This window comes from Salmonella sp. GDC200615, from assembly GCF_050574145.1.
GTDB lineage: Bacteria > Pseudomonadota > Gammaproteobacteria > Enterobacterales > Enterobacteriaceae > Salmonella > Salmonella enterica.
The window spans coordinates 458,917-516,587 of the sequence record NZ_CP192247.1; the positions used below are offsets into that span (position 1 = coordinate 458,917).

The following is a 57,671-nucleotide window of genomic DNA, read 5'->3' on the forward strand; positions in this document are numbered from 1 at the left end:
TGATGCCTTTTTCGCGGCAGGGGGAAAAGGCGCAAACATCACAGTACCTTTTAAAGAGGAGGCGTTTGCGCGTTCGGATGAGTTAACGGAACGAGCATCGCTGGCGGGAGCCGTCAATACATTAAAACGGCTGGAAGATGGTCGTTTGCTTGGCGACAATACTGACGGTATCGGTTTATTAAGCGATCTCGAACGTTTAAATTTTATCCGCCCAGGATTGCGTATTTTGCTGATTGGCGCGGGCGGCGCATCCCGGGGCGTGCTGTTACCCCTGCTTTCTTTGGATTGCGCGGTCACTATCACTAACCGTACAGCTTCACGTGCCGAAGCGTTGGCGAAAATCTTTGCTCATACCGGCAGCGTTCATGCCACGGATATGGACAAGCTGGATGGTTGTGAGTTTGACCTGATTATTAATGCGACCTCCAGCGGCATACGGGGCGAAATCCCGGCGATTCCGGCGTCACTTATTCACCCTTCCCTCTGTTGCTATGACATGTTCTATCAAAAAGGGAATACGCCATTTCTCTCCTGGTGTGTACAACAGGGCGCAAAACGCTACGCAGATGGGCTGGGAATGCTGGTGGGGCAGGCTGCACATGCCGTTTTGCTTTGGCACGGTGTATTACCGCAGGTCGAGCCAGTGATTGAGCTGCTACAGCAGGAATTATTAGCGTGAACCAGGCCATACAATTTCCTGACCGCGAAGAATGGGATACTGCCGCCAGTGCTATCATCTTTCCCGCCCTGGTTAATGGGATGCAACTCACGTGTGCAATAAAAAAAGATGTACTGGCGTATCGCTTTGGTGGAGAAACAGCGGAGCAATGGCTGGCCATTTTTCGTGAGTATCGCTGGGACCCGGAAGAAGAGGAGGAAGCATTAATCCTGGCCCAGCAGGAAGATGATCACGGTTGGATATGGTTATCCTGAGAAAGATAGTCGTCTTTCCACTTTACATAGTTATTGGCGGAGTACTGCAGGCCCGATCTCTCAGCATCGCTCAAGGGGCGGATCTGTTTTACCGGACTGCCAAGATATAAATAGCCGCTTTCCAGCCGTTTGTGCTGCGGCACCAGGCTTCCCGCGCCAATCATTACGTCATCTTCTATTATCGCGCCATCCAACACAATGGAGCCCATACCGACCAGTACGCGGTTACCGATGGTACAGCCGTGCAGCATAACTTTATGGCCAACGGTAACATCTTCGCCAATGATTAATGGGTTGCCGTGTGGATTGGATGAAGACTTGTGGGTTACGTGAAGAACGCTGCCATCCTGAATGTTCGTACGAGCCCCTATCGCAACGTAATTCACATCGCCGCGAATCACCACAAGAGGCCAGATCCCGATATCATCCGCCAGACGGACATCACCAATAACCACGCTGCTGGTATCGATCATCACGCGCTGACCGATTTCAGGAAAAAGATCCTTATAAGGACGTAATGTGTCAGACATGTCTACCTCATCATAAATGAATAGTCATGAAGACTTTGGTTGCTTTAACGGCGTTGTGCAAGGGGAGATAGCATCAAAAAATCGCCACTTTGCGCAGGAATGGAGCGAAAGGGATGAAAAATCAACAAACAGAAAAAAAGATCCAAAAAACGCTTGTGCAAAAAAATGGGATCCCTATAATGCGCCTCCATCGACACGGCGGATGTGAATCACTTCACACAAACAGCCGGTCGGTTGAAGAGAAAAATCCTGAAATTCAGGGTTGACTCTGAAAGAGGAAAGCGTAATATACGCCACCTCGCGACGGTGAGCTGAAAGCCGCGTCGCACCTGCTCTTTAACAATTTATCAGACAATCTGTGTGGGCACTCGAAGATACGGATTCTTGACGTCCTCGGACGAAAAATGAATACCAAGTCTCAAGAGTGAACACGTAATTCATTACGAAGTTTAATTCATTGAGCATCAAACTTTTAAATTGAAGAGTTTGATCATGGCTCAGATTGAACGCTGGCGGCAGGCCTAACACATGCAAGTCGAACGGTAACAGGAAGCAGCTTGCTGCTTTGCTGACGAGTGGCGGACGGGTGAGTAATGTCTGGGAAACTGCCTGATGGAGGGGGATAACTACTGGAAACGGTGGCTAATACCGCATAACGTCGCAAGACCAAAGAGGGGGACCTTCGGGCCTCTTGCCATCAGATGTGCCCAGATGGGATTAGCTTGTTGGTGAGGTAACGGCTCACCAAGGCGACGATCCCTAGCTGGTCTGAGAGGATGACCAGCCACACTGGAACTGAGACACGGTCCAGACTCCTACGGGAGGCAGCAGTGGGGAATATTGCACAATGGGCGCAAGCCTGATGCAGCCATGCCGCGTGTATGAAGAAGGCCTTCGGGTTGTAAAGTACTTTCAGCGGGGAGGAAGGTGTTGTGGTTAATAACCGCAGCAATTGACGTTACCCGCAGAAGAAGCACCGGCTAACTCCGTGCCAGCAGCCGCGGTAATACGGAGGGTGCAAGCGTTAATCGGAATTACTGGGCGTAAAGCGCACGCAGGCGGTCTGTCAAGTCGGATGTGAAATCCCCGGGCTCAACCTGGGAACTGCATTCGAAACTGGCAGGCTTGAGTCTTGTAGAGGGGGGTAGAATTCCAGGTGTAGCGGTGAAATGCGTAGAGATCTGGAGGAATACCGGTGGCGAAGGCGGCCCCCTGGACAAAGACTGACGCTCAGGTGCGAAAGCGTGGGGAGCAAACAGGATTAGATACCCTGGTAGTCCACGCCGTAAACGATGTCTACTTGGAGGTTGTGCCCTTGAGGCGTGGCTTCCGGAGCTAACGCGTTAAGTAGACCGCCTGGGGAGTACGGCCGCAAGGTTAAAACTCAAATGAATTGACGGGGGCCCGCACAAGCGGTGGAGTATGTGGTTTAATTCGATGCAACGCGAAGAACCTTACCTGGTCTTGACATCCACAGAAGAATCCAGAGATGGATTTGTGCCTTCGGGAACTGTGAGACAGGTGCTGCATGGCTGTCGTCAGCTCGTGTTGTGAAATGTTGGGTTAAGTCCCGCAACGAGCGCAACCCTTATCCTTTGTTGCCAGCGATTAGGTCGGGAACTCAAAGGAGACTGCCAGTGATAAACTGGAGGAAGGTGGGGATGACGTCAAGTCATCATGGCCCTTACGACCAGGGCTACACACGTGCTACAATGGCGCATACAAAGAGAAGCGACCTCGCGAGAGCAAGCGGACCTCATAAAGTGCGTCGTAGTCCGGATTGGAGTCTGCAACTCGACTCCATGAAGTCGGAATCGCTAGTAATCGTGGATCAGAATGCCACGGTGAATACGTTCCCGGGCCTTGTACACACCGCCCGTCACACCATGGGAGTGGGTTGCAAAAGAAGTAGGTAGCTTAACCTTCGGGAGGGCGCTTACCACTTTGTGATTCATGACTGGGGTGAAGTCGTAACAAGGTAACCGTAGGGGAACCTGCGGTTGGATCACCTCCTTACCTGAAAGAAGCGTACTTTGCAGTGCTCACACAGATTGTCTGATGAAAAGTAAATAGCAAGGCGTCTTGCGAAGCAGACTGATACGTCCCCTTCGTCTAGAGGCCCAGGACACCGCCCTTTCACGGCGGTAACAGGGGTTCGAATCCCCTAGGGGACGCCACTTGCTGGTTTGTGAGTGAAAGTCACCTGCCTTAATATCTCAAAACTGACTTACGAGTCACGTTTGAGATATTTGCTCTTTAAAAATCTGGATCAAGCTGAAAATTGAAACACAGAACAACGAAAGTTGTTCGTGAGTCTCTCAAATTTTCGCAACACGATGATGAATCGTAAGAAACATCTTCGGGTTGTGAGGTTAAGCGACTAAGCGTACACGGTGGATGCCCTGGCAGTCAGAGGCGATGAAGGGCGTGCTAATCTGCGATAAGCGCCGGTAAGGTGATATGAACCGTTATAACCGGCGATACCCGAATGGGGAAACCCAGTGTGATTCGTCACACTATCATTAACTGAATCCATAGGTTAATGAGGCGAACCGGGGGAACTGAAACATCTAAGTACCCCGAGGAAAAGAAATCAACCGAGATTCCCCCAGTAGCGGCGAGCGAACGGGGAGGAGCCCAGAGCCTGAATCAGCATGTGTGTTAGTGGAAGCGTCTGGAAAGGCGCGCGATACAGGGTGACAGCCCCGTACACAAAAGCGCATGTGCTGTGAGCTCGATGAGTAGGGCGGGACACGTGGTATCCTGTCTGAATATGGGGGGACCATCCTCCAAGGCTAAATACTCCTGACTGACCGATAGTGAACCAGTACCGTGAGGGAAAGGCGAAAAGAACCCCGGCGAGGGGAGTGAAAAAGAACCTGAAACCGTGTACGTACAAGCAGTGGGAGCACAGGTTTACCTGTGTGACTGCGTACCTTTTGTATAATGGGTCAGCGACTTATATTCTGTAGCAAGGTTAACCGAATAGGGGAGCCGGAGGGAAACCGAGTCTTAACCGGGCGTTAAGTTGCAGGGTATAGACCCGAAACCCGGTGATCTAGCCATGGGCAGGTTGAAGGTTGGGTAACACTAACTGGAGGACCGAACCGACTAATGTTGAAAAATTAGCGGATGACCTGTGGCTGGGGGTGAAAGGCCAATCAAACCGGGAGATAGCTGGTTCTCCCCGAAAGCTATTTAGGTAGCGCCTCGTGAATTCATCTCCGGGGGTAGAGCACTGTTTCGGCTAGGGGGCCATCCCGGCTTACCAACCCGATGCAAACTGCGAATACCGGAGAATGTTATCACGGGAGACACACGGCGGGTGCTAACGTCCGTCGTGAAGAGGGAAACAACCCAGACCGCCAGCTAAGGTCCCAAAGTCATGGTTAAGTGGGAAACGATGTGGGAAGGCCCAGACAGCCAGGATGTTGGCTTAGAAGCAGCCATCATTTAAAGAAAGCGTAATAGCTCACTGGTCGAGTCGGCCTGCGCGGAAGATGTAACGGGGCTAAACCATGCACCGAAGCTGCGGCAGCGAACGTATCACTTAAAGCGATTCAGCGGGTTACGATTGACGGAGCGAAGCGACGTCAAAGCGTATACAAAGTCGAGTCGGTTTAAGGATACGTTCGTTGGGTAGGGGAGCGTTCTGTAAGCCTGCGAAGGTGGCCTGTGAGGGTTGCTGGAGGTATCAGAAGTGCGAATGCTGACATAAGTAACGATAAAGCGGGTGAAAAGCCCGCTCGCCGGAAGACCAAGGGTTCCTGTCCAACGTTAATCGGGGCAGGGTGAGTCGACCCCTAAGGCGAGGCCGAAAGGCGTAGTCGATGGGAAACGGGTTAATATTCCCGTACTTGGTGTTACTGCGAAGGGGGGACGGAGAAGGCTATGTTGGCCGGGCGACGGTTGTCCCGGTTTAAGCGTGTAGGTGTGTGTTCCAGGTAAATCCGGTTCACTTTAACACTGAGGCGTGATGACGAGGCACTACGGTGCTGAAGTAACAAATGCCCTGCTTCCAGGAAAAGCCTCTAAGCATCAGGTAACATCAAATCGTACCCCAAACCGACACAGGTGGTCAGGTAGAGAATACCAAGGCGCTTGAGAGAACTCGGGTGAAGGAACTAGGCAAAATGGTGCCGTAACTTCGGGAGAAGGCACGCTGACACGTAGGTGAAGTGATTTACTCACGGAGCTGAAGTCAGTCGAAGATACCAGCTGGCTGCAACTGTTTATTAAAAACACAGCACTGTGCAAACACGAAAGTGGACGTATACGGTGTGACGCCTGCCCGGTGCCGGAAGGTTAATTGATGGGGTCAGCGCAAGCGAAGCTCCTGATCGAAGCCCCGGTAAACGGCGGCCGTAACTATAACGGTCCTAAGGTAGCGAAATTCCTTGTCGGGTAAGTTCCGACCTGCACGAATGGCGTAATGATGGCCAGGCTGTCTCCACCCGAGACTCAGTGAAATTGAACTCGCTGTGAAGATGCAGTGTACCCGCGGCAAGACGGAAAGACCCCGTGAACCTTTACTATAGCTTGACACTGAACATTGAGCCTTGATGTGTAGGATAGGTGGGAGGCTTTGAAGTGTGGACGCCAGTCTGCATGGAGCCGACCTTGAAATACCACCCTTTAATGTTTGATGTTCTAACGTGGACCCGTTACCCGGGTTACGGACAGTGTCTGGTGGGTAGTTTGACTGGGGCGGTCTCCTCCTAAAGAGTAACGGAGGAGCACGAAGGTTGGCTAATCCTGGTCGGACATCAGGAGGTTAGTGCAATGGCATAAGCCAGCTTGACTGCGAGCGTGACGGCGCGAGCAGGTGCGAAAGCAGGTCATAGTGATCCGGTGGTTCTGAATGGAAGGGCCATCGCTCAACGGATAAAAGGTACTCCGGGGATAACAGGCTGATACCGCCCAAGAGTTCATATCGACGGCGGTGTTTGGCACCTCGATGTCGGCTCATCACATCCTGGGGCTGAAGCAGGTCCCAAGGGTATGGCTGTTCGCCATTTAAAGTGGTACGCGAGCTGGGTTTAGAACGTCGTGAGACAGTTCGGTCCCTATCTGCCGTGGGCGCTGGAGAACTGAGGGGGGCTGCTCCTAGTACGAGAGGACCGGAGTGGACGCATCACTGGTGTTCGGGTTGTCATGCCAATGGCACTGCCCGGTAGCTAAATGCGGAAGAGATAAGTGCTGAAAGCATCTAAGCACGAAACTTGCCCCGAGATGAGTTCTCCCTGAGACTTAGAGTCTCCTGAAGGAACGTTGAAGACGACGACGTTGATAGGCCGGGTGTGTAAGCGCAGCGATGCGTTGAGCTAACCGGTACTAATGAACCGTGAGGCTTAACCTTACAACGCCGAAGATGTTTTGGCGGATGAGAGACGATTTTCAGCAGTGATTCAGAGTTGAGTACGCAATAATTTGCGCAGCAGCAAGGCGGCAAGCGAAGGAAAGGAAGGAGCATACAGAAGTATGTGACTGAGTTTACGAGCGCAGGCAACGCCGCTGATGCGATAAAGAATTGCGTACAGAGCACAAAGAATTTGCCTGGCGGCAGTAGCGCGGTGGTCCCACCTGACCCCATGCCGAACTCAGAAGTGAAACGCCGTAGCGCCGATGGTAGTGTGGGGTCTCCCCATGCGAGAGTAGGGAACTGCCAGGCATCAAACAAGTGAAGAAGCCCGTCCGTCAGGACGGGCTTCTTTGCGTGTGTGGTAACATTTAAAAATGTAGGCCTGATAAGCGCAGCGCCATCAGGCAACCTGCACCGCCGGATGGCCGCTTCGCCTTATCCGGCCTACATGCACTTATCAGACAGCGCCGCTACTCACGGATAAATTAAATTCAACAATGGATACGGTTTCCCAAGATCGTCGACCTCCGAACGTCCCGTCACCTTAAATCCCATTTTCTTATAAAATCCAACAGCTTGTGTATTTTGCTCGTTAACATTGGTTGTCAACCCCGGCGCCAGTGTTAACGCATGTTCAACTAATCTCTTACCGATACCCTGACCACGCACGTCCGGATCGACAAACAGCGCATCCATATGTTCTCCGGTAAGCAGCATAAATCCTACCGGCTCATCCTGATCGGTCACGGCAACCCATAGTGGCGCTTCTGGCAGAAAATCGCTCACCAGTTCTTCCAGTTCGGCCCGATAAGCGTTTGACAGAAAATCGTGCGTGGTATCGACTGAGCGACGCCAGATCGCAATCAGTTTTTCCCCTTCCTCATGCCTTGAACGACGAATGTTAATCATCATCTTCACTCCTTTTTTGCTTACTTCTATTCTAATGCAAATGCTGTCGTGAAACTTTCTCACCTTGAACTTGCAGACTCGACATTCGCCTGATTTCTGAGTATCTTCAGCTATCTGGATGTCTAAACGTTTAAACGTATGTCGTGAGGTTATCAGGTTATGCCGATTCGCGTGCTGGACGAGCTACCCGCCGTCAATTTTTTACGTGAGGAGAATGTCTTCGTCATGACGACTTCTCGCGCATCAGGTCAGGAAATTCGCCCGCTAAAGGTACTTATCCTTAACCTGATGCCGAAGAAGATTGAAACGGAAAATCAGTTTCTGCGCTTGCTATCGAACTCGCCATTGCAGGTCGATATTCAACTGCTGCGGATAGATGCCCGCGAGTCGAGGAACACGCCAGCCGAGCACCTGAACAACTTTTACTGTAACTTCGACGATATCTGCGATCAGAACTTTGATGGGCTTATCGTGACCGGAGCGCCGCTGGGTCTGGTGGAATTTAATGACGTGGCTTACTGGCCGCAGATTAGGCAGGTGCTTGAATGGGCGAAAGATCACGTTACTTCGACGCTATTTGTCTGTTGGGCCGTTCAGGCCGCACTCAATATTCTGTATGGTATCCCTAAGCAGACCCGTACAGATAAACTTTCCGGCGTCTATGAACATCACATCCTTCATCCACATGCTCTGTTAACGCGTGGTTTTGATGATTCGTTTCTTGCGCCACACTCACGCTATGCCGATTTCCCGGCGGCGCTGATACGGGATTATACGGATCTTGAAATTCTGGCCGAAACAGAAGAAGGGGATGCGTACCTGTTTGCCAGCAAAGATAAACGTATTGCGTTTGTCACCGGTCATCCTGAATATGACGCTCATACGTTAGCGGGTGAATATTTTCGTGACGTTGAGGCCGGGTTAAATCCGGAGGTTCCGTACAACTATTTCCCAAAAAACGATCCGCAAAACATACCGCGCGCAACCTGGCGCAGCCACGGTAATTTACTGTTTACTAACTGGCTCAACTATTATGTCTACCAGATTACGCCATATGATCTGCGTCACATGAATCCAACCCTGGATTAATCTTCTGCTTCTGACGATCCTAAAGCGTTTCAGCATGTTGAATCAGGCACCTTCGGGTGCCTTTTTTATTTCCGAAACGCACCTCATCATGTAATTAAATTTAATTTATATTGTTATCAATAGGTTAATGCATAATTAAATTAAAAATGGAAATTGTTTTTGATTTTGAAATTTAATTGAGTAGTCTTAGTTGTGTTGAACGAAAAGCGCACAGTGATCCTTCGTTCGCATTGGGGATGTATCTGGATCAACAACGAGGAGCTGCATGATGAATCCACAGGCAACCACAACTGATGAATTAACCTTTACCAGGCCGCAAGGCGAGCTGGAAAAGCAAGTCCTGACCGCTGAAGCAGTCGAGTTTTTGACGGAGTTAGTCACCCGTTTTACGCCAAAACGCAATAAACTCCTGGCTGCACGTATCCAGCAACAGCAGGATATTGATAACGGTAAGTTGCCTGATTTTATTTCGGAAACCACTTCCATTAGAGAAAGTAATTGGCAGATTCGTGGTATTCCGGCGGATTTACAGGATCGCCGAGTAGAAATTACCGGGCCGGTTGAACGTAAAATGGTGATTAATGCCCTGAACGCAAATGTGAAAGTGTTTATGGCGGATTTTGAAGACTCGCTGGCGCCGGACTGGAATAAAGTTATTGATGGTCAAATCAACCTGCGTGATGCGGTGAACGGCACCATTAGCTATACCAACGAAGCCGGAAAAATCTATCAGCTCAAGCCCGATCCGGCCGTATTGATTTGTCGTGTACGTGGTCTACATCTGCCAGAAAAACATGTTACCTGGCGGGGGGAAGCCATTCCCGGCAGCCTGTTTGATTTTGCTCTGTACTTTTTCCACAACTATAAAGCGCTGCTCGCTAAAGGTAGCGGCCCGTATTTTTACCTGCCGAAAACGCAAGCCTGGCAGGAGGCAGCCTGGTGGAGCGAAGTCTTCAGCTACGCCGAAGACCGCTTTAACCTGCCGCGCGGTACGATCAAAGCGACCCTGTTGATTGAAACGCTTCCTGCTGTTTTCCAGATGGATGAGATTCTTCATGCGTTGCGTGATCATATTGTCGGTCTCAACTGTGGTCGCTGGGATTATATTTTCAGCTATATCAAAACGTTGAAAAATCATCCGGATCGCGTCCTGCCGGACAGGCAGGTGGTAACGATGGACAAACCGTTTCTGAGCGCCTACTCGCGCCTGCTGATCAAAACCTGTCACAAGCGCGGCGCGTTCGCGATGGGCGGTATGGCGGCGTTTATCCCGAGCAAAGACGTTGAACGCAACAATCAGGTCCTTGCCAAAGTGAAAGCGGATAAAGCGCTGGAAGCGAACAACGGCCACGACGGCACGTGGATTGCGCATCCTGGGTTGGCGGATACCGCAATGGCCGTCTTTAACGAGGTACTGGGCGAGCACAAAAATCAGCTGTTCATTACCCGTGATGAAGATGCGCCGATTACCGCTGAACAGTTACTGGAGCCATGTGAAGGCGAACGCACAGAAGCGGGAATGCGCGCCAATATTCGCGTGGCAGTGCAGTACATTGAAGCGTGGATCTCCGGCAATGGCTGTGTACCGATTTACGGTCTGATGGAGGATGCCGCGACGGCGGAAATCTCACGAACCTCTATCTGGCAGTGGATTCACCATGAGAAAACACTGAGCAATGGAAAACCCGTAACGAAAGCGCTTTTCCGCGAAATGTTGGCGGAAGAGATGCGGGTAATCCAGGACGAACTGGGCGAGCACCACTACAGCAGCGGGCGCTTCGACGATGCCGCACGTCTGATGGAGCAAATCACCACCTCAGATGACTTAATCGACTTCCTCACCCTGCCGGGCTATCGCTTACTGGCTTAATTCACCACATAACAATATGGAGCATCTGCACATGAAAACCCGTACTCAACAAATCGAAGAATTACAGAAAGAGTGGACACAACCGCGCTGGGAAGGCATCACCCGCCCGTACAGCGCGGAGGAGGTGGTGAAATTACGCGGCTCGGTTAACCCGGAATGCACGCTGGCGCAGCTCGGCGCAGCGAAAATTTGGCGGCTGTTGCACGGTGAAGCGAAAAAAGGCTATATCAACAGCCTTGGCGCGCTGACTGGCGGTCAGGCGTTGCAGCAGGCGAAAGCCGGTATTGAGGCGATTTATCTTTCAGGCTGGCAGGTAGCGGCAGATGCCAACCTGGCATCCAGCATGTATCCGGATCAATCGTTGTACCCGGCAAACTCTGTTCCGGCGGTAGTGGATCGGATCAACAACACTTTTCGTCGTGCAGATCAGATCCAGTGGGCATCCGGTATTGAACCCAATGATCCGCGCTATGTGGATTACTTCCTGCCGATCGTTGCTGATGCGGAAGTCGGTTTTGGCGGCGTTCTGAATGCCTTCGAACTGATGAAATCGATGATTGAAGCCGGTGCAGCGGCCGTTCACTTCGAAGATCAGCTGGCGTCGGTGAAGAAATGCGGCCATATGGGCGGCAAGGTGCTGGTCCCCACGCAGGAAGCGATTCAGAAACTGGTTGCTGCGCGTCTGGCCGCTGATGTGATGGGTGTCCCGACGCTGGTGATTGCGCGTACCGATGCGGATGCGGCAGATCTGATTACTTCCGACTGCGATCCCTATGACAGCGGTTTTATTACCGGCGAACGCACCAGCGAAGGTTTCTACCGCACCCATGCGGGCATTGAGCAGGCGATCAGCCGCGGTCTGGCGTATGCCCCGTATGCCGATCTGGTATGGTGCGAAACTTCTACGCCGGATCTCGAATTGGCGCGTCGTTTTGCCGATGCTATCCACGCGAAGTATCCGGGCAAACTGCTGGCCTATAACTGTTCGCCATCCTTCAACTGGCAGAAGAATCTGGACGACAAGACCATTGCCAGCTTCCAGCAGCAGTTGTCGGACATGGGTTACAAATACCAGTTTATTACCCTGGCGGGCATCCACAGCATGTGGTTCAACATGTTCGACCTGGCGCATGCATACGCGCAGGGCGAGGGCATGAAGCACTATGTTGAGAAGGTTCAACAACCCGAGTTCGCCGCGGCGAAAGACGGCTACACCTTTGTTTCCCACCAGCAGGAAGTGGGTACAGGTTACTTCGACAAAGTCACCACCATTATTCAGGGCGGCGCGTCATCCGTTACCGCGTTAACAGGATCGACGGAAGAATCGCAGTTTTGATTGATGCCCGGTGGCGCTGCGCTTACCGGGCCTACAGATAGCGTAGGCCGGATAAGCGAACGCGCCATCCGGCATGACGTGGTGCCGGATGAGGGAAAAAAATGCCGCGTGGCCTGGAATTACTGATTGCTCAAACCATCCTGCAAGGCTTTGACGCGCAGTATGGTCGATTTCTGGAAGTGACTTCCGGCGCGCAGCAGCGTTTTGAACAGGCCGACTGGCACGCCGTCCAACAGGCGATGAAAAGCCGTATCCACCTCTATGATCATCATGTGGGTCTGGTGGTGGAGCAACTGCGCTGTATTACCGATGGCAAAAGTACCGACGCGGATTTCCTTTTACGCGTTAAAGAGCATTACACCCGGCTGTTGCCGGATTACCCGCGCTTTGAGATTGCGGAGAGCTTTTTCAACTCCGTTTATTGCCGGTTATTTGACCACCGCTCGTTAACACCCGAGCGGTTGTTTATTTTCAGTTCGCAACCGGAGCGCCGCTTTCGTACTATCCCGCGCCCGCTGGCCAAAGACTTCTTTCCCGATCACGGTTGGGAGCCGCTGTTGATGCGCATACTCAGTGACTTACCGCTGCGTCTGCCCTGGCAGAATAAAAGCCGGGATATCCGCTATATTATCGCGCACCTGACTGAAACACTGGGCGAGGACGCGCTACCTCGCTGCCATGTCCAGGTGGCGAATGAGTTGTTTTACCGTAATAAAGCGGCCTGGCTGGTAGGTAAATTAACCACACCTGACGGTACGCTGCCGTTTTTACTGCCGATTCATCGCACTGATGAGGGTGAACTGTTTGTCGATACCTGCCTGACCACCACGGCAGAAGCGAGCATTGTGTTTGGTTTTGCCCGCTCTTATTTTATGGTGTATGCGCCGCTGCCTGCCGCGCTGGTTGAGTGGTTGCGTGAAATCCTGCCGGGTAAAACCACTGCCGAACTGTATATGGCGATTGGCTGCCAGAAACATGCGAAAACCGAAAGCTACCGCGAATATTTATGTTATCTGGCTGAAAGTGATGAGAAATTCATTGAGGCGCCTGGTATCCGCGGCATGGTGATGCTGGTGTTTACCCTGCCAGGTTTCGACCGGGTATTTAAAATCATTAAAGACAAATTCGCCCCGCAGAAAGAGATGTCTGCCGCTCATGTGCGTGCCTGTTATCAACTGGTAAAAGAGCATGATCGCGTCGGTCGTATGGCGGATACCCAGGAGTTTGAGAATTTCGTACTGGATAAACGGCAAATTGATCCGGCGCTGATGGCGCTTTTACGGCAAGAAGTGCCAGAGAAGATTACCGATCTTGGGGAACATATCGTCATTCGCCATCTCTATATTGAACGGCGCATGGTGCCGCTCAATATCTGGCTGGAACAGGTAGAAGGCCAGCAGTTGCGTGATGCGATAGAAGAATATGGTAATGCGATTCGCCAGCTTGCCGCCGCTAATATTTTCCCCGGCGATATGTTGTTTAAAAACTTTGGCGTTACCCGTCATGGTCGCGTGGTGTTCTACGACTACGATGAAATTTGCTACATGACGGAAGTGAATTTCCGCGATACTCCGCCAGCGCGTTATCCGGAAGACGAACTGGCCAGCGAACCCTGGTATAGCGTCTCGCCGGGTGATGTTTTCCCGGAGGAGTTTCGCCACTGGCTGTGTGCCGATCCGCGTATCGGGCCATTGTTTGAAGAGATGCATGCCGACCTGTTTCGCGCCGATTACTGGCGCGCGCTACAGACGCGTATTAAAGAAGGGCATGTAGAAGATGTGTATGCCTATCGACGTAGACAGCGCTTTAGCGTGCGTTACGGCGCGATCTCGAGTACGGCGAACTCTTCGTAAACCAGTTCCATCTCCGGCGACCAATTACCCTCGCGCTCAAAAAAGGCCCGGTGTGCCGCTTGCCAGTACGCCAGGCTAAGATCGCCTTCGCCTTCCAGTGCGGCGAGATCGGCGCTCATCTCGTTAAAACGGATCAGCCTGAGCGCCAGCGTGCGTATGACGCACACGGCGTCGCCTGTGCCGTTGAGCACAATGTGATATGACCCGGGCGTGACAGGGGGCTGCTCTTTCTGATAGCTAACCAGCGAGCTACAGGTGCCACGCTTTTTACCGGCGACCACTAGCGCCGCCAGCTCGTCGGCCAGCGCCGGCGAATCACCGAAAGACCAACAGAAGGCCTGTGGGTACTTCTCCTGCCAGTATAATTTCAGGCTGCTCATTTCAGCGAGTTCCACCATAGGCCAGCGTCACCTCTTTCGCCGCTTTAATCACCATGGCGCCAAGTTCGGTGACGCGATCGTCGGTAATGCGTGAGCAGGGGCCGGAAATAGAGAGGGCCGCAAACGGTTCGCGGTGTTCGTCATAAATACACGAGGCCACGCAGCGCAGACCGAGCGCATGTTCTTCGTCGTCAAAGGAATAGCCGCGCTTGCGTGTTTGGGCGAGGTCATCTTTCAGATGCAGCGGCGACACCAGCGTCGCATGGGTATAAGCGTGCAACCCCTTGCGGTGCAGCAGACTGGTAACCTGTTCCTCACTGAGCTGTGATAAAAACGCCTTGCCCGCGCCAGAGGCGTGCATGGGCAGCTTGCCGCCGATCGGCGCGGACATACGCATCAGCTGCGTACACTGCACCTGATCGATAATAATGGCCTGATGGTCGCTCTGGTCGAGTACGGCAAGGTTTACCGTTTCGCCGGAGTCCTCCATCAGCTTGCGCAAAATCGGATGGACAATCGCCAGCAGATTACGGCTCTGTAAGAAGCTGCTGCCGACGATAAACGCGTGTGCGCCTACGGCCCAGTGGCCCAGCTCACCAACCTGGCGGACAAAACCCTGCTGCTGCATGGTGGTGAGTAGACGGTGAGTCGTGGAATTAGGCAAACCCGCCTGTTGCGCCAGTTCGGTCAGCGCGACGCTGCCGTTGGACTCGGCAATCCACTCCAGCAGCTTCAGACCGCGAGTTAATGACTGAACCTGCCCGGTTACGGGTGCAGTGGTAGCGGCAGGTTTTCTCCCGCGTTTCGCGGGAACAGGGGCAACCATGGCAGACTCCTTTTTCTGTATCGTGGAAATCATTTTCGTTTTATTCAATTATAATGCAAGAGTTCCTGAACTGATCGGATGAGTGACATCACAGGATGCCCGATAGCGCTGCGCTTATCAGGCCTACGCTTTGGGAGCCGCCAAAGTAATTTGTAGACTGATAAGGCGCTTGCGCCGCCATCCGGCAAAGCGACAGAAGTGGGTGGCAAGCTGAACATGTCTCATGTTGCCCGTTGTTCTCTTTTCCGCCAGCACGCTTTGTGCCAGTATGGCTCGTTACGTGGAGCGTTGTCGGGAGCGAGTGTGAGCAGCAAAGTTGAACAACTGCGTGCGCAGTTAAATGAACGTATTCTGGTGCTGGACGGCGGTATGGGCACCATGATCCAGAGCTATCGTCTACATGAAGAAGATTTCCGCGGGGAGCGCTTTGCCGACTGGCCCTGCGACCTGAAAGGCAACAATGACCTGCTGGTACTCAGCAAGCCGGAGGTGATCGCCGCTATCCACAACGCCTACTTTGAGGCTGGCGCGGATATCATCGAAACCAACACCTTTAACTCGACAACCATTGCGATGGCGGATTACCGGATGGAATCCCTGTCGGCGGAAATCAACTATGCGGCGGCCAAACTGGCGCGCGCCTGCGCCGATGAATGGACGGCGCGAACACCAGAAAAACCACGTTTTGTTGCGGGCGTGCTTGGTCCAACTAACCGCACGGCCTCCATTTCGCCGGACGTCAACGACCCGGCGTTTCGTAATATCACCTTCGATCAGCTGGTGGCGGCCTACCGTGAATCCACCAAAGCGCTGGTGGAAGGCGGGGCGGACCTGATCCTGATTGAAACCGTCTTTGACACCCTGAATGCGAAAGCGGCGGTGTTTGCGGTGAAAGAAGAGTTTGAAGCGCTGGGCGTTGATCTGCCGATCATGATTTCCGGCACCATCACCGACGCCTCTGGTCGTACCCTCTCCGGCCAGACGACCGAAGCCTTTTATAACTCGCTGCGCCACGCCGAGGCGCTCACTTTTGGCCTTAACTGCGCGCTGGGGCCTGATGAGCTGCGCCAGTACGTCCAGGAACTGTCGCGGATTGCCGAATGCTACGTCACCGCGCACCCGAACGCCGGCCTGCCGAACGCTTTCGGCGAGTACGACCTCGACGCCGACACCATGGCGAAACAGATTCGCGAATGGGCGGAAGCGGGCTTCCTGAATATCGTTGGCGGCTGCTGTGGCACTACGCCGGAGCATATCGCCGCCATGAGCCGCGCCGTTGCCGGTTTGCTGCCGCGCCAGCTGCCGGATATCCCGGTCGCCTGCCGCCTTTCCGGCCTGGAGCCGCTGAACATTGGTGACGATAGCCTGTTTGTGAACGTCGGCGAACGTACTAACGTCACCGGCTCGGCCAAATTTAAACGGCTGATCAAAGAAGAGAAATACAGCGAAGCGCTGGATGTCGCCCGTCAGCAGGTAGAAAGCGGCGCGCAGATTATTGATATCAATATGGATGAGGGGATGCTCGACGCCGAAGCGGCGATGGTGCGTTTCCTCAGCCTGATTGCCGGTGAGCCGGACATTGCCCGTGTACCAATCATGATCGACTCCTCCAAATGGGAGGTTATCGAAAAAGGGCTGAAGTGCATTCAGGGTAAAGGCATCGTCAACTCTATTTCGATGAAAGAGGGCGTGGAAGCCTTTATTCATCATGCGAAGTTGCTACGTCGCTATGGCGCCGCAGTGGTGGTGATGGCCTTTGATGAGCAGGGGCAGGCCGATACCCGCGCGCGTAAAATCGAAATTTGCCGCCGAGCCTACAAAATTCTCACCGAAGAGGTGGGTTTCCCGCCGGAAGACATCATCTTCGACCCGAATATCTTCGCCGTGGCGACCGGTATTGAAGAGCACAACAACTACGCGCAGGACTTTATCGGCGCTTGCGAAGACATCAAACGCGAGCTGCCGCACGCGCTGATCTCCGGCGGCGTGTCTAACGTGTCCTTCTCGTTCCGCGGCAACGACCCGGTACGTGAGGCTATCCACGCGGTATTCCTCTACTACGCCATCCGCAATGGCATGGACATGGGCATCGTCAACGCCGGGCAACTGGCGATTTATGACGACCTGCCTGCCGAACTGCGCGATGCAGTTGAAGATGTCATTCTTAACCGTCGCGATGACGGCACCGAGCGTTTGCTGGATTTGGCGGAGAAATACCGCGGCAGCAAAACCGACGAAGCTGCCAACGCCCAGCAGGCGGAATGGCGTAGCTGGGACGTGAAAAAGCGTCTCGAATACTCGCTGGTGAAAGGCATCACCGAATTTATCGAACAGGATACCGAAGAAGCCCGTCAGCAGGCCGCCCGCCCGATTGAGGTGATTGAAGGGCCGTTGATGGACGGCATGAACGTGGTCGGCGACCTGTTCGGCGAAGGGAAAATGTTCCTGCCGCAGGTGGTGAAATCCGCTCGCGTGATGAAACAAGCGGTGGCCTACCTGGAGCCGTTTATTGAAGCCAGCAAAGAAAAAGGCTCCAGCAACGGCAAGATGGTGATCGCCACCGTGAAGGGCGATGTGCACGATATTGGTAAAAATATCGTTGGCGTGGTGCTGCAATGTAACAACTACGAAATCGTCGATCTTGGCGTGATGGTGCCAGCGGAGAAAATCCTCAGAACGGCGCGTGAAGTGAATGCCGATCTGATCGGTCTTTCCGGGCTTATCACCCCGTCGCTGGACGAAATGGTCAACGTGGCGAAAGAGATGGAGCGTCAGGGCTTTACTATCCCGCTACTGATCGGCGGCGCAACCACTTCGAAAGCGCATACGGCGGTGAAAATCGAGCAGAACTACAGCGGTCCGACGGTCTACGTGCAGAATGCTTCGCGTACCGTGGGCGTGGTGGCGGCGCTACTCTCCGACAACCAGCGCGATGACTTTGTCGCCCGTACCCGCAAAGAGTACGAAACCGTGCGTATTCAGCACGCCCGCAAAAAACCGCGTACGCCGCCGGTCACGCTGGAAGCGGCGCGCGATAATGATCTGGCATTCGATTGGGAACGCTACACCCCGCCGGTAGCCCACCGTCTGGGCGTGCAGGGGGTGGAAGCCAGCATCGAAACTCTGCGCAACTACATCGACTGGACGCCGTTCTTTATGACCTGGTCGCTGGCCGGCAAATACCCGCGCATTCTGGAAGATGAGGTGGTGGGCGTTGAGGCGCAGCGTCTGTTTAAAGACGCCAATGATATGCTGGATAAACTCAGCGCCGAGAAGCTGTTGAATCCGCGTGGCGTGGTGGGCCTGTTCCCGGCTAACCGTGTGGGTGACGACATCGAAATCTATCGCGACGCAACCCGTACTCATGTTCTGACGGTCAGCCACCACCTGCGCCAGCAGACCGAGAAAGTCGGTTTTGCCAACTACTGTCTGGCGGATTTTGTCGCGCCGAAACTGAGCGGCAAAGCGGATTACATCGGTGCTTTCGCGGTGACCGGCGGTCTGGAGGAGGATGCGCTGGCGGACGCCTTCGAAGCGCAACACGACGACTATAACAAGATCATGGTGAAAGCGATTGCCGACCGTCTGGCGGAAGCGTTTGCCGAGTATCTGCATGAGCGTGTACGTAAGGTTTACTGGGGATATGCGCCGAACGAGAGCCTGAGTAACGACGAATTAATCCGCGAAAACTACCAGGGGATTCGCCCGGCGCCGGGTTATCCTGCCTGCCCGGAACATACCGAAAAAGGCACTATCTGGCAGCTACTGGATGTCGAAAAACACACCGGGATGAAGCTCACCGAATCTTTCGCCATGTGGCCTGGCGCGTCGGTCTCCGGCTGGTACTTCAGCCATCCTGAGAGCAAATACTTCGCGGTAGCGCAGATCCAACGCGATCAGGTGACAGATTATGCTTTCCGTAAAGGAATGAGCGTTGAGGACGTTGAGCGGTGGCTGGCGCCGAACCTGGGGTACGATGCGGACTGATTCATAAAATCGTCACTTTTCCTTACAACATACAAGGCACTCATTGGGTGCCTTGTCTCTTTCTTACAATTAAACCCTTATACTGAAGGAAGGCTCTACGCTGAATTTGCCGGATGGCGGCGTAAACGCCTTATCCAGCATACCGTATTACGTATGGTAAGCCCGGTGGCGTGCAACGCCAGCAGGCCTTAACGCTGTGCGCCATCAGGCAATTTATCGCAAGTGAGCTTCAGGAAAACGTATAACGATAAGGAGAACCTGACGCCGTGTTAACTTTGCTCCATCTACTTTCTGCCGTTGCGCTGTTGGTATGGGGAACACATATCGTTCGTACTGGCGTAATGCGCGTGTTTGGCGCGCGTCTACGCACTGTCCTCAGCCGCAGCGTGGAAAAGAAACCGCTCGCCTTTTGTGCGGGTATCGGTGTTACCGCGCTGGTACAAAGCAGTAACGCCACCACTTTATTGGTAACGTCGTTTGTCGCCCAGGATCTTGTCGCCCTGACGCCAGCTCTGGTGATTGTGCTGGGCGCTGATGTGGGTACTGCGCTAATGGCGCGTATTCTCACCTTTGACTTGTCGTGGCTATCGCCGCTGCTGATTTTTATTGGCGTGATTTTCTTTTTGGGACGTAAGCAGTCCCGCGCCGGGCAGCTGGGTCGCGTCGGTATCGGGCTTGGCCTGATTCTACTGGCGCTGGAGCTGATTGTGCAGGCAGTGACGCCGATCACTCAGGCTAATGGCGTGCAGGTCATTTTCGCGTCGCTGACGGGCGACATTATGCTGGATGCGCTGATTGGCGCGATGTTCGCTATTATCAGTTATTCCAGCCTGGCGGCGGTGTTGCTGACGGCGACCCTGACGGCGGCGGGGATTATATCGTTCCCGGTGGCGTTGTGCCTGGTCATCGGCGCCAATCTGGGATCGGGCTTGTTGGCGATGCTCAACAACAGCGCCGCCAATGCTGCCGCGCGTCGCGTAGCGCTCGGCAGCCTATTGTTCAAATTGATCGGCAGCCTGGTCATCCTGCCGTTTGTCCATCCGCTGGCGAATCTGATGGATGAGCTATCGCTACCGAAGTCAGAGCTGGTGATCTATTTCCACGTTTTCTATAACCTGGTGCGTTGCCTGGCGATGGTGCCATTTGCCGAGCTGATGGCGCGTTTTTGTAAACGAATTATTCGTGATGAGCCTGAACTGGATACCCATCTGAAGCCGAAACATCTGGATGTCAGCGCGCTGGATACGCCAACGCTGGCGCTGGCTAATGCTGCCCGTGAGGTGTTGCGCATTGGCGATGCGATGGAACAGATGATGGAAGGGCTAAAAAAGGTCATGCACGGCGAGCCGCGTGAAGAGAAAGCGCTGCGCAAGCTGGCGGATGACGTTAACGTGCTCTACACCGCGATTAAGCTTTATCTGGCGCGAATGCCGAAAGACGAGCTGGCGGCGGAGGAGTCCCGTCGGTGGGCGGAGATTATTGAGATGGCCCTGAACCTCGAACAGGCGTCGGATATTATCGAGCGAATGGGCAGCGAGATTGCCGACAAGTCGCTGGCGGCGCGTCGGGCATTTTCAGAAGAAGGATTGAAAGAGCTGGATGCGCTTTACGATCAACTGCTCAGTAATCTGCAACTGGCGATGTCGGTCTTTTTCTCCGGCGATGTCACCAGCGCCCGTCGGTTGCGCCGCAGTAAACATCGCTTCCGTATACTTAATCGCCGATACTCACATGCGCATGTCGACCGCCTGCACCAGCAGAACGTGCAAAGCATTGAAACCAGCTCGCTCCATTTAGGGCTGCTGGGCGATATGAAGCGTCTTAACTCACTGTTCTGTTCGGTCGCCTATAGCGTACTGGAACAGCCGGATCAGGACGAGGAACGGGGCGAGTATTAAGTGAAATGCCGGATGGCGGGGCCTACGGAGAACATGCGTGTAGGCCCGTCATTCGGCATTCAATGTGGCCAGGGATTAAAAGCGATGACCGCTTCCAGCGCCACGGCCTCTTCGCCCGCTTTAAACACCCAGGTGGTATTCGGGCCGCCGGGAACCGCCTGGCCGTTGCTCACCTGAATCCAGTTACCTTCCGGCAAACCAATCACTGTCAGTTCCGGCGCGACCACCAGCAGTTCGCGAATACGCTGCTCGCGGGTCTCGCCCTTATGACCTTCCGGCAAGGCGTTAGTGAAGTGAGGATTAATTTGCAGCGGGAACAGATCCAGCGCGTCGAAACCGTTTGGATCGACGATCGGCATATCGTTGGTCGTGCGGATAGTCGGGCAGGCAAGGTTGGCGCCCGCGCTCCAGCCGATATACAGCGCGCCGCGTTTTACCCTGTCCGCCATCGGCGCCAGCAGCCCGCGTTCACGCGATTCTTTCATTAGCTGAAAGGTATTTCCGCCGCCGACAATAATGATTTCCGCTTTCTCAATCGCTGCAAGCGGATCGGCGACACGATGAATCCCTGTGACGTTTATCCCTAATGGCGCAAGTACCTCTGCGGTTTTATCCGTGTACTCGTCCCATGTTTGCGTGACGCCGGCAAACGGAATAAACACGGCTGAGCGTCGACCGTTCAATTGATTCGCTATCAGCGGCAGAGCGTGTTCCAGCCAGGCTTTACCCGGCAGCGTCGAGTTACTTAATAAAAGCAGTTCCATTACTTCTCCACCTCATCAGGAAATGTCAAAACGTAATAATGCTACCATTATCCATTTAATGTCTTACTGATATGGCTCATGATGTTGCGCGTGTTACAGGCAACGCGCGGTCGCTAAAAGTGACGCCAGGCCAGATCTGCTATCTGGTATCGCCTGAAAAATTACAGGTATAATCCGCAAAATTATTTAACACGTTTAGAGACGAAAATGGCAAAACTGACCTTACAAGAGCAACTGCTACAAGCGGGATTAGTGACCAGCAAAAAAATGGCCAAAGTCCAGCGCACGGCTAAAAAATCACGCGTTCAGGCTCGTGAGGCCAGAGAGGAGGTGGAAAAAAATAAAAAGGCGCAACTTGAGCGTGATAAACAACTCAGTGAACAGCAAAAACAAGCGGTTTTAGCGAAAGAGTTTAAAGCTCAGGTTAAGCAACTTATTGAAATGAATAGAATCAATGTATCTAAAGGCGATATTGGTTTTAACTTCACCGATAATAACGTCATCAAAAAAATAGACGTGGATAAGCTCACTCAGACGCAACTGATTAATGGGCGTCTCGCGATTGCGCGTCTGGTTATCAATAACAGCGGTGAATGTGAATATGCGATTATTCCCGCGAGCGTCGCCGATAAAATCGCACAACGAGATGCGGACAGTATTGTCGTAAACAGTGCGCTGAGTCAGGAAGAGCAGGACGAAGATGATCCGTATGCCGATTTTAAAGTTCCCGACGATTTGATGTGGTAAGTCACATTCCCGACGTTTATGTAGAAAAATTTCTCAGAGAGTAAATATGCTGACCGACACATCTATCCGGCTTAATAAATATATCAGTGAAAGCGGCATCTGTTCGCGTCGCGAGGCGGACCGTTTTATCGAACAGGGCAATGTCTTTATCAACGGCAAACGCGCCGCCATTGGCGATCAGGTAGTCGCCGGGGATGTTGTTAAAGTAAATGGTCGGTTGATTGAGCCGCGAGAAGCGGATGATTTAGTGCTGATTGCGCTGAATAAACCGGTTGGCATTGTCAGTACCACTGAAGACGGCGAACGCGACAATATTGTCGATTTTGTGAACCACAGCAAACGTATCTTCCCGATTGGTCGTCTGGATAAAGACTCGCAGGGGCTGATATTTCTGACTAACCACGGCGATCTGGTCAATAAGATTCTGCGTGCCGGTAACGATCACGAAAAAGAGTATCTGGTGACGGTGGATAAACCGATTACCGACGAGTTTATTCGTGGTATGGGCGCTGGCGTGCCGATTCTGGGTACTGTCACCAAAAAATGTAAGGTGAAAAAAGAGGCGCCGTTTGTCTTTCGCATTACCCTGGTGCAGGGATTAAACCGTCAGATCCGTCGTATGTGTGAATACTTTGGTTATGAAGTGACGAAACTGGAGCGTACGCGCATTATGAACGTCAGCCTGAGCGGGATTCCGCTGGGCGAGTGGCGCGATCTGACGGACGATGAGCTGATCGATCTGTTTAAATTGATTGAGCGTTCCTCTTCCGAAGCCAAACCAAAGGCCAAAGCGAAGCCGAAGACCACGGGTATTAAGCGACCGGTTATTGCGATCGAAAAAAGCAATGAGAAAGCGCGCCCGGCATCAAGCGGTAAGCGCTTTACCTCGCCGGGACGAAAGAAGAAAGGACGTTAACGTCTGCCGCGCGTCGGCGTATTCGCCGACCAGGAGAATGACGCTTCCGTATCGGGTTTATACGCCTGCTTTTTCTTCAACTGGCGGGCTTTTTTCGCTTCAGCCTCACGCAGCGCCATCAGCTTATCGATGTACTCCTTTTTTACGCTGTTGGTCTCAGAATTGGTCAGCGGACGACCGTGCGCAATACGGGCGCGGTCCAGCAACGTTTTCAGTTCGCGCTGTTCGCGCTCGGTCATCTCTTTTTGGGTAATGCGGGGGAGTGCCATACGGGTGCCCTCAGTTAGCCGATGCATTTAGTCTACGGCAATACGCTACGGGCGGATAGCGCTCAGTCAGCAATCCGTAGCTTTCCGGCGAAATCCTGTGGCGTATAACCCGTTGACGTAAATCCTTTATCCGTGATGATGTTATCGATTTCTTTTACGCTTGCGATGCACATCACACCGTCCTGACCAAATTTGGTATGGTCGGCGAGAATCACTGATTTTTTGCTCATCGCAATCATGGCTTTGGCAACGTAGGCTTCTTCAAAGCTCTTCACCAACACGCCATGCTGGGGAGAAATGCCGCCAGCGCCAATAAAACAGATATCCGCGTGAATTGCGTTAATCTGCTGACACACCGAGACGCCGAGGTTGGCGCGAAAATGGTAATCATATTCGCCGCCTAATACATACACGCGGGCCTGCAGGTTATGCTCTTTAATTTTATCGGCAATCAGGGCTGAATTGGTAATCACGGAAAAAGCGAGAGGCGGTAATTGCTCGGCCAGAATAAGGTTAGTTGTACAGGAGTCAATAAACAATGTATCCCGTTCACTGACCATTTCGGCGGCAAGTTTGCCAATCGCTATTTTCTCTTCGCGATGCGCCTCTATTCTTGCGCTAAACGCATCCTCCTGGACAACTTGCTTTTTGACTGCGCCCCCATGAATCTTAGTGATTTTGCCTTCTGATTCCAGTAAGGAGAGATCGCGACGAATGGTTTCCGAGGTGACGTTGAGCATTTCCGATAATTTAATAACGGTGACTTCACCGAATTTGTTTAATTCATCAAGAATATGTTTTCGTCTTTTAATTGGATTCATTATCTTTCGCCGCCGTCAACCTTTGGCGCATGGTAACTGGATGCGTAAGGCAACGCAACCACTCCAACGCATGGACGATACCCTCCTCATCATTCGTGGCAGTCACATAGCCGGCCTGCCGCTTTACTGCATCCGGCGCGTTGCCCATTGCGATGCTGATTCCGGCGGCGGCAAACATGCTGACATCATTCTGCTGATCGCCAATCGCGACCACCTTGTCAGAAGATATATTTAAATAATGAATTAATTGTTCTATTATGCACCCTTTATTTATATCGGATCTTTGAATATCAATATAATTCTCTCCCGTGACAACCGCATAATATCCACAAGGCAGGTGATTATTCACTTCTGTACACAGATTATCTATCTCCGGAGATGCGGCAACAAGTGTAATTTTATATATGTTGCGACGATTAAAGATATTTTCTGCAGTTTCAGTTATAAGCGGTAATCCAAATAAGCGAGCCTCATATGTTGTCCAGTGCGCAATCAGTCTATCGTCACGATGGTGAATTGCTTCGGCACTAAAAAAATGGTGGTGATAGCGGGAAAGAGAAATATGCTGGTCAATATTCCACAGGTCTGTGGCGGTCAGAGGGGCAGCATGAATAATGCGCTGTCCCGCCATCTCCAGAAGGTGTCCGCAGTTAAAACCGGCGCACCAGCTAAACAACCTATCAACCTGTTGTTGGCGTAGCAGGCGTACCATTGAGGAGACCGGTCTGGCGGAGCATGCCGCCAGTAAACCACCGTCCTGGCGGAACGCAATCAGCGCCTGACGCGTGCGCGGGCTGATTGTTTTCTGCGAGGTGAGTAATGTTCCATCCAGATCGGTGATTAACAACATCTCTCGTTCCCTGATATCAATGAACAATAAACGGCGTAACGGCTTCTTTGGCGGCGTTGCACACCATGTTGTCGATAGCCGTACCGACCACCAGAATATTGACTCCGGTATCTTTAAACGCTTTCGCGTTGGCGAGGTTAATCCCGCCTTCCGCCAGCGTCGGAACATCCACCGCGCCGACCAACGCCCGCAGGCGATCTTTAATCATCTGCGGGATATCGCCTGCCGCTACGCCTTCATAGCTCATGCCGGTCATCAGACCAATCATATCCACGCCGATATCCTGCATCCGCTTCGCCACGCTGGCGACCTCTTCCGGCGTGCGTGCAGGAATACCGAAAGTATGCAGATCGTCAGGATGGCCAATATAGGCATCGACGGTCAGACCATATTGATGGGAGAGATTAACGATGTCCTGCAGATCGTCCCAGTCGGATTTATGCGTATGTAAACCGTCGGCTCCAGCGCGGGCAATCTCCAGAATTTCCGTTTCGCTGAGCGGCACCGGTAAGGTTTCGGTAAAACCGCCGGCGATACCAACGGTGATAAAAATATCGTCCGGGACCACATTACGCACACCGTGTACGGCCTCAGCCATCTGGCTGTTGGTGATTTCGTGACGAATCTGCTCCGCCGCGTGCATGTTGCTCACGCCTTTGTGTCCACGCGCCAGCGCCAACGCAGGGTGGTTCGGCTCCAGAAGCTTAACGCCAGCCTCACACACGGCTTTCGCCAGGCGCGCATCGTCGCCAGTTATTCCTGTGCTGAGGATAGTTTGCCCACCGTGAAGCGTGATGGCTTCTTTCACTTTCTGTAACGCTTTGGCGCGTTTTTTATTCATATCGCCTTTAAACATGGTGTACCTCTGGTGTTGGTGCATTAATTAACGGCTGTCGTTGTTGATTCGCTCTGTACGACAGGTTTGAAACGGTTAGCAATAATGGTGGTAAGGCAGGTCATAGCCATTGTGGCAATCATTACGATGGCCATCTGGAGCGCATTGCTGGATAAGAACGGTGAGGCGAAAGCCGGAACATAGGCCACGCCTTTGACGTTAAAAAAGCCCAGCATCATGCCGCCCATTCCGGCCCAAAAAATGGCGGAGCCAAAAACAATTTTGTTGGCGAACATGAAGGGATAGGCGGATTCAACAAAGGTGCCAAAACCCAGGTTAATGAGCAGGCCCGGCGTAGCAACGGCAGCTTCGCTTTTTTCACGCGGGGCGATCACATTGGCAAGGTTAATACCTGCGGCCACCATCACCAGACCGACCATATCGACCGCGCCGAGGAAGCTGACGCCGGATTTTTCCATCTCCAGCAGCACCAACGGCAGGATCACCGCGTGATAGACGCCGCCGAGAATGGCAGGCCAGATAACCAGACCAGCCAGCAGCCCGGCAAGAATTGGGCTGAATGCCAGCGTGCTTTCGATAGCCAGTTTGATGTAATTACCCGCAGATAGCGCCAGCGGACTCAGCAGATAGTGCATGACTAACCCAGCGGCAAGGCCCGATATCCCACCGGCGACGATGTTGACGGTAGTCATTGGGAAGCGCCAGTTCAGGCACAGCTCGAACAGCCAACGGACGAAAATCCCCGCCATTACACCGCCGATAATGCCGCCGATCAGTCCGCCCTCTACGGAAAGCACGCCAGCGACGACCCCGGCCACAATTGAAACTTCATCCAGTTCGGAAATCTGTTTTGCCGCCAGTACCGCGACTAACACTGGCAGACCTTTTAATAAGATTTCAAAGATATCGTTAAGTTTTTCCAGTCCTGGTATGTGGCTCAGGGCGAGTACAATCGCCATGGCGATAAAGCCTGGTAGAGCAGGGATCATGATGCTACGAATGTTAAAACGTTTGAGCAGGCTTTTTCCGGAACCGCTCTGCGAGGGCGAAGCGCTACCCAACTGTGGTTTGTACTTGATACCCCAATGTTTACACAGCGACGCCACGAAGGAGACGGCGCGGGTACGGCTGGTGGTGCCAGTTGTTCCGGAGGTCGCGACCACATTCGCCCCCTTTGCCGCCACCAGCGCCATGGAGGTTCCCCCGGTGCCGACAATCGGTGTTTTCATCTCAACGGCGGCGGCAAAAACGGCCTGGTTCGCCTTTACCGGATCAGCGCTCATTACCACGATCCCATCGATCTCACCGCGGCGGATCATCTCAGCGATTTGGCGATCGCTTTCTACTACCGAGGTGTTTACCTCCGAAAGTTTGCCCTGAAATATGCGCTGTGGTTTTTGTTGGTTTTCTGTGGTTAATGCATAAACCGATGCCGGGGTATCCGGTTTGGCGACGTCCATCGAGGCTTCTGCCGCGATAAACTGTACGGCGGCCACATTCACGCCCGCAGCCTCACACTGCTGATAAATTTCCTGGAGTAACTTCTCTGGCTCGGCGCCACCCAGGTTGTAGAGGTTGCCTCCACTGCTTCCAATAATCGCAATTTTTTTCATAGCGGCCTCAAATAGGGTAAGGGGGTTATCTGTGTTGTAGTGCAATCATAATTCCAACTAAAACAAAATAAAGCAACAATGAAAAGGTGGTTTTATACCAAATGATCTCAATTTTCAAATGTAACTCACTAAAATATAATGATTAATTTGTATTTTTGCTTTATGTTGTTTCGTGTGGTTTTGTGACGAGGTTCAAAATGAGGAGTGCATAAATAGGGGAAAGCTGCCCATGTTGATGGGACGAGTAGGGTGTTGCGGATTCCTGAGCAGTATTCCGCCGGCAGCGCCTGGCGCGGGAACCGCCGGATGACGCGCCTGCGTCTCCATCCGGCAACGCATCGCCCGATGGCGCTTACGCTACCGTATTAGAAACATATAGAGGTTCTGGTGGCGCAAAGAAAAGCGCCGGCATTGAAGAGAAGGAAGCTTTAACGCAGTGATAACTTATATTGTTTCACTTTGCTTTGGATTGTGTTTTTTAAACTAAAATAAGGCACCCAAGGCAATGCTGTGTTCCAGGGGCGAGGGGAACCATGAAAACAGACTATGCTTACTCCGTCAGGTAATTTTCCATTACCTGTCCCATCGTATAGTTCAGGGTTAAAACCAATCATTTTTGGTGTTGCTATATTAGCTTTGTAACTAATAATTCTTCCGGGTAAGATGTTTTGCCATCTTTCAGCATCTTGACATATTCTGCCGATAAATCCTTGATCGCCATGATAGGGCGGGGTTCTTATGGCATTGATTTCCTTTTCAGGATTTTTCATAAATTCATCCCACACATTTTTTTTTGCGGGTGCAGGAATAAACATAATACCTGTTGCTGGCGCAACTGAAGCACCATGCTGAGAAAAGTCATTAAGTAATGTTATTTTTTTCATAGTTGTCAGAGGAGTAATATCTCCCACAACAACGCTATCTATATCAATATAGAGAATATCCTCATTACCAAGAACAGGATGCAGTGGATTGAAAAGTTCTAGTTTTGCCCACCATCCTGGCCAATCATACAAAAGAGGCGCTGTATTTACCCCTTTTATCTTTAGCGCATCTGTTAAACAAACAGAATCATAACCTTTGAGCTGCTTATGTAACCATTGAGCATGTTTTGTGGTGAAGTCTTTGCTTTGTCTGAGCACAGAAACAATAATCATTATATTCCCCGGTGAATATTAGGTGTTTTTAGCCATGTTCCACTATATTTAATGTGCTTTATATTGCAACAAAATTAGTGTTCATATGGTTATTGAAGTTTAATTACATTCAAGATGTGAATGTAATTAATTTGTTTATAATGTTATTAATATATGTAATGTAAGTTGATAAATGTTTTAATGATTGTTTTGTCTTTTATATTTCCATGGGGAGATATAAAATAAGAGTTGGGATGGGAGTGATCTTATTTCCCCTTTTTGTTTCTGGTGGTTTTTATGTTGCTGAATTGGATTAAACACTTCAGTGTTTAAAGCGCGAGGTCCGCAGTATTTTTATCCATCTTCTCAGGCAACCGGGAGGCAGGTATCCCGGAGTTGGACAGACTGCAGTGATGTTACGAGAACGATGCCCGATAGCGTTTACGCTACCGGGCCTTACTAAACGCTCTATCAGAATAGTGATGTAGACATCAGGTCAGAGAATGAACATAAAAATCATTCACAAAAGAAATGTTTTATTTTTAGTCTATTAACCTGACGAGAAAAGTCTATAAAATATTGCAATCTTAAGATTTAGATTAATCCCATTTTTTGTGATTTATTACTGGGATTACTTCTGATGTTTTTTTTGTAATATATATGCTATTTGCTGGAATGCTCTTATTTACAAATGACATTGCTCCAATAGTAACATTATCACCGATAGTAATAGAGCCTATAATGCAGGTGTTGGCTCCTATATCTACATTATTGCCAATAATAATGAAATCATCTTCTTTTAAACCTTGCTTGTTCCCTACTGTTGTATTTTGCTTAAGCGATAAATTACAACCGATACGAGCCTTTTTCGTGATGACGATCCCCATGTGATGCGGAATATCCAAACCATAGCCGATTACTGCTCCCAGCTCTATATCAATTCCAAATTTGGAATTTAGTTTGCGATTAATCCATAATCCAGTTTTTTTCTGTTTTTTTGAACTATAGATATACATCTCATTTGCCAGACGCCACCAAAATAAAAATTACGTCGGCGATTGTTATTGGCCTGCATAAGTAATCGACATAATGAAAATTCATTCCTGCGAATAATCTCATGCCGCCAGTATTCCCGTAATCCACTTCCTTTTTTAGATATGGAAAATAATAAGCAATGTAAGAGTTTGATTTTTTCTTCCTCCAATGAAGAAAGCTAGCTTGTTAAATAAATGTTATTATCGTAGGAGGTTCACGTATCAATTGGTAAAAATACTATAAGATGGTTTTTTATAATACTTCATTTGCTATGCAAACTGAACATTCTTTTAATTTATAATTAAATGCCGTTGATAGTAAATATTTATATATATTTTGAATGTATTGATGGGTAGTTATTGCACCGTTTTTTACGCTTCCCTTTTTGGTGCCGTCACGGGGAGCATGGTGCTGGATATGGAGATAAAATATGATTCAGAAATCAAAAGAAATGGTTCGGCTTCCGGAGATTATTAACGATCTGGCGTTTCATGCGTCGCAGGTACTTATTGAAAGCATGAATATTGATAGCGCGTCAGCCGAAAATGCCGGTCAGGCAATTGCTGACAGAATGATGCGCAACTGGGGCGGGCAAAGCATTTATTTCCCCAAAGGTATCTCTGGTCGAGCCTCGGAACGGGATTATCAGATTTACAGCGAGTGCGATGGGCGTAATTATGCGGAGCTGGCCAAAAAGTACAATTTGACACTGCAGTGGATCTATAAAATCGTTAAGCGGGTCCACACGGAAAAACAGCACCAGCGGCGTATGCTGTAAGCGATATCGGGTATGGCGTATAGCGACAAGCGCTATACGCCGGGAGCTGCGACAGGCCGGATAAGGCGCTTGCGTCGCCATCCGGCAGCGTATTGCCTGATAGCGCTCACCCGCTGTCGCGTCAGGGCGATTATTCAAATAAGTTCTGATGTAGCTTTTGCACCACTTTCTCGGCATCGTCTCCCGGCACGAGGAAGCACAGATTGTGGCTGGAGGCGCCGTAACAAATCATGCGAATGTTGAACGGTTCCAGGACGCCAAACACTTCTTTACCAACACCGCAGGCTTTTGACAGGTTGTTGCCAATCAGCGCGACCAGCGCCAGTCCTTCTTCGACTTCGACCCGACACAGCGCGGAAAGTTTCATCAATAAGGATTGGGTCAGTAACGTATCGCCCGTGGAGGTGGAGCCGGTAGTATCCAGCGTCAGCGCAACGCTCACCTCCGAAGTGGTAATCAGATCTACCGAAATATTATGCCGCGCCAGAATGCCGAACACCTCTGCCAGGAAACCTCGTGAGTGCAGCATATTCAGGCTGTGCAGCGTCAATAGCGTTTGATTGCGGCGCAGCGCCAGCGCGCGGAACAGCGGCGGGTTTTGGGTTTTATTGCACACCAGCGTACCGCCCGCTTGCGGATCTTTACTGGAGCCAACGAAGACCGGGATATCGCTGCGCACGGCCGGGAGTAAGGTGGCTGGATGCAGTACTTTTGCGCCGAAGGTTGCCATCTCCGCCGCTTCTTCAAAGTCGATTTCATCAATTCGCTGCGCGACGGGCACTACGCGCGGGTCGGTGGTGTAAATACCGGGCACATCTGTCCAGATATCAACTCGCGCGGCATGGAGCGCTTCAGCCAGCAACGCTGCCGTATAGTCGCTGCCGCCGCGGCCTAATGTCGTGGTGCGGCCTTTGCTTTCACTGCCGATAAAGCCCTGAGTAATGACCAACGTTTCGCTCAGGCGCGGGAGCAACTGCTGCGCGGCCAGTTCCGCAAGCGCTGCGACGTCCGGTTCCGCACGACCAAAGCGATCGCTGGTACGCATCACTTTGCGCACGTCGAACCAGTGGGCCTGTACGTCGCGTTCACGCAGGATCTCAACAAATAGCAGGGTAGACATCAGCTCGCCGTGGCTGACCAGTTCATCGGTCAGGGCTGCCGATGTCGCCAGCGATGCCGCCTCCGCCAGAATAGTGATGTTTTCCAGCAGGCGTTCAATCTCTTCGCGAATGACATTCGGATGACGCAGACGATCAAGGATATCGAACTGGATTTTACGGATGGCGTCGAGCGTAGCGAAACGTTCGCCGGGCTCCATCCCTTCGGCCAGCGCCACCAGCAGATTAGTGATGCCGGCAGACGCGGAAAGCACGACTAAACGAACATTGGCGTCGGAAAGTACGATATCCGCGCTACGGTTCATGGCGTCAAAATCAGCGACGCTGGTACCGCCAAATTTGGAAACAACGATCTCTGTCATATCAACCTCGTGTCAGGAAATGAAAAACGCAACCATGGCACAAGGGCAGAACAGAAACCGGTGCAGGCGCAAATGCAAGTAACGTATTTATAAATAAAAGTTGTGGCCTGGACTGTCAACGTTGGGATTATGCGGATTTTTTATGCTGAGTTTAGGCTCAGTAACAGCGCTTATAACCCCGATACCCGTTTGTAGTATGTTGGCTTATCTATGCGCCCGGCGACTCACCCACTTGCCGCCTTTCTGCACCTCGAATTATTTAGGGTATATACTTTTTATCCTCATTCGACAGTGCCTGGGGCAACGGCACTAAAACAATCACACTTTTCTGTGACTGGCGTTACAATCGATCCCAGTCACAATTCTCAAATCAGAAGAGTATTGCTAATGAAAAACATCAATCCAACGCAGACTTCTGCCTGGCAGGCGCTCCAGAAACACTACGATGAAATGAAAGACGTTACGATCGCTGAGCTTTTCGCGAACGATAGCGACCGTTTCGCTAAATTTTCCGCGACGTTTGACGATCTGATGCTGGTGGATTTCTCCAAAAACCGCATCACCGAAGAGACGCTGGCAAAATTACAGGATCTGGCCAAATTACAGGATCTGGCCGGCGCGATTAAATCCATGTTCTCCGGCGAGAAGATCAACCGCACCGAAGACCGCGCCGTGCTGCACGTGGCGCTGCGTAACCGTAGCAATACGCCGATCATTGTGGACGGCAAAGATGTGATGCCGGAAGTGAACGCCGTGCTTGAGAAAATGAAAACTTTCTCGCAAGCGATTATCTCCGGTCAGTGGAAAGGCTACACCGGTAAGGCCATCACCGACGTGGTGAACATCGGTATCGGCGGTTCCGACCTCGGCCCGTTCATGGTGACCGAAGCGCTGCGTCCGTATAAAAATCATCTGACTATGCACTTCGTCTCTAACGTTGATGGCACCCACATCGCTGAAGTGCTGAAAAAAGTGAACCCGGAAACCACGCTGTTCCTGGTCGCTTCTAAAACTTTCACCACCCAGGAAACCATGACCAACGCCCACAGCGCGCGCGACTGGTTCCTGAAAACTGCAGGCGATGAAAAACACGTGGCGAAACACTTTGCTGCGCTCTCCACCAACGCCAAAGCGGTCGGCGAATTTGGTATCGACACGGCCAATATGTTCGAGTTCTGGGACTGGGTCGGCGGTCGTTACTCGCTGTGGTCTGCCATCGGGCTGTCCATTATTCTGTCCGTCGGTTTCGACAACTTTGTCGAGCTGCTTTCCGGCGCGCACGCGATGGACAAGCATTTCTCCACCACTCCGGCGGAGAAAAACCTACCCATTCTGCTGGCGTTGATTGGCATCTGGTACAACAATTTCTTCGGCGCGGAAACCGAAGCCATTCTGCCGTACGACCAGTATATGCACCGTTTCGCCGCCTACTTCCAGCAGGGTAACATGGAATCCAACGGTAAATACGTTGACCGTAACGGCAACGCCGTGGATTACCAGACAGGCCCAATTATCTGGGGCGAACCAGGCACCAACGGTCAGCACGCGTTTTATCAATTGATTCACCAGGGTACTAAAATGGTGCCGTGTGACTTTATCGCCCCGGCTATCACCCATAACCCGCTATCCGATCATCATCAGAAGCTGCTGTCTAACTTCTTCGCGCAGACCGAAGCGCTGGCGTTTGGTAAATCCCGCGAGGTGGTTGAGCAGGAATATCGCGATCAGGGTAAAGATCCGGCGCAGCTCGAACACGTTGTGCCATTCAAAGTGTTTGAAGGCAACCGCCCGACCAACTCTATCCTGCTGCGTGAAATTACACCGTTCAGCCTGGGCGCGCTGATTGCGCTGTATGAGCATAAAATCTTTACGCAGGGCGCCATCCTGAACATCTTTACTTTCGACCAGTGGGGCGTTGAGTTGGGTAAACAGTTGGCTAACCGTATTCTGCCGGAGCTGGGCGATGATAAAGCTATTTCGTCCCATGATAGCTCTACCAACGGTCTGATTAACCGTTATAAAGCCTGGCGCGCCTGATGGCGCTGCGCTTATCCGGTCTACGTAATGCATAGCGTCTGTGGGCCGGATAAGGCGTTTCGCCGCCATCCGGCAAAAAGAGAATAAGATAATAAAAAGGCCGATATTCACATCGGATTTTTTTATAAGATAATTCCGCTTGTCCGTCTTTACCCCCACAATTTTATATTGAGCTTAATCCTAAAATAAGCAATAACCAGAAAATCACTCTGCGTTATTTTCAGATTATACGGATGCCTTTGTGTTTTTATTTAATTCTAACTTATTGATTTAATTTACTTATTAATTAAATAGAGGATGTGTTGTTTCTTTAAAGTTTAATTATCCTAAAACCTCGCTGTTATTTCTCCCGGACATAATCCGCCTGCTTTGGTTGTGTATACTCGGTAGCGCCCGAAATTCTTTTGGGTAAATCTCCATTCATTCAATGAAGGGAAATTATGATGAAAAAAGTACTGTATGGCATTTTTGCCATAACCGCGCTTGCGGCGACATCTGTCTCGGCAGCCCCCGTTCAGGTGGGTGAAGCGGCAGGGTCGGCAGCGACGTCGGTATCGGCGGGAAGCTCCTCCGCTACCAGCGTTAGCACCGTAAGTTCGGCGGTGGGCGTCGCGTTAGCGGCAACCGGCGGCGGCGATGGTTCCAATACCGGGACCACGACCACCACGACCACCAGTACCCAGTAGTATCGGTACGTTTAACCATAACCACACTCCGGTGTGGTTATTTTGCCCCTCTGGAGAAGCGTCGTGAAGCGACTCGCACTTATCCTGATTTGCCTGCTATTACAGGCGTGTTCGGCCACCACTAAAGGCCTGGGCGATTCACTGTGGGACAGTTTGTTCGGTACGCCAGGCGTACAGCTAACGGATGACGATATTCAAAACATGCCGTATGCCAGCCAGTACATGCAGCTTAACGGCAGCCCTCAACTGTTTGTGGTGCTCGCTTTCTCGGAAAACGGGCAGCAGAAATGGGTGACGCAGGATGGCGCGACGATCGTGACGCAGCATGGCCGTCTGGTCAAAACTCTGCTCAGCGGTGACAACCTGATCGATGTGAATAATCTGGCGGCCGACCCGCTGGCGAAACCAGGACAGATTATCGATGGCGCGACCTGGACTCGCACCCTGGGCTGGACCGAACATCGCCAGGTGCGTTACGCCACCGCCCGCTCCGTTTTTACATGGCGAGGGACCGATAGCGTGAACGTCGGCAGTGAAGAGACCGCCGTGCGGGTGTTAGATGAAGAAGTGACGACCGATCAAACGCGCTGGCGTAATCGCTACTGGGTTGATAGTGAAGGCCAAATTCGCCAGACGGAACAGTATCTGGGCGCGAATTACTTTCCGGTGAAAACCACGCTGATTAAGGCGGCAAAATCATGATGAAAAGGATGATAAGCGCGCTGGCACTGGCCTTTATCGCGTCATCCGTCTTTGCCAGCGGCACTGTTACCGTTTTTACCCAAGGTAATAGCGAGCCTAAAACGCTGACAGACGCTGAACGTCTGCTCGATTTAGTCGGACAGCCGCGCCTGGCAACGAGCTGGTGGCCTGCGGCGGTGATAGGCGAAGAACAGGCGACCGTGACGGCGCGTCAGCAGCAGCAGGAACTTCTCGGGCGACTGGCGGCGCTCGGCGCTGAGGAAGATGGCGATGCGGCGGCGGCGATAAACACACTACGCCGACAGATTCAGGCGGTGAAGGTGACGGGCAGACAATTAGTGAACCTTGATCCTGACGTGGTTCGGGTGAGCGAACGAGGTAACCCGCCGCTGCAAGGTCACTACACGCTCTGGGTCGGGCCGCAACCCACGCAGGTGACGCTCTTTGGCTTGATTAGCCAGCCGGGCAGCCAGCCGTTCGTCCCTGGGCGGGACGTCGCCAGTTATCTTGAGGGTCAGCGCTTACTCAGCGGCGCGGATCGTAGCTATGCCTGGGTGGTTTACCCTGATGGACGCAGCCAAAAAGCGCCGGTGGCTTACTGGAATAAACGTCATATCGAGCCAATGCCCGGCAGCATTATTTTTGTCGGTTTTGCCGATTCCCTTTGGCGCGGCACGCCGAAGGCGATAAATGCCGACATTCTTCATACCCTGACGCAGCGGATACCGGAATAATGAAAAAAACACATCTGCTCAGCGTGCTGGCGCTGGGTATTAGCGCGGCCTGCCATGCCGAAACATATCCAGCCCCTGTTGGGCCTTCACAATCTGACTTTGGCGGCGTGGGCCTGCTGCAAACGCCGACAGCGCGTATGGCGCGTGAAGGGGAGATGAGCCTGAACTATCGTGATAACGATCAGTACCGCTACTACTCGGCTTCGGTTCAGCTTTTCCCGTGGCTGGAAACCACGTTGCGCTATACCGATGTCCGTACGAAAAAGTACAGCAGCGTGGAATCATTCTCCGGCGACCAGACTTACAAAGATAAAGCGTTTGATGTGAAACTGCGGTTGTGGGAAGAGAGTTACTGGATGCCGCAGGTGGCGGTTGGCGCGCGCGATATCGGCGGGACGGGGCTGTTTGATGCGGAATATATTGTAGCGAGTAAGGCCTGGGGGCCGTTTGATTTTTCATTAGGTCTCGGCTGGGGCTATCTTGGCACCAGCGGCAATGTGTCTAATCCTTTCTGTTCGTATAGTGATAAATTCTGTTCGCGTGATAACAGTTATAAAGAGGCCGGTTCCGTCGACGGTAGCGATATGTTTCACGGCCCGGCCTCGCTGTTTGGCGGCGTGGAATACCAGACCCCGTGGCAACCGCTACGCCTGAAGCTGGAGTATGAAGGCAATAACTATCAGCAGGATTTTGCGGGTAAACTGGAGCAGAAGAGCAAGTTTAACGTCGGCGCCATTTACCGCGTCACCGATTGGGCCGACGTTAACCTCAGCTACGAGCGCGGCAACACCTTTATGTTTGGCGTTACGCTGCGCACCAATTTCAACGATTTACGTCCCGCGTATCATGACAATTCACGCCCGCAATACCGACCACAGCCGCAGGATGCCATCCTGCAACATTCGGTAGTGGCTAATCAATTAACGTTATTGAAATATAATGCCGGTCTGGCGGACCCGAAAATCCAGGTCAAAGGCGATACGCTATACGTTACCGGTGAACAGGTGAAGTACCGCGACTCCCGTGAAGGGATCGTGCGCGCTAACCGGATCGTCATGAACGATCTGCCGGAGGGGATCCGCACGATCCGCGTGACGGAAAACCGCCTTAATCTGCCGCAGGTCACCACTGAAACCGATGTCGCCAGCCTGAAACGCCATCTGGAAGGCGAACCGCTGGGACATGAAACTCCGCTGGCGCAAAAACGCGTGGAGCCGATCGTGCCAGAGAGTACTGAACAGGGTTGGTATATCGACAAGTCGCGCGTTGATTTTCATCTTGATCCCGTGCTGAATCAGTCGGTAGGCGGCCCGGAAAACTTCTATATGTATCAGTTGGGCGTAATGGGAACCGCGGATCTGTGGGTCACAGATCATCTGCTCACCACGGGCAGCGTGTTTGCCAATATCGCCAACAACTACGACAAATTTAACTACACCAATCCGCCGAAGGACTCGCATCTGCCGCGGGTGCGTACGCATGTCCGTGAGTATGTGCAGAACGATGTTTATGTGAATAACCTACAGGCCAACTACTTCCAGTATTTTGGCAATGGTTTCTATGGGCAGGTCTACGGCGGTTATCTGGAGACCATGTTTGGCGGTGCCGGGGCGGAAGTCCTGTATCGCCCGGTAGACAGCAATTGGGCGTTTGGTCTGGATGCCAACTACGTGAAACAGCGTGACTGGCGTAGCGCGCAGGATATGATGAAGTTTACCGATTACAGCGTGAAGACCGGACATTTGACCGCATACTGGACGCCGTCGTTCGCCCAGGATGTGCTGGTGAAAGCCAGCGTTGGTCAGTATCTGGCGGGCGATAAAGGCGGTACGCTGGAGATCGCCAAACGCTTCGATAGCGGCGTCGTTGTCGGCGGTTACGCGACGATTACCGATGCGTCGCCGGATGAATATGGGGAAGGGGATTTTACCAAAGGCGTATATGTTTCCGTACCGCTGGATCTCTTCTCGTCCGGCCCAACCCGAAGTCGTGCGGCAATTGGCTGGACGCCGCTGACGCGTGACGGTGGTCAACAGCTTGGCCGTAAGTTTGGCCTGTATGATATGACCAGTGACAGGAGCGTAAATTTCCGTTAATACTCAGGCCGGATAAGGCGTTCACGGCGCTATCCGGCAAATTACCTTATTGAACAAAATATAAACACAAATAAAAAATATAGATGCCCGTCACATTTGTGCGTTATACAGAAACCTCGCCGCAGAGAAAGAGGGGGCTGTTATGATGCCATTATCGCGCTCACGTCTTGAGTTTATCGCCACGATTTTACAAAACGTACTAAATTTGGGGCTGCTTACCCTCGGTCTGATCCTGGTCGTTTTTCTCGGTAAAGAGACGGTTCATCTGGCGGATGCATTATTCGTGCCTGAGCAAGCCAGCAAATATGAACTGGTGGAAGGGCTGGTGATCTACTTTCTTTATTTCGAATTTATTGCGCTGATTGTGAAGTACTTTAAGTCTGGCCTTCACTTTCCGCTGCGCTATTTCGTGTACATTGGGATCACGGCGATTGTGCGCCTGATCATTGTCGATCATAAAACGCCAATGGATGTATTACTCTATCCGGCGGCGATCCTCCTGTTGGTTATCACGTTGTGGTTATGTAATTCGAACCGACTACGGCGAGAATAGGCGTCGCCACACCGTAACGGACGTATGGCGTGGCAATAAATCAGCTGCTGTCTATAACGCATAAAAAAAGCGCTCCGAAGAGCGCCAAAATACGACCATAAGTGGGGATAACATAACTTGAGGGCAGTGGCATTACCCGTTGCCGGGCAGGTACTTCGATAAAACTTAACCTTTCACACCCCCAGCCGTCAGGCCGTTGACCAGCCAACGTTGCGCCAACAGGAACACCAGGGTGATAGGAATAGCTGAAAGGACGGCGGCGGCGGCAAAGTCGCCCCACAAATAGTTTTGCGGGTTGAGATATTGCTGCATACCCACGGCCAGCGTATAGCTGTCCACATCGCGCAGTAACAACGAGGCGACCGGAACTTCGGTAATCGCTGCGATGAACGACAGAATAAACACCACCGCCAGAATCGGTACGGAAAGCGGCAGCAGCACCAGGCGAAACGCCTGCCACGGGGTTGCGCCATCCAGCGCGGCGGCCTCTTCCAGCGAACTGTCGATAGTTTCGAAGTAGCCTTTAATCGTCCAGACATGCAGCGCGATGCCGCCAAGATAGGCGAAGATCACGCCGCCATGCGTATTCAGACCGATAAATGGAATGTATTGTCCCAGGCGATCAAATAACGCATACAGCGCTACCAGAGACAAAACCGCCGGAAACATCTGGAAAATCAGCATCCCTTTGAGCAGTGTTGCTTTACCTGGAAAACGCATTCGTGCGAAAGCGTAGGCGCAGGTGGTGGAGAGCGCCACGATGCCGATGGCGGTAATACCGGCGATTTTCACCGAGTTCCACAGCAGGACCGGGAAGGGAGGCGGCGTTACCCGACCATCCGCATGTTCCACGCTGAAACCCAGCGCCAGCCGCCAGTGTTCCCAGGAGATTTTATCCGGGATCAGGCTTCCGGTGGCGAGGTTCCCTTCACGTAGCGAGATAGCGATGACCATCAGCAGCGGGAACATAATCGCTGCGATGAAAATCAGCAGCCCCAGGTGCGTGATGAGGAGACGCAGTTTCTGAGATTTGGGTTGGACCATAGCCATTGTTATTATCTCCCTTAATCAAACTTCATACGCGTGGCTTTCAGGTTCACTATTGCCAGCGCGCCTACCAGCAGGAAGATCAGCGTGGCAATGGCCGCCGCCAGACCGAAGTCCTGACCGCCGCCGCCTTCAAAGGCGATACGGTAGGTGTAGCTGACGAGCAAATCGGTATAACCGGCAGGCGTGGTGGTGCCGAGACGGTCTGGCCCGCCGTTGGTCAATAACTGAATCAGGACAAAGTTATTAAAGTTAAAGGCGAAGCTGGCGATCATCAGCGGCGTTAGCGGCTTAATCAGCAGCGGTAAGGTGATCTTAAAGAAATTCTGAAATGGACCGGCGCCGTCCATTGCGGAGGCTTCGTACAGGTCATCCGGAATCGCTTTCAGCAGTCCCATGCACAGGATCATCATGTAGGGATAGCCCAGCCAGGTATTCACGATAATCACCATTGCCCGCGCGGTGTTGGGGTCGCTGAACCAGGCAGGTTTAATGCCAAACAGCGCGCTCAGCATCATATTGATTTCGCCAAAGCTTTGGTTGAATAACCCTTTGAAAATCAAAATTGAAATAAACGACGGTACGGCGTAGGGCAGAATCAGCAGGACGCGGTAGATAGCTTTACCTTTCAGCGCTTCCCACTGTACGAGGCAGGCCAATACCATCCCAACCGCCACAGTTAACACCACAGTGAGGACCGAAAAGACCACGGTCCAGACGAAGATAGCGAAAAAAGGCTTCTGGATCCCTTCGTCGGTAAAGACGCGCGTAAAGTTTTTCGCGCCGATAGTAACGGTATAACCAGGACTGAGTTTTTCATCACCCCAGCTTCCGTCGGCGTTGATCGACTGATAATAACCGCTATCGTTATTTGGCCGGTATTTTACGCCGCTCTGGTTATTGGTAAGCAGGCCGTCATCAGCCAGTGTGTACAGCGGACGGGTACCGGAAAACTGACGCAGCGAGCTCATAATCACTTTACTTTCATCCGGCAGGACGGCGGTTATCTGGTTCAACGCCAGACGGTTCTGGGTGATTATCCGCAGATTGGCGCGTTCGCCGCCCGGCAGGGCATCGGTCTCTTTCAGCTGTAATTTTTGTTCGCCGCCGAAGGAAAATGCGTCAGACAGGTAATGTTTGCCCGTTTCTCCGTCGGTGAGGGCCAGTTGCCACTCGTCGCCGCTCGGGTAAAGACCGAAGTTATAGGTTTTTCCTGCCTGATAAGAACGGTCCATCAGCACTTGCTGGGCGCGTTCAAAGGTGAGCTGGTTGGTGCTGCTGTAGTTAGTAAAGGCGATAGCGATGGTGCACACCAGCGGGAATAGCACAAACAGCCCCATGCCGGCGAGGCCAGGGTAAACGTAGCGCCAGGCATAGGTTTTACGATTTGCGAAAATATACAGGCCAGCAGAGCTTAAAATCAGCGTCATGATGGCGAACAGATACTCCCCTTGTACGTACATTAAAACTACAAGGTAACCCACCAGCAGGCCCAGCAGACCAATTACTGACCATTTAAGCTGGTCGCTTTGCCACCAGTGTTTCTTTTTAATGACATCCATGGGGGTTTTCCTCTACAGCGTTGAAACTTCCTGGCCGGAGATGTGCCTGATGGCGCTGCGCTTATCAGGCCTACGGTGTGTTGTAGGCCTGATAAGGCATTTATGCCGCCATCCGGCACAGGCTCGCGGCATTACTTAGTGATACGGCTTTGTGCATCTTTCAGCGCGGCATCCACGGTTTGACGGCCGCTGGCGGCGTTGATCACAGCCGTACGTACCGCATACCAGAAGGCGGACATTTGCGGAATATTCGGCATGATCTCGCCTTTCTGGGCGTTATCCATGGTGGCGGCGATACGGGGGTCTTTCGCTAACTGCTCCTGGAAAGATTTCAGCGCCACGGCGCCCAGCGGTTTATCTTTGTTCACCGCTTCCAGACCCTGATCGGTCAGCAGGTAGTTTTCGAGGAACTCTTTCGCCAGCTCTTTATTCGGGCTGGCAGCGTTAATCCCCGCGCTCAGCACGCCGACGAACGGTTTCGAGGGTTTACCTTTGAAGGTCGGCAGCAGGGTGACACCGTAGTTGACTTTGCTCTTGTCGATGTTCGACCATGCCCACGGACCGTTGATGGTCATTGCCGTTTCGCCTTTATTGAAGGCCGCTTCGGCGATGGAGTAATCGGTATCGGCGCTCATATTTTTGTTCTTGATCATATCGATCAGGAAAGTCAGGCCCGCTTTCGCGCCGGCGTTGTCGATACCAACGTCTTTCACGTCATACTTGCCGTTTTCAAATTTGAACGCGTAACCGCCGTCAGCGGCGATCAAAGGCCAGGTGAAATACGGCTCTTGCAGGTTGAACATTATCGCCGACTTCCCTTTCGCTTTTAGCTCTTTATCCAGCGCCGGGATCTTTTCCCAGGTTTTCGGCGGGTTCGGGACGAGGTCTTTGTTATAAATCAGGGAGAGGGCTTCAACGGCGATGGGGTAGGCGATCAGCTTGCCGTTATAACGTACCGCATCCCAGGTGAACGGATAGAGTTTGTCCTGAAACGCTTTATCCGGAGTGACCTCCGCCAGCAGACCAGACTGCGCGTAGCCGCCAAAACGGTCGTGCGCCCAGAAGATAATGTCAGGACCGTCGCCGGTGGCTGCCACCTGCGGGAATTTCTCTTCCAGCTTATCCGGGTGCTCAACGGCCACTTTAATGCCGGTGTCTTGCTCAAATTTTTTACCGACCTCGGCCAGACCGTTATAACCCTTGTCGCCGTTGATCCAGATAACCAGTTTACCTTCTTCAATTTTGGCGAGAGCCGGGGCGGAAATCATCATCGTCGTAAGTGCGGATAATGCGAGGATGCCTACGCCAGTTTTAATCTTCATATCTCCCATCCTTTTTGGTGATGTACACAGAGGTGGTTTAACGGTCTCTAGTTTCTTTATACGACAACCTCTTTCCATCCTCCCCGCCCCTACGCCCCACCCCGACTTTATGTGATCTGTGTTGCATAAATGTGAGTAATGCGTGCTGGCGCACACAAAAACACGCCGATTTTTGCGGGCGGCATCACGAAATTCCTTTTCTGTCCGCGCCCGTGGTCTCAGGTGTTGTGTCCTCATCCTCCCGCCTCCTCCCCCATAAAAAAGCCGGGGGGTGGAGGATTTACCCCAGTCAGGGATCGCGCATAGTCAGGCCATCATGAATGTTGCTGTCAATGACAGGTTGTAACGAAGGGAGAAGGGCATGGCGAGCGTACAGCTACGAAATGTAACGAAAGCCTGGGGTGACGTGGTGGTATCGAAAGATATTAACCTCGATATCCATGACGGGGAGTTCGTGGTGTTTGTGGGACCGTCAGGCTGTGGTAAATCGACCTTGCTGCGTATGATCGCCGGGCTTGAAACCATCACCAGTGGCGACCTGTTTATCGGGGAAACCCGTATGAATGATATTCCGCCTGCCGAGCGCGGCGTGGGCATGGTATTCCAGTCTTATGCGCTCTATCCCCATCTCTCCGTTGCAGAAAACATGTCTTTCGGCCTCAAGCTGGCGGGCGCCAAAAAAGAGGTAATGAATCAACGCGTCAATCAGGTGGCGGAAGTACTGCAACTGGCGCATCTGCTGGAACGTAAGCCAAAAGCGCTTTCCGGCGGTCAGAGTCAGCGCGTAGCGATTGGCCGCACGCTGGTGGCGGAGCAGCGTGTGTTTTTGCTGGATGAACCGCTCTCTAACCTGGATGCCGCGCTACGCGTGCAGATGCGCATTGAAATTTCTCGCCTGCATAAACGTCTGGGCCGCACGATGATTTACGTCACCCACGATCAGGTCGAGGCGATGACGCTGGCCGACAAAATCGTGGTGCTGGACGCCGGTCGCGTCGCGCAGGTCGGTAAGCCGCTGGAGCTGTACCACTATCCGGCGGACCGTTTTGTCGCGGGCTTCATCGGCTCGCCGAAGATGAACTTCCTGCCGGTGAAAGTGACCGCCACCGCGATTGAACAAGTCCAGGTCGAACTGCCGAATCGCCAGCAAATCTGGCTGCCGGTCGAAAGTCGCGGCGTGCAGGTCGGCGCCAATATGTCTTTAGGTATTCGGCCGGAACACCTGCTGCCGAGCGATATCGCCGATGTCACCCTGGAAGGCGAAGTCCAGGTGGTCGAGCAGTTAGGGCACGAAACACAAATTCATATCCAGATCCCCGCCATCCGTCAAAACCTGGTTTATCGCCAGAATGACGTGGTGTTGGTAGAAGAGGGCGCCACATTCGCTATCGGCCTGCCGCCAGAGCGCTGTCATCTGTTCCGCGAGGATGGCAGCGCATGTCGTCGTCTGCATCAAGAGCCGGGTGTTTAAGGCCTCCATAAAAAAACGAAACGCAAAACCATTCGCAGTTTTAGAAGGTGGCAGCGTTTAAAGAAAAGCAATGATCTCAGGAGATAGAATGATGATTACTCTGCGCAAACTCCCACTGGTGGTTGCTGTCGCAGCGGGCGTAATGTCCGCTCAGGCAATGGCTGTCGATTTCCACGGTTACGCCCGTTCCGGTATTGGCTGGACGGGAAGCGGCGGCGAACAACAGTGTTTCCAGGCAACGGGTGCCCAAAGTAAATACCGTCTTGGTAACGAATGTGAAACCTATGCGGAACTGAAACTGGGCCAGGAAGTGTGGAAAGAGGGCGATAAGAGCTTCTATTTCGACACCAACGTCGCCTATTCGGTTAACCAGCAGAACGACTGGGAATCGACCGATCCCGCCTTCCGCGAAGCGAACGTGCAGGGTAAAAACCTGATTGAATGGCTGCCGGGCTCTACCATCTGGGCCGGTAAGCGCTTCTATCAGCGTCATGACGTACACATGATCGACTTCTACTACTGGGATATTTCAGGTCCTGGCGCAGGTATCGAAAATATCGATCTGGGCTTCGGTAAGCTTTCACTGGCGGCGACCCGGTCTACTGAAGCGGGCGGCTCTTACACCTTCAGCAGCCAGAATATTTATGATGAAGTAAAAGATACCGCTAACGACGTCTTTGACGTACGTCTGGCTGGTCTGCAAACGAACCCGGACGGCGTACTGGAGCTAGGCGTTGATTACGGTCGCGCCAATACGACCGATGGTTATAAGCTGGCTGATGGGGCATCGAAAGACGGCTGGATGTTCACCGCCGAACACACGCAAAGCATGTTGAAAGGCTATAACAAGTTTGTCGTGCAATATGCCACCGATGCCATGACCACGCAGGGTAAAGGCCAGGCGCGCGGTTCCGACGGTTCTTCATCTTTCACTGAAGAATTGTCTGATGGAACCAAAATTAATTACGCCAATAAGGTCATCAATAATAATGGCAATATGTGGCGTATTTTGGATCATGGCGCCATCTCGCTTGGTGATAAATGGGATTTGATGTACGTCGGTATGTACCAGAATATCGATTGGGATAATAACCTGGGTACTGAGTGGTGGACCGTGGGTGTACGTCCAATGTACAAGTGGACGCCAATCATGAGCACCCTGCTGGAAGTCGGCTACGACAACGTGAAATCTCAGCAGACCGGCGATCGTAACAATCAATATAAAATCACCCTGGCGCAACAGTGGCAGGCGGGCGACAGCATCTGGTCGCGTCCGGCTATCCGTATTTTCGCCACCTACGCGAAATGGGATGAGAAATGGGGCTATATCAAAGACGGCGATAACATTTCCCGTTATGCCGCAGCGACTAACTCCGGCATTTCCACCAACAGCCGTGGCGATAGCGATGAGTGGACCTTCGGCGCCCAGATGGAAATCTGGTGGTAATACGATGGTCATCTGACGTAACGAGGGGCGCAAGCCCCTCTGAAACATCAGGTCTGATGATGCTTGTAAGCCGAATAAGGCGCCAGCCGCCATTCGGCGATATGTTTGGATTGGCGCGCTATTGCCTGGCTACCGCTGAACCCGCCTTATTGAGGTGAGAATAATGAAAATGAAGAAAAGTCTCGTCGCCCTCTGTTTAACCGCAGGGCTGTTCGCCAGCGTGCCGGGTATCAGCCTGGCGGAAGTGAACTATGTACCGCAAAATACCAGCGCCGCGCCCGCTATTCCTGCTGCTGCGCTACAGCAATTAACCTGGACGCCTGTAGATCAGTCAAAAACGCAGTCTACCCAACTGGCGACTGGCGGCCAGCGCCTTCGTCGCCGGCATTACCGGCCCGGTCGCCGCTTATAGCGTTCCGGCGAATATCGGCGAGCTGACATTAACTCTGACCAGCGAGGTCAATAAGCAAGCCAGCGTTTTTGCGCCAAACGTGTTGATTCTTGACCAAAATATGACGCCTTCGGCGTTCTTCCCCAGCAGTTACTTTACTTATCAGCAGCCGGGCGTCATGAGCGCAGACCGGCTGGAAGGCGTGATGCGCCTGACGCCTGCGTTGGGGCAGCAGAAACTCTATGTTCTGGTGTTTACGACCGAAAAAGATCTTCAGCAAACCACTACGCTGCTCGATCCGGCAAAAGCCTATGCCAAAGGCGTCGGCAACTCTATCCCGGATATTCCCGATCCAGTTGCTCGCCATACCACTGACGGCGTGGTGAAACTGAAGGTGAAAACCAACAGTAGCTCCAGCGTATTGGTCGGGCCGTTGTTTGGCTCGTCCGGTACCGGGCCGGTAACGGTAGGCAATACCGCCGCGCCGGTCGCTGCGCCAGCGCCAGTCGCGCCGAAGAAAAGCGAGCCGATGTTGAACGATACGGAAAGCTACTTTAATAAAGCGATTAAGGATGCCGTAGCGAAAGGCGACGTCGATAAAGCGCTGAAACTGCTTGATGAGGCCGAACGTCTGGGATCGACATCTGCCCGTTCCACCTTTATCAGCAGTGTAAAAGGCAAGGGGTAATTATTTCCCCACAGTGCTGATTTTGCAGCAACTGGTGCGTCTCCTGGCGCACCTTTTTTTATCATTTCATGCGAATTGTTATTTTTTTGTTGCGCAACAGATCACTTAATTGTGATTGCGCCCCCCGTAATGTCTTTTCTGAGATACAATGACTTTAGGTTATGAATCGGAGAGTAAGGCATGTCACACCCTGCGTTAACGCAACTGCGTGCGCTGCGCTATTTTGATGCGATTCCTGCGCTTGAACCCCATTTGCTGGACTGGCTGTTGCTGGAAGATTCTATGACTAAACGTTTTGAGCAGCAGGGAAAGCGGGTAAGCGTGACGCTGATTCGGGAAGCGTTTGTCGACCAAAGTGAGGTCGAGGAAGCATCAGGTTTACTGCCATCCGAGTCCCGCTACTGGTTACGTGAGATACTGCTTTGCGCTGACGGCGAGCCTTGGCTTGCCGGACGTACCGTGGTACCGGAATCCACGCTGTGCGGACCTGAACAGGTCTTACAACATCTGGGTAAAACCCCGCTTGGACGTTATCTATTTACATCATCGACACTGACCCGCGATTTTATTGAAATTGGACGCGATGCAACGCTGTGGGGGCGCCGCTCTCGACTGCGGTTGAGCGGAAAACCGCTGTTGCTTACCGAGCTTTTTTTACCTGCATCGCCGCTGTACTGAGAGGAAGATAAAGATGGAGTGGAGTCTGACGCAGAGTAAGCTGCTGGCGTTTCACCGTTTGATGCGTACAGATAAGCCTATTGGCGCGTTGCTGCTGCTCTGGCCGACGCTTTGGGCGCTATGGGTGGCGACGCCGGGTATGCCTCAGCTGTGGATTTTGGCAGTTTTTGTCGCTGGCGTGTGGTTAATGCGCGCGGCGGGCTGCGTGGTAAATGATTATGCCGATCGTAAATTTGACGGACATGTAAAACGTACGGTCAACCGGCCTTTACCCAGCGGCGCCGTGACAGAGAAAGAAGCGCGCAACCTGTTTGTGGTGCTGGTGCTGCTGGCGTTTCTGTTGGTGCTGACGCTGAACGCCATGACGATTCTGCTTTCCGTGGCGGCGCTGGCGTTGGCCTGGGTTTATCCCTTTATGAAACGCTACACCCACCTGCCGCAGGTCGTGCTGGGGGCCGCTTTCGGCTGGTCAATCCCCATGGCGTTCGCCGCGGTGAGCGAATCCCTGCCGTTGAGCTGCTGGCTAATGTTCCTCGCCAATATTCTCTGGGCAGTGGCTTACGATACGCAATATGCGATGGTCGACAGAGATGATGATATCAAGATAGGCATTAAATCGACGGCGATCTTGTTTGGTCGTTATGACACATTGATTATCGGGATTCTGCAGCTTGGCGTCATGGCGTTAATGGCGCTGATCGGCTGGTTGAATGGTCTGGGATGGGGATATTACTGGGCTGTGCTGGTGGCGGGCGCGCTGTTTGTCTACCAGCAAAAACTGATTGCGAACCGTGAGCGTGAAGCCTGCTTTAAAGCCTTTATGAACAATAACTACGTTGGCCTGGTGCTATTTTTAGGGCTGGCGATGAGTTACTGGCACTTCTGATGTCATGCCGGGCGGACCCGGCCTACAAAGCCAAAATTTTCAATACGTCATATCAGTTGCCCGATAAGCTTACGCCATCGGGCATTTCAGGCACTGGCTTACTCGCCCTGCGTCGCGCTTTCAATCGTCAGACGGACATCAGAGGTAATCAGATCGGCAAGCATCTGATATATCTTCATCGTTTCTGCCGGTTCGGCATCGCCCGTATCACTGATATAACCCTCATCCCGTAGCGTCAACACGAGTGAACTGAACACCGCTTTGTCGAAAAACTCCGGCGCGTTAATACCGTGCAGGACAGACAGACGTTGCGCCACGGTACGGCTTTCTTTCTCCAGCGTACTGCGGTTGATGGACGGATTGGCGCTCAACAGCCAGAACGTAATGGCATAACGCTGTAGCGTTTCGCGCGCGCCTGCCGCCAGCAGTTGCAGCGTACGGGAATGCGTCGGGTTGATATGCAGTTCATCATCCTGCAGGGTAATTAGCCCCTGACGCTGCATTTCACTGGCCAGCGCGTCAATGACCGAGGCTAACTCCTCGCGCTCCCAGCGCAGGAACAGCTCCGCTTTTAACATCGGATAGAGCGCTTCAACATGCTGCTGCAACGCATCACGCGAAATGCGACGATGCTGGGTGATAATCGCCGCCATCAGCGAAGGCATAATCAACATATGCGCGATATTGTTACGATAGTAGGTCATCAACACCGCCTGCTCGCGCGGCAGAATGATGATATCGCCAATGGTGTCTTTCTCGACCTCAAACTTATTCATCTGCAGCGCGTGAGCGATGAGCTCGCCAGCGCTGGCGGCAGGAACGGTTGAGTCTGTGGAATAAGGGACATTGCGCATCAGATCGAGATAGCAATCAAGCTGCTCGGTGAGCTGCTCGCGGGTGAGCGAGCGCTGACGCGACGCTAACAGCGCGGTACAACACAGGTTCATCGCGTTTGCCGCGCCAGCGTTGTTAATACGCACCATCAGATCGGCGGCGATACTATTTACCGTCGGCGTCAGCCAGGCTGGGCGTATGGCCTCTATAGGGTCGATAGATTCGCGCCACTCCGGCACATGCTGGTTCAGGTACGTCATGAGCGGCATCGGTTCGCCAAAGTTAACGTAGCCCTGACCCAGATTGCGCAGCTTGCTCAAGCCTTTCAGCATCTGCGGCAGGCTCTCTTTCTCTTTTGTCGCGCCGCGCAGTTCTTTCGCATAGGTGCCCACTTCCATGACGTGCTCATAGCCGATGTAAATAGGCACTAACGTAATTGGACGGGTACCGCCGCGCAGCATCGCCTGGATAGTCATCGACAGGGTGCCGGTTTTCGGGTCTAACAAACGTCCGGTACGCGAACGTCCTCCTTCGACAAAATACTCAACCGAGTAACCGCGGCTGAACAGCTCGCCCAGGTATTCGCGAAAGACGGTGGAATAGAGTTTATTCCCCTTAAAGGTGCGACGAATAAAGAACGCGCCCAGACGACGGAAAATCGGGCCAGCGGGCCAGAAATTAAGGTTAATGCCTGCGGCAATGTGCGGCGGAACCAGTCCCTGATGGTACAGCACATAAGAAAGGAGCAAATAGTCCATATGGCTGCGGTGACAGGGCACATAGACGATTTCATGCCCGTCGTGCGCCAGTTGGCGTACGCGCTCGGCGTTATGCACGTTAATCCCCTGGTACAGTCGGTTCCAGGTAAACCCCAAAATCCTGTCGGTCAAACGAATCATCTCGTAAGAGAAGTTCGCCGCGATCTCTTCCATCAGCGCAATGGCGTTTTGCTGCGCTTTTTCATGAGAGATTTTCTTACTGCGCGCTTCGTCTTCTACCGCGCGGGCGATCGCTTTCGAGGCCAGCAGTTTGTTAAACAGATCCTGACGGGCGGGCAGGCGTGGGCCAACCGCCGCCAGGCGCTGGCGAGCAAAGTGCATACGCGCCACGCGAGCCAGCTTCTGCGCGATGATTTTATCGGTGCCGTGTTCATCAGCCATGCGACGCAATGAGACGGACGGCGAGAATCGGACAAAGCTATCGCGACCCAGCCAGGAGATGGCAAAGAATTTCTGTACGCCGTTCAGCATACGTAAAGGCGGGTTATCTTCTCCCTTTTCACGACCCGGCGCGCGGCCAAACATCACGGAAACGGGCACCATCTGCACGTCCAAAGCCGGATTACTCCGATGCAGATCGAGATAATCGTGAAAAAGTTTCACCGACTCTTCTTTTGGCGTGTAATAGGTAAAGACACGCGGTCCGCCGTGAATAAATACATAGCGTGGCAACAGCGCGCCGTCGATCTCCAGCGGCTCCAGCGGATCCGGGAGATCGTGCGCCAGACATTGCGCCCGCAGCGTCAGTAAGTCCGCTTTTGAGTTGTATGGCAAGACATACATAATGGGGCGAGAAGTATCGAGCCCCAATTCCTGGGCGGGTTCCGCCGGAATAGACTTGCTTTTTACCAGTATGCTTAATGGTAAATTCAGTAATTTGTAGTAAATTCGTGGCCAGCCGGACATAAACGATGTAAAGCCTCTGGTTAATAATGCAAATGCGGTGCAAGGATATCAGAAAGTTTAGCGAATTTCTGTTGTATCCCGTCATACTTCGCGCTGCGTTACGGCAGTCCGAATCGTGCAGGGCAACCGTATAATGTCATTGACGTTAATAATGTAAAAAGGTTCTTTTGATGGCCAATAATACCACTGGATTCACCAGAATTATCAAAGCGGCAGGATATTCCTGGAAAGGATTTCGCGCCGCATGGACTCACGAAGCGGCGTTTCGCCAGGAAAGTATCGCGGTATTGCTGGGCGTCATCATCGCCTGCTGGCTGGATGTGGATGCGATTACCCGTGTGTTATTGATAGGTTCCGTTTTACTTATCATGATTGTTGAAATCCTCAACAGCGCTATTGAAGCGGTCGTTGACCGCATCGGTTCTGAATACCATGAGCTTTCCGGCCGTGCGAAAGATATGGGATCGGCTGCGGTGCTACTGTCTATTTTCGTTGCCCTGATGACCTGGGGCATCCTGTTATGGTCACATTTTCGATAAAGGTTCCAAATTTTATAAATCTCTTGTTTTTTGCGCCGTTTGTGGTTCCAAAATCACCTTTAACTGTATATACTCACAGCATGACTGTATATACACCCAGGGGGCGGAATGAAAGCGTTAACGGCCAGGCAACAAGAGGTGTTTGATCTCATCCGGGATCACATCAGCCAGACAGGTATGCCACCGACGCGTGCGGAAATCGCGCAGCGTTTGGGGTTCCGTTCCCCAAACGCTGCGGAAGAACACCTTAAAGCGCTGGCGCGCAAAGGGGTGCTTGAAATCGTTTCCGGCGCATCGCGAGGTATCCGTCTGTTACAGGAAGAAGAGGACGGATTACCGCTTGTCGGGCGTGTCGCGGCGGGTGAACCGCTTCTGGCGCAGCAGCATATTGAAGGCCATTACCAGGTCGATCCTTCGCTGTTCAAACCCAGCGCCGATTTCCTGCTGCGCGTGAGCGGTATGTCGATGAAAGATATCGGTATTATGGATGGGGATTTGCTGGCGGTACATAAAACGCAGGACGTCCGTAATGGCCAGGTGGTTGTCGCTCGCATTGACGATGAAGTGACAGTAAAACGCCTGAAAAAGCAGGGCAATAAAGTGGAGCTGCTGCCGGAAAACAGCGAGTTTACACCGATAGTGGTGGATCTGCGCGAACAAAGCTTTACGATTGAAGGGCTGGCGGTAGGCGTCATTCGCAACGGGGAATGGTTGTAATCTCGTTTTAATCTCCTTGTAAGCCGTCATCCGGCAATCGTGCAGCCTGATGGCGCTGCGCTTAGCAGGCCTACGGGAATGCAGTTCCTGAGATGATTAATTTGTAGGCCGGATAAGGCGTTACGTTGCCATCCGGCAATGCGCTCGTTTCGTTTAACTCCTTGTCAGGCTTTTCTCCATGCCGCTTTTTACCTCCTCTGATAAAGCTCTCTGGCATCTCGCGCTGCCGATGATTTTTTCTAACATCACCGTCCCCTTGCTGGGGCTGGTCGATACGGCGGTGATTGGTCATCTGGACAGCCCGGTTTTCCTGGGCGGCGTGGCGGTGGGCGCGACTGCCACCAGCTTTCTTTTCATGCTGCTGCTATTTCTACGTATGAGCACCACCGGCCTAACGGCGCAGGCATTTGGCGCCAAAAATCCGCAGGCGTTAGCCCGGGCGCTCATTCAACCGTTATTACTGGCGCTGGGCGCTGGCGTGATGATTGTGCTATTTCGCACGCCGCTTATCGAGCTGGCTTTACATATTGTCGGCGGGAACGACGCTGTCCTGGTGCAAGCGAGACGCTTCCTTGAAATTCGTTGGCTAAGCGCTCCCGCGTCACTGGCGAATCTGGTGCTGCTCGGTTGGCTGTTAGGCGTTCAGTATGCGCGGGCGCCGGTTATCTTGTTGGTCGTGGGCAATATCCTCAATATCGCGCTCGACCTGTGGCTGGTGATGGGGCTTCATATGAACGTGCAGGGTGCTGCCCTGGCGACGGTCATCGCAGAATATGTCACGTTACTGATCGGCCTCATGATGGTACGTAAAGTTCTCCATCTCCGCGGTGTGTCGCTGGATATGCTAAAACAGGCCTGGCGCGGCAACGTGCGCCGCCTTTTGGCGCTCAATCGCGATATCATGCTGCGCTCATTGCTCCTTCAGCTTTGTTTTGGCGCAATCACGGTGTCAGGCGCGCGGCTGGGCAGCGATATTATCGCGGTAAATGCAGTCCTGATGACCTTACTCACCTTTACGGCCTATGCGCTGGACGGTTTTGCTTATGCGGTGGAGGCGCACTCCGGTCAGGCTTACGGCGCGCGTGACGGTAGCAAGCTACTGGACGTCTGGCGAGCGGCGTGTCGTCAGTCAGGAATTGTGGCCTTGTTGTTTTCCACAGTCTATGCCCTGGCAGGCGAACATATTGTCGCGTTACTGACCTCATTGCCGCAAATACAGCTACTGGCGGATCGGTATCTTATCTGGCAGGTGGTATTACCGCTGGTGGGCGTATGGTGCTATCTGCTCGACGGTATGTTTATTGGCGCGACGCGCGCTGCCGAAATGCGCAATAGCATGGCTGTCGCCGCGGGAGGATTCGCGCTGACGCTCTTCGCCCTGCCGGTATTAGGAAATCATGGTTTATGGCTGGCATTAACCGTGTTCCTGGCGCTTCGCGGTCTGTCGTTGAGCCTTATCTGGCGTCGTCACTGGCGCGAGGGTACATGGTTTGCCAGATCGTGACGGTTAAAAATTCTGAATATAAAACCGAAGGCCGAATTCCTGCCTACAATTATTATCACGTCCAGCAGAAATTGCAGTGCATTTGGGCGAATAACACCTGCTATTCCTAACCGAATGATGAGGACAAGATGATGAATAAAGACGAAGCCGGCGGTAACTGGAAACAGTTTAAAGGTAAAATGAAAGAACAATGGGGCAAACTGACCGATGACGATATGACCGTTATCGAAGGTAAACGCGACCAACTGGTAGGTAAAATCCAGGAGCGTTACGGTTACCAGAAAGATCAGGCGGAAAAAGAGGTTGTTGACTGGGAAACCCGTAACAACTATCGCTGGTAATATGTTTTCCCCTACCAGGAGTACATGGATGTGCTTCCCACTGTTTGCTTATGAATGCGGGCGTGCCCCTCTCTACTGCCGCCCGTTTTCCGTTCAGGCTAACGCGGTTTTTTCTTCACCAGCACCGAGTGATCGTGACCACAGTCGCCCGGATGGCGACACGCTTCCACTTCTACGCACGCAGGGCACAGACCGTGCGCCTCAATAACGTTATGTTGTAGCGCAAATCCCATTTTAGCCGCCAGCGTATGCATGATGTCTTCCACGCCCTCGGCACACTCTTCCTTCACCACGCCGCAACGATCGCAGATAAACATGGCCGAGCTGTGCGTCGGCTGGTTGAACAGGTGGCAAACCACATAACTATTGGTGGATTCCACTTTATGGACAAAACCCTGTTCGAGCAAAAAATCCAGCGCGCGGTAAATGGTGGGCGGTTTGGCCTGTGGTTCCGTTTCGCGCAGCAAATCGAGCAAATCGTATGCGCTGATGGCACCCTGTTGCAGACTCATCAGGCGCAGCACTTCGAGGCGCTGAGGCGTCAGGCGCACGTTGCGCTGCGCGCAGAGTTTTTCAGCTTGCGCCAGTAACTCTTGCGTTGTGGTCTTTTCCATGTAGCACCTCGAATGGCATGAAAGTCTAATCCGTTACTTTACCACGAGCTGCTTAAAACTCTGAAATTACCCCGCGACAATATATCGCCTGCTAAGCTTTTCCGCGCCAGTATTCTCATCTATACATAATGAGGGTCGATATTATAACAACAGGATTTAACATCACTATTTCACAGCAATAGTTCGCCTCTGTCCGGTAAAGCGTGGCGGAGGAATTACTTCACCTGATAATAAGATGGGCTAACTGTGAACAAAAACGTCAAACTTTCACTGATTGCTATCGCGGTCTCGCTTTTTATGGCAAAGCAGGCGAGCGCCGCCAATACCTGGACGGAAGCGCGTAATGACGCAATGGGCGGGACGGGCGTTGCGTCCGCGAATTATGGCAGCGGAGTACTATTAAATCCGGCGTTACTGGCAAAAGCCAAACCGGAAGACAATATCACTGTTGTCCTTCCTGCGGTCGGCGTCCAGATTACGGATAAAGACAATCTCCAGGATGAAATTGACGATATCAGCGATAAAGTGGATTACTACGATGAGGTCGTCGATAACCTTACTCTGGGGCAAATTCTGCTCAATCCGCGAGGCGTGCTGAATCAATTTCAGGGCGCCGCGCGCGACCTGGCCGATGAGCTGGAATATCTCAACGGAAAAACCGCCCGCGCCAATGCCGGCGCCGGGTTGGCGGTAAGTATTCCAGGGCAAACGCTTTCCGTGGCGTTTATCGCCAAAGGTTATGCGCATGGGCGCGTGAGTTCGTCCATTGATCAGAACGATATTCAGTATCTGCGCGATATCCAGCATGATGAACGTGTCGCGCTTCGTGAAGCAGGACGCGCTGCTTTGCTGGGGTCTGACGAAATTACAAAGCATTTAAACTCTACCGCGTCGGGGCGGGTAGCGATTGTGTCTGACTACGGTATTGCACTGGCGAAGCAGTTTGTGGTGGGCGAGGTGCCTGTTTCCATTGGCGTTACGCCAAAACTGCAAAAAACCTGGCTCTATAACTACACCACCTCAATTTATAACTACGACAGTAGCGACTGGAATAGCAGCCGTTATCGCAATGACGATACGGGTTTTAACATTGATGCGGGGCTTGCTGCCGATATCGGTGAAAACTGGACGTTGGGGCTGAGCGGGCAAAATCTGGTATCTCGCGATATCGATACGAAAGATATTTACATCACTAATGGTATGACGGGAGAAACCACCAACTACAAAGATACATACCAAATCCGCCCCCTGGTTACCGCGGGCGTCGCATGGCATAACGATTTGCTGACCGTAAGCGCCGATGGCGATCTGACGGAAACGAAAGGCTTTAAGAGCGAAGACAATTCACAGTACGTTGGCGTCGGCGCTGAAGTTCGACCGTTATCATGGCTGGCGGTGCGCGCAGGGTATCGTGCGGATGTGAAAAATAACGATAGCAATGTGGTTACCGGCGGTCTTGGCTTTGCGCCCTTTAACCGTGTGCATCTCGATTTAATGGGACTGTACGGCGAAGATGAAACCTGGGGGGCAGGCGCGCAGCTTACGATGACATTCTGAGGTGCTTTCACCGGAGGCGCTACGCCTCCGGTTTAGCGTTATGCTATAGTAACGCCCCTTTTTTAACCGGATGCTTATTTATTCGCCATGCAGCCTGAAACCCAGTCCTCCGCTTTCCCTGCTTATCGCTTCTCCATCGCGCCTATGCTCGACTGGACGGACAGACATTGCCGCTATTTCCTGCGTTTGCTGTCTCGCCAGACGCTGCTCTACACCGAAATGGTGACCACGGGCGCGATTATTCACGGTAAGGGTGACTATCTGGCTTATAGCGAAGAAGAGCATCCGGTCGCTCTACAGCTTGGTGGAAGCGATCCGGCTCAGCTTGCGCATTGTGCAAAGCTGGCGGAAGCGCGTGGCTACGATGAAATTAACCTCAACGTGGGGTGCCCCTCCGATCGTGTGCAAAATGGTATGTTTGGCGCCTGTTTGATGGGCAATGCGCAACTGGTCGCCGATTGTGTTAAAGCCATGCGTGATGTCGTCTCGATTCCGGTAACGGTAAAAACCCGCATTGGTATTGACGATCAGGACAGTTATGCGTTTCTGTGTGATTTCATCGATACGGTTTCCGGTCGGGGCGAATGCGAGATGTTTATTATCCATGCGCGCAAAGCCTGGCTTTCTGGCTTAAGCCCGAAAGAAAATCGTGAGATCCCGCCGCTGGATTACCCGCGCGTATACCAGCTAAAGCGGGATTTTCCGCACCTGACCATGTCCATTAACGGCGGCATCAAATCGCTGGAAGAGGCGAAGGAGCACCTGCGCCATATGGATGGCGTCATGGTTGGCCGCGAAGCTTATCAGAATCCGGGTATACTGGCCGCGGTGGATCGGGAGATTTTTGGCGCCGATACCACCGATGCCGACCCGGTTGCGGTGGTTCGCGCGATGTATCCCTATATTGAGCGTGAATTGAGCCAGGGAGCGTATCTGGGGCATATCACTCGCCATATGCTGGGGTTGTTCCAGGGCATTCCCGGCGCGCGACAGTGGCGTCGCTATCTGAGCGAAAACGCCCATAAAGCTGGCGCGGATGTTGCTGTACTGGAGCAGGCGCTAAAACTGGTAGCAGACAAGCGTTAAAAGTTCGCCAAAAATTAGTCAATCTCACCACGCTCTGTGCAGTCTTGCAGGGCGTTTTCTTTATATATCAAAAACATAAATATTGGCATGATTTTTGTAATAGCTTACCTGACCAGACCCGGTAAGCGCCGTGCCGCCGGGCAATGCCATCTTTATGGGGAGCGACTATGCTGGAACTACTTTTTGTGCTTGGCTTTTTTCTGATGTTAATGGTGACGGGCGTCTCCTTGCTGGGCATTCTGGCCGCGCTGGTTGT

The 57,671-nt window shown here is 52.4% G+C and carries 49 protein-coding genes, 1 tRNA gene, 3 rRNA genes and 3 pseudogenes (2 of these 56 only partly in view); 37 read left to right on the top strand and 19 right to left on the bottom strand.

Annotation, left to right across the window (positions count from 1 at the left end):
- Positions 1–679: the 3' portion of a shikimate dehydrogenase gene (gene aroE / locus ACQ29O_RS02180; RefSeq protein WP_000451194.1), read on the top strand. It extends 140 nt beyond the left edge of the window; only the last 679 of its 819 coding nucleotides appear in the window; its start codon lies off the left edge, out of view; the stop codon is at positions 677–679.
- On the top strand, positions 676–933 hold the full coding sequence (locus ACQ29O_RS02185; RefSeq protein ID WP_001070573.1) for a DUF1488 domain-containing protein: 258 nt from the start codon (positions 676–678) through the stop codon (positions 931–933). The genes aroE and ACQ29O_RS02185 overlap by 4 nt, the downstream gene beginning before the upstream one ends.
- Here ACQ29O_RS02185 and ACQ29O_RS02190 read toward each other — a convergent pair.
- Positions 909–1,463 carry a gamma carbonic anhydrase family protein gene (locus ACQ29O_RS02190; RefSeq protein WP_001285631.1) on the bottom strand — a complete coding sequence of 185 codons (555 nt, stop codon included), beginning with the start codon at positions 1,461–1,463 and terminating at the stop codon, positions 909–911. The genes ACQ29O_RS02185 and ACQ29O_RS02190 overlap by 25 nt on opposite strands.
- A 113-nt stretch (positions 1,464–1,576) precedes the next feature.
- On the opposite strand from ACQ29O_RS02190, the gene ACQ29O_RS02195 reads away from it, so the two are divergent.
- From ACQ29O_RS02195 to rrf, 5 genes are all read left to right on the top strand, one after another.
- On the top strand, positions 1,577–1,729 hold the full coding sequence (locus ACQ29O_RS02195) for a hypothetical protein (protein ID WP_000795911.1): 153 nt from the start codon (positions 1,577–1,579) through the stop codon (positions 1,727–1,729).
- A gap of 208 nt (positions 1,730–1,937) precedes the next feature.
- Positions 1,938–3,479, top strand: a 16S ribosomal RNA gene (locus ACQ29O_RS02200).
- Positions 3,480–3,564: 85 nt separating this feature from the next.
- A tRNA-Glu gene (locus ACQ29O_RS02205) sits at positions 3,565–3,640 on the top strand.
- Between the two features lie 193 nt (positions 3,641–3,833).
- Positions 3,834–6,822 (top strand): 23S ribosomal RNA (locus ACQ29O_RS02210).
- A 196-nt stretch (positions 6,823–7,018) separates the two neighbouring features.
- Positions 7,019–7,134: ribosomal RNA gene (gene rrf, locus ACQ29O_RS02215) — 5S ribosomal RNA — on the top strand.
- The 16S, 23S and 5S rRNA genes sit together here with 1 tRNA gene alongside, the layout of an rRNA operon.
- A gap of 165 nt (positions 7,135–7,299) precedes the next feature.
- Here the strand turns inward: rrf and ACQ29O_RS02220 are convergent.
- Positions 7,300–7,737 carry an acetyltransferase gene (locus ACQ29O_RS02220; RefSeq protein ID WP_000973249.1) on the bottom strand — a complete coding sequence of 146 codons (438 nt, stop codon included), beginning with the start codon at positions 7,735–7,737 and terminating at the stop codon, positions 7,300–7,302.
- A 156-nt stretch (positions 7,738–7,893) separates the two neighbouring features.
- Here ACQ29O_RS02220 and metA point away from each other — a divergent pair, with 156 nt between their 5' ends.
- From metA to aceK, 4 genes are all read left to right on the top strand, one after another.
- Positions 7,894–8,823: a homoserine O-acetyltransferase MetA gene (gene metA / locus ACQ29O_RS02225; protein ID WP_001122767.1), complete on the top strand. Its 930-nt coding sequence runs from the start codon at positions 7,894–7,896 to the stop codon at positions 8,821–8,823.
- Between the two features lie 268 nt (positions 8,824–9,091).
- The gene (gene aceB / locus ACQ29O_RS02230; protein ID WP_020937286.1) at positions 9,092–10,693 is read left to right on the top strand and encodes a malate synthase A; all 1,602 of its coding nucleotides are present in this window, start codon (positions 9,092–9,094) and stop codon (positions 10,691–10,693) included.
- A gap of 31 nt (positions 10,694–10,724) precedes the next feature.
- Complete coding sequence (gene aceA, locus ACQ29O_RS02235) at positions 10,725–12,029, top strand: isocitrate lyase (protein ID WP_000857875.1); 1,305 nt, start codon at positions 10,725–10,727, stop codon at positions 12,027–12,029.
- A 101-nt stretch (positions 12,030–12,130) separates the two neighbouring features.
- Positions 12,131–13,882: a bifunctional isocitrate dehydrogenase kinase/phosphatase gene (gene aceK, locus ACQ29O_RS02240; protein WP_253336252.1), complete on the top strand. Its 1,752-nt coding sequence runs from the start codon at positions 12,131–12,133 to the stop codon at positions 13,880–13,882.
- Here the strand turns inward: aceK and ACQ29O_RS02245 are convergent.
- Positions 13,846–14,253: an ASCH domain-containing protein gene (locus ACQ29O_RS02245; RefSeq protein ID WP_010989091.1), complete on the bottom strand. Its 408-nt coding sequence runs from the start codon at positions 14,251–14,253 to the stop codon at positions 13,846–13,848. The genes aceK and ACQ29O_RS02245 overlap by 37 nt on opposite strands.
- A gap of 10 nt (positions 14,254–14,263) precedes the next feature.
- Entirely contained in the window at positions 14,264–15,088 is an 825-nt protein-coding gene (gene iclR / locus ACQ29O_RS02250; protein WP_000226434.1) for a glyoxylate bypass operon transcriptional repressor IclR, read from the bottom strand.
- A gap of 303 nt (positions 15,089–15,391) precedes the next feature.
- On the opposite strand from iclR, the gene metH reads away from it, so the two are divergent.
- Both metH and ACQ29O_RS02260 read left to right on the top strand, forming a co-directional pair.
- Positions 15,392–19,075 (top strand): methionine synthase, encoded by a 3,684-nt coding sequence (gene metH, locus ACQ29O_RS02255; protein WP_000095957.1) that lies wholly within the window; start codon positions 15,392–15,394, stop codon positions 19,073–19,075.
- A 266-nt stretch (positions 19,076–19,341) separates the two neighbouring features.
- Positions 19,342–20,973, top strand: a complete 1,632-nt coding sequence (locus ACQ29O_RS02260) for a Na/Pi cotransporter family protein (protein WP_000956811.1) — start codon at positions 19,342–19,344, stop codon at positions 20,971–20,973.
- A 59-nt stretch (positions 20,974–21,032) separates the two neighbouring features.
- Here the strand turns inward: ACQ29O_RS02260 and pepE are convergent, their stop codons facing one another.
- Positions 21,033–21,737, bottom strand: a complete 705-nt coding sequence (gene pepE / locus ACQ29O_RS02265) for a dipeptidase PepE (RefSeq protein ID WP_000421784.1) — start codon at positions 21,735–21,737, stop codon at positions 21,033–21,035.
- A 71-nt stretch (positions 21,738–21,808) separates the two neighbouring features.
- On the opposite strand from pepE, the gene ACQ29O_RS02270 reads away from it, so the two are divergent.
- Genes ACQ29O_RS02270 through rluF form a run of 3 tightly spaced genes read left to right on the top strand, consistent with a single transcriptional unit; the run spans position 21,809 to position 23,400 of the window.
- Positions 21,809–21,910 carry a hypothetical protein gene (locus ACQ29O_RS02270; protein ID WP_001576533.1) on the top strand — a complete coding sequence of 34 codons (102 nt, stop codon included), beginning with the start codon at positions 21,809–21,811 and terminating at the stop codon, positions 21,908–21,910.
- A 34-nt stretch (positions 21,911–21,944) separates the two neighbouring features.
- Complete coding sequence (locus ACQ29O_RS02275; protein ID WP_001096732.1) at positions 21,945–22,484, top strand: DUF2058 domain-containing protein; 540 nt, start codon at positions 21,945–21,947, stop codon at positions 22,482–22,484.
- A gap of 46 nt (positions 22,485–22,530) precedes the next feature.
- Complete coding sequence (gene rluF, locus ACQ29O_RS02280) at positions 22,531–23,400, top strand: 23S rRNA pseudouridine(2604) synthase RluF (protein ID WP_000954605.1); 870 nt, start codon at positions 22,531–22,533, stop codon at positions 23,398–23,400.
- On the opposite strand, the gene ACQ29O_RS02285 is transcribed toward rluF, so the two are convergent.
- The 8 genes and pseudogenes from ACQ29O_RS02285 to ACQ29O_RS02320 form a co-directional block, all read right to left on the bottom strand.
- Positions 23,397–23,669 carry a DUF3811 domain-containing protein gene (locus ACQ29O_RS02285; protein ID WP_001207628.1) on the bottom strand — a complete coding sequence of 91 codons (273 nt, stop codon included), beginning with the start codon at positions 23,667–23,669 and terminating at the stop codon, positions 23,397–23,399. The two genes, rluF and ACQ29O_RS02285, sit on opposite strands and share 4 nt — an antisense overlap.
- A gap of 62 nt (positions 23,670–23,731) precedes the next feature.
- Positions 23,732–24,490, bottom strand: coding sequence for a DeoR/GlpR family DNA-binding transcription regulator (locus tag ACQ29O_RS02290; RefSeq protein WP_001068171.1), 759 nt, complete (start codon positions 24,488–24,490; stop codon positions 23,732–23,734).
- Complete coding sequence (locus ACQ29O_RS02295; RefSeq protein WP_000924640.1) at positions 24,477–25,340, bottom strand: Cof-type HAD-IIB family hydrolase; 864 nt, start codon at positions 25,338–25,340, stop codon at positions 24,477–24,479. Before ACQ29O_RS02295 ends, ACQ29O_RS02290 begins: the two co-directional genes overlap by 14 nt.
- 16 nt (positions 25,341–25,356) lie before the next feature.
- Complete coding sequence (locus ACQ29O_RS02300; RefSeq protein WP_000472334.1) at positions 25,357–26,196, bottom strand: hypothetical protein; 840 nt, start codon at positions 26,194–26,196, stop codon at positions 25,357–25,359.
- A 23-nt stretch (positions 26,197–26,219) separates the two neighbouring features.
- Positions 26,220–27,809, bottom strand: a complete 1,590-nt coding sequence (locus ACQ29O_RS02305) for a PTS sugar transporter (protein ID WP_000716850.1) — start codon at positions 27,807–27,809, stop codon at positions 26,220–26,222.
- A gap of 428 nt (positions 27,810–28,237) precedes the next feature.
- Positions 28,238–28,966, bottom strand: coding sequence for a hypothetical protein (locus tag ACQ29O_RS02310; protein ID WP_000587744.1), 729 nt, complete (start codon positions 28,964–28,966; stop codon positions 28,238–28,240).
- Between the two features lie 578 nt (positions 28,967–29,544).
- The gene (locus tag ACQ29O_RS02315) at positions 29,545–29,886 is read right to left on the bottom strand and encodes a serine acetyltransferase (RefSeq protein ID WP_371045365.1); all 342 of its coding nucleotides are present in this window, start codon (positions 29,884–29,886) and stop codon (positions 29,545–29,547) included.
- Positions 29,863–30,088, bottom strand: a pseudogene (locus tag ACQ29O_RS02320) (hypothetical protein); the annotation flags it as partial. The gene ACQ29O_RS02315 and the pseudogene ACQ29O_RS02320, both read right to left, overlap by 24 nt.
- A 322-nt stretch (positions 30,089–30,410) precedes the next feature.
- On the opposite strand from ACQ29O_RS02320, the gene ACQ29O_RS02325 reads away from it, so the two are divergent.
- Positions 30,411–30,758: a Mor transcription activator family protein gene (locus ACQ29O_RS02325; protein ID WP_000615248.1), complete on the top strand. Its 348-nt coding sequence runs from the start codon at positions 30,411–30,413 to the stop codon at positions 30,756–30,758.
- A 130-nt stretch (positions 30,759–30,888) separates the two neighbouring features.
- Here the strand turns inward: ACQ29O_RS02325 and lysC are convergent, their stop codons facing one another.
- Positions 30,889–32,238 carry a lysine-sensitive aspartokinase 3 gene (gene lysC / locus ACQ29O_RS02330; RefSeq protein WP_000136398.1) on the bottom strand — a complete coding sequence of 450 codons (1,350 nt, stop codon included), beginning with the start codon at positions 32,236–32,238 and terminating at the stop codon, positions 30,889–30,891.
- A 387-nt stretch (positions 32,239–32,625) separates the two neighbouring features.
- On the opposite strand from lysC, the gene pgi reads away from it, so the two are divergent.
- From pgi to psiE, 6 genes are all read left to right on the top strand, one after another.
- The gene (gene pgi, locus ACQ29O_RS02335) at positions 32,626–34,275 is read left to right on the top strand and encodes a glucose-6-phosphate isomerase (RefSeq protein WP_000790043.1); all 1,650 of its coding nucleotides are present in this window, start codon (positions 32,626–32,628) and stop codon (positions 34,273–34,275) included.
- A 443-nt stretch (positions 34,276–34,718) separates the two neighbouring features.
- Positions 34,719–34,961, top strand: coding sequence for an exopolysaccharide production protein YjbE (gene yjbE / locus ACQ29O_RS02340; protein ID WP_001541297.1), 243 nt, complete (start codon positions 34,719–34,721; stop codon positions 34,959–34,961).
- Positions 34,962–35,024: 63 nt separating this feature from the next.
- Positions 35,025–35,663, top strand: a complete 639-nt coding sequence (locus ACQ29O_RS02345; protein ID WP_000824811.1) for a YjbF family lipoprotein — start codon at positions 35,025–35,027, stop codon at positions 35,661–35,663.
- A complete protein-coding gene (locus ACQ29O_RS02350) occupies positions 35,660–36,397 on the top strand; it encodes a capsule biosynthesis GfcC family protein (RefSeq protein WP_000977891.1) in 738 nt (245 codons plus the stop codon). Before ACQ29O_RS02345 ends, ACQ29O_RS02350 begins: the two co-directional genes overlap by 4 nt.
- The gene (locus ACQ29O_RS02355; RefSeq protein WP_000750805.1) at positions 36,397–38,493 is read left to right on the top strand and encodes a YjbH domain-containing protein; all 2,097 of its coding nucleotides are present in this window, start codon (positions 36,397–36,399) and stop codon (positions 38,491–38,493) included. Before ACQ29O_RS02350 ends, ACQ29O_RS02355 begins: the two co-directional genes overlap by 1 nt.
- Positions 38,494–38,635: 142 nt before the next feature.
- Positions 38,636–39,046: a phosphate-starvation-inducible protein PsiE gene (psiE, locus tag ACQ29O_RS02360; RefSeq protein WP_000982751.1), complete on the top strand. Its 411-nt coding sequence runs from the start codon at positions 38,636–38,638 to the stop codon at positions 39,044–39,046.
- 165 nt (positions 39,047–39,211) lie between these two features.
- On the opposite strand, the gene malG is transcribed toward psiE, so the two are convergent.
- Both malG and malF read right to left on the bottom strand, forming a co-directional pair.
- On the bottom strand, positions 39,212–40,096 hold the full coding sequence (gene malG, locus ACQ29O_RS02365; RefSeq protein WP_020937288.1) for a maltose ABC transporter permease MalG: 885 nt from the start codon (positions 40,094–40,096) through the stop codon (positions 39,212–39,214).
- 14 nt (positions 40,097–40,110) lie between these two features.
- Complete coding sequence (malF, locus tag ACQ29O_RS02370; RefSeq protein WP_000382570.1) at positions 40,111–41,655, bottom strand: maltose ABC transporter permease MalF; 1,545 nt, start codon at positions 41,653–41,655, stop codon at positions 40,111–40,113.
- A 42-nt stretch (positions 41,656–41,697) separates the two neighbouring features.
- Between malF and ACQ29O_RS02375 the strand changes: the two are divergent.
- Positions 41,698–41,838, top strand: a pseudogene (locus ACQ29O_RS02375) (hypothetical protein); the annotation flags it as partial.
- Here the strand turns inward: ACQ29O_RS02375 and malE are convergent.
- Positions 41,787–42,977 carry a maltose/maltodextrin ABC transporter substrate-binding protein MalE gene (malE, locus tag ACQ29O_RS02380; RefSeq protein WP_253336251.1) on the bottom strand — a complete coding sequence of 397 codons (1,191 nt, stop codon included), beginning with the start codon at positions 42,975–42,977 and terminating at the stop codon, positions 41,787–41,789. The pseudogene ACQ29O_RS02375 and the gene malE sit on opposite strands and share 52 nt — an antisense overlap.
- Before the next feature lie 361 nt (positions 42,978–43,338).
- Here malE and malK point away from each other — a divergent pair, with 361 nt between their 5' ends.
- The 5 genes and pseudogenes from malK to ubiA all read left to right on the top strand — a co-directional run bounded on the left by malK (position 43,339) and on the right by ubiA (position 48,538).
- Positions 43,339–44,448, top strand: coding sequence for a maltose/maltodextrin ABC transporter ATP-binding protein MalK (malK, locus tag ACQ29O_RS02385; RefSeq protein ID WP_253336249.1), 1,110 nt, complete (start codon positions 43,339–43,341; stop codon positions 44,446–44,448).
- Positions 44,449–44,536: 88 nt separating this feature from the next.
- Positions 44,537–45,895: a maltoporin gene (locus ACQ29O_RS02390; RefSeq protein ID WP_020937289.1), complete on the top strand. Its 1,359-nt coding sequence runs from the start codon at positions 44,537–44,539 to the stop codon at positions 45,893–45,895.
- 163 nt (positions 45,896–46,058) lie between these two features.
- A pseudogene (gene malM / locus ACQ29O_RS02395) lies at positions 46,059–46,974 on the top strand (maltose operon protein MalM).
- Between the two features lie 180 nt (positions 46,975–47,154).
- Positions 47,155–47,652: a chorismate lyase gene (ubiC, locus tag ACQ29O_RS02400; RefSeq protein ID WP_000019218.1), complete on the top strand. Its 498-nt coding sequence runs from the start codon at positions 47,155–47,157 to the stop codon at positions 47,650–47,652.
- 13 nt (positions 47,653–47,665) lie between these two features.
- Positions 47,666–48,538 (top strand): 4-hydroxybenzoate octaprenyltransferase, encoded by an 873-nt coding sequence (gene ubiA / locus ACQ29O_RS02405; protein WP_000455249.1) that lies wholly within the window; start codon positions 47,666–47,668, stop codon positions 48,536–48,538.
- Positions 48,539–48,636: 98 nt separating this feature from the next.
- On the opposite strand, the gene plsB is transcribed toward ubiA, so the two are convergent.
- A complete protein-coding gene (gene plsB / locus ACQ29O_RS02410; protein ID WP_000017360.1) occupies positions 48,637–51,057 on the bottom strand; it encodes a glycerol-3-phosphate 1-O-acyltransferase PlsB in 2,421 nt (806 codons plus the stop codon).
- Positions 51,058–51,227: 170 nt separating this feature from the next.
- On the opposite strand from plsB, the gene ACQ29O_RS02415 reads away from it, so the two are divergent.
- The 5 genes from ACQ29O_RS02415 (at position 51,228) to ACQ29O_RS02435 (ending at position 54,158) form a co-directional block, all read left to right on the top strand.
- The gene (locus ACQ29O_RS02415; RefSeq protein ID WP_000002900.1) at positions 51,228–51,596 is read left to right on the top strand and encodes a diacylglycerol kinase; all 369 of its coding nucleotides are present in this window, start codon (positions 51,228–51,230) and stop codon (positions 51,594–51,596) included.
- Positions 51,597–51,704: 108 nt separating this feature from the next.
- Complete coding sequence (gene lexA, locus ACQ29O_RS02420) at positions 51,705–52,313, top strand: transcriptional repressor LexA (RefSeq protein WP_000646079.1); 609 nt, start codon at positions 51,705–51,707, stop codon at positions 52,311–52,313.
- Positions 52,314–52,491: 178 nt separating this feature from the next.
- Positions 52,492–53,817, top strand: coding sequence for an MATE family efflux transporter DinF (gene dinF / locus ACQ29O_RS02425; RefSeq protein WP_001128103.1), 1,326 nt, complete (start codon positions 52,492–52,494; stop codon positions 53,815–53,817).
- The gene (locus ACQ29O_RS02430; protein WP_001575282.1) at positions 53,814–53,927 is read left to right on the top strand and encodes a hypothetical protein; all 114 of its coding nucleotides are present in this window, start codon (positions 53,814–53,816) and stop codon (positions 53,925–53,927) included. Before dinF ends, ACQ29O_RS02430 begins: the two co-directional genes overlap by 4 nt.
- A gap of 21 nt (positions 53,928–53,948) precedes the next feature.
- Positions 53,949–54,158 carry a CsbD family protein gene (locus ACQ29O_RS02435; RefSeq protein ID WP_001030592.1) on the top strand — a complete coding sequence of 70 codons (210 nt, stop codon included), beginning with the start codon at positions 53,949–53,951 and terminating at the stop codon, positions 54,156–54,158.
- Between the two features lie 98 nt (positions 54,159–54,256).
- Here ACQ29O_RS02435 and zur read toward each other — a convergent pair whose 3' ends face one another.
- Entirely contained in the window at positions 54,257–54,772 is a 516-nt protein-coding gene (gene zur / locus ACQ29O_RS02440) for a zinc uptake transcriptional repressor Zur (RefSeq protein WP_020937290.1), read from the bottom strand.
- Positions 54,773–55,018: 246 nt separating this feature from the next.
- Between zur and ACQ29O_RS02445 the strand changes: the two genes are divergently transcribed.
- The 3 genes from ACQ29O_RS02445 to pspG form a co-directional block, all read left to right on the top strand.
- Positions 55,019–56,329 carry a conjugal transfer protein TraF gene (locus ACQ29O_RS02445; protein ID WP_001039337.1) on the top strand — a complete coding sequence of 437 codons (1,311 nt, stop codon included), beginning with the start codon at positions 55,019–55,021 and terminating at the stop codon, positions 56,327–56,329.
- Positions 56,330–56,416: 87 nt separating this feature from the next.
- The gene (dusA, locus tag ACQ29O_RS02450; protein WP_001182227.1) at positions 56,417–57,415 is read left to right on the top strand and encodes a tRNA dihydrouridine(20/20a) synthase DusA; all 999 of its coding nucleotides are present in this window, start codon (positions 56,417–56,419) and stop codon (positions 57,413–57,415) included.
- A 167-nt stretch (positions 57,416–57,582) separates the two neighbouring features.
- Positions 57,583–57,671: the start of an envelope stress response protein PspG gene (gene pspG, locus ACQ29O_RS02455; RefSeq protein WP_000891412.1), read on the top strand. 154 nt of this gene lie beyond the right edge of the window; the window shows 89 of its 243 coding nt (coding positions 1–89); its start codon is at positions 57,583–57,585; the stop codon falls past the right edge of the window.

What these genes read in the sequence shown, in the direction of transcription:
- ACQ29O_RS02350 (WP_000977891.1), top strand. Translation starts at nt 35,660, where the DNA reads ATGATGAAAAGGATGATAAGCGCGCTGGCACTGGCCTTTATCGCGTCA.
- ACQ29O_RS02435 (WP_001030592.1), top strand. Translation starts at nt 53,949, where the DNA reads ATGAATAAAGACGAAGCCGGCGGTAACTGGAAACAGTTTAAAGGTAAA.
- malE (WP_253336251.1), bottom strand. Translation starts at nt 42,977, where the DNA reads ATGAAGATTAAAACTGGCGTAGGCATCCTCGCATTATCCGCACTTACG.
- ACQ29O_RS02220 (WP_000973249.1), bottom strand. Translation starts at nt 7,737, where the DNA reads ATGATGATTAACATTCGTCGTTCAAGGCATGAGGAAGGGGAAAAACTG.
- ACQ29O_RS02300 (WP_000472334.1), bottom strand. Translation starts at nt 26,196, where the DNA reads ATGTTTAAAGGCGATATGAATAAAAAACGCGCCAAAGCGTTACAGAAA.
- ACQ29O_RS02295 (WP_000924640.1), bottom strand. Translation starts at nt 25,340, where the DNA reads ATGTTGTTAATCACCGATCTGGATGGAACATTACTCACCTCGCAGAAA.
- ACQ29O_RS02355 (WP_000750805.1), top strand. Translation starts at nt 36,397, where the DNA reads ATGAAAAAAACACATCTGCTCAGCGTGCTGGCGCTGGGTATTAGCGCG.
- ACQ29O_RS02190 (WP_001285631.1), bottom strand. Translation starts at nt 1,463, where the DNA reads ATGTCTGACACATTACGTCCTTATAAGGATCTTTTTCCTGAAATCGGT.
- aceB (WP_020937286.1), top strand. Translation starts at nt 9,092, where the DNA reads ATGAATCCACAGGCAACCACAACTGATGAATTAACCTTTACCAGGCCG.
- ACQ29O_RS02390 (WP_020937289.1), top strand. Translation starts at nt 44,537, where the DNA reads ATGATGATTACTCTGCGCAAACTCCCACTGGTGGTTGCTGTCGCAGCG.
- ACQ29O_RS02325 (WP_000615248.1), top strand. Translation starts at nt 30,411, where the DNA reads ATGATTCAGAAATCAAAAGAAATGGTTCGGCTTCCGGAGATTATTAAC.
- ACQ29O_RS02270 (WP_001576533.1), top strand. Translation starts at nt 21,809, where the DNA reads ATGGCTCATGATGTTGCGCGTGTTACAGGCAACGCGCGGTCGCTAAAA.
- ACQ29O_RS02275 (WP_001096732.1), top strand. Translation starts at nt 21,945, where the DNA reads ATGGCAAAACTGACCTTACAAGAGCAACTGCTACAAGCGGGATTAGTG.
- malK (WP_253336249.1), top strand. Translation starts at nt 43,339, where the DNA reads ATGGCGAGCGTACAGCTACGAAATGTAACGAAAGCCTGGGGTGACGTG.
- aceK (WP_253336252.1), top strand. Translation starts at nt 12,131, where the DNA reads ATGCCGCGTGGCCTGGAATTACTGATTGCTCAAACCATCCTGCAAGGC.
- dusA (WP_001182227.1), top strand. Translation starts at nt 56,417, where the DNA reads ATGCAGCCTGAAACCCAGTCCTCCGCTTTCCCTGCTTATCGCTTCTCC.
- ACQ29O_RS02305 (WP_000716850.1), bottom strand. Translation starts at nt 27,809, where the DNA reads ATGAAAAAAATTGCGATTATTGGAAGCAGTGGAGGCAACCTCTACAAC.
- iclR (WP_000226434.1), bottom strand. Translation starts at nt 15,088, where the DNA reads ATGGTTGCCCCTGTTCCCGCGAAACGCGGGAGAAAACCTGCCGCTACC.
- aceA (WP_000857875.1), top strand. Translation starts at nt 10,725, where the DNA reads ATGAAAACCCGTACTCAACAAATCGAAGAATTACAGAAAGAGTGGACA.
- ACQ29O_RS02415 (WP_000002900.1), top strand. Translation starts at nt 51,228, where the DNA reads ATGGCCAATAATACCACTGGATTCACCAGAATTATCAAAGCGGCAGGA.
- yjbE (WP_001541297.1), top strand. Translation starts at nt 34,719, where the DNA reads ATGAAAAAAGTACTGTATGGCATTTTTGCCATAACCGCGCTTGCGGCG.
- pgi (WP_000790043.1), top strand. Translation starts at nt 32,626, where the DNA reads ATGAAAAACATCAATCCAACGCAGACTTCTGCCTGGCAGGCGCTCCAG.
- lexA (WP_000646079.1), top strand. Translation starts at nt 51,705, where the DNA reads ATGAAAGCGTTAACGGCCAGGCAACAAGAGGTGTTTGATCTCATCCGG.
- malF (WP_000382570.1), bottom strand. Translation starts at nt 41,655, where the DNA reads ATGGATGTCATTAAAAAGAAACACTGGTGGCAAAGCGACCAGCTTAAA.
- ACQ29O_RS02195 (WP_000795911.1), top strand. Translation starts at nt 1,577, where the DNA reads ATGAAAAATCAACAAACAGAAAAAAAGATCCAAAAAACGCTTGTGCAA.
- ubiC (WP_000019218.1), top strand. Translation starts at nt 47,155, where the DNA reads ATGTCACACCCTGCGTTAACGCAACTGCGTGCGCTGCGCTATTTTGAT.
- malG (WP_020937288.1), bottom strand. Translation starts at nt 40,096, where the DNA reads ATGGCTATGGTCCAACCCAAATCTCAGAAACTGCGTCTCCTCATCACG.
- ubiA (WP_000455249.1), top strand. Translation starts at nt 47,666, where the DNA reads ATGGAGTGGAGTCTGACGCAGAGTAAGCTGCTGGCGTTTCACCGTTTG.
- zur (WP_020937290.1), bottom strand. Translation starts at nt 54,772, where the DNA reads ATGGAAAAGACCACAACGCAAGAGTTACTGGCGCAAGCTGAAAAACTC.
- rluF (WP_000954605.1), top strand. Translation starts at nt 22,531, where the DNA reads ATGCTGACCGACACATCTATCCGGCTTAATAAATATATCAGTGAAAGC.
- plsB (WP_000017360.1), bottom strand. Translation starts at nt 51,057, where the DNA reads ATGTCCGGCTGGCCACGAATTTACTACAAATTACTGAATTTACCATTA.
- psiE (WP_000982751.1), top strand. Translation starts at nt 38,636, where the DNA reads ATGATGCCATTATCGCGCTCACGTCTTGAGTTTATCGCCACGATTTTA.
- lysC (WP_000136398.1), bottom strand. Translation starts at nt 32,238, where the DNA reads ATGACAGAGATCGTTGTTTCCAAATTTGGCGGTACCAGCGTCGCTGAT.
- dinF (WP_001128103.1), top strand. Translation starts at nt 52,492, where the DNA reads ATGCCGCTTTTTACCTCCTCTGATAAAGCTCTCTGGCATCTCGCGCTG.
- pepE (WP_000421784.1), bottom strand. Translation starts at nt 21,737, where the DNA reads ATGGAACTGCTTTTATTAAGTAACTCGACGCTGCCGGGTAAAGCCTGG.
- ACQ29O_RS02310 (WP_000587744.1), bottom strand. Translation starts at nt 28,966, where the DNA reads ATGATTATTGTTTCTGTGCTCAGACAAAGCAAAGACTTCACCACAAAA.
- ACQ29O_RS02285 (WP_001207628.1), bottom strand. Translation starts at nt 23,669, where the DNA reads ATGGCACTCCCCCGCATTACCCAAAAAGAGATGACCGAGCGCGAACAG.
- metA (WP_001122767.1), top strand. Translation starts at nt 7,894, where the DNA reads ATGCCGATTCGCGTGCTGGACGAGCTACCCGCCGTCAATTTTTTACGT.
- ACQ29O_RS02290 (WP_001068171.1), bottom strand. Translation starts at nt 24,490, where the DNA reads ATGAATCCAATTAAAAGACGAAAACATATTCTTGATGAATTAAACAAA.